This is a genomic window from Geminocystis sp. NIES-3708 (assembly GCF_001548095.1).
Classification (GTDB): Bacteria; Cyanobacteriota; Cyanobacteriia; order Cyanobacteriales; family Cyanobacteriaceae; genus Geminocystis.
The window spans coordinates 57,672-115,342 of record NZ_AP014815.1 but is presented as its reverse complement, the minus strand read 5'-3'; the positions used below and the strand labels follow the sequence as shown (position 1 = coordinate 115,342).

Genomic DNA, 57,671 nt, shown 5'->3' with positions numbered 1-57,671 from the left:
AGGAGGTGCAGTTACATTAACATCTCAACAGGGTGTCATCTCAACAGGTAATATTGAATCCTATTCTAATGTTGGCACGGCAGGATCAATTAATCTTGAGTCAAAAGGAAATATAGTTACGGGAAATCTTGCCTCAGAGGGCAATAGTAGTTTAGGAAGTGGAAATATTATAGTTAGTAGCACTGATGGTTCTATTACCACAGAAACCATTGATCCAAGTAGTGGTAAAAGTGACGCTGGAGATGTTGAAGTTAATGCTCTAAATGATATTACCATCAACGGGATCGATACTTCTTCCTATGCACCTGAAAATGGAATCGTGGGGGATGCTGGAAATATTACGATTAAGAGTCAACAAGGTTCTATTTCCATTCTTGATACTATCTTCGCTGAGTCTATTAACTTACAAGTGGAAGATCCAACCAAAGGTAAAGGTGGTAATGTCTTTATTTCAACTGGGGCAGGAGATATAACAGTTACAAAAATTGATGCAGGTTCAATTACTAATTTAGCAGGAACAATTAATCTTAGTACCAATAATGGGTCTATTACTATCGGTGATTTTTTAAGTTCTTTAGGAGAAATAGATAACAACATCAATATTACCGCCACTGACAGTATTGTTTTTGACGAAAATGGCTTTTATGGTGGTAAAGTACTTTCTCTTAAAAATGCCAATAGTAACGATGAAATAACTATCGGTAATGGAAATAATTTAACTATCCTCAATTTAAGCTCGATGGATGAATTTAGCTCGATGATTGTGGGAGAAAGTTTTCAAGTTGGTAAAATTACTGTTAGTGAACCACTTTCGATCAAAAATCCTTTAACCCTTCAAGCTAGTAGTCTTCTTATCGATAAAAATATTCTATCTACAGGTAATGCCCCTGTAACTATAATCGGTTCAGGTGCAACCACAACCTTAAACGCAGATATTACCACTCAAAATAGCCCAATTATCATCAGAGATAGTGTAATCTTAGGAAATAATGCCCGTCTTGCCACTAATGATTTAGGAAGTTCAGGAGCAAATATAGAGATTACAGGTACAGTTAATGGTACATATAATTTCAGCCTCGATAGTGGCATTGGCGATATTATCTTTGGTGATGCTATTGGCAATAGTCAACCCTTAGGAGATATTACCGCTAATAGTCAAGGTGTAACAACACTTAAAACGGTTAACGCTAATAGTCTAATAATGAACAGTTTAGGTAGTACCATCTTAAATGGTAACGTTACTACCACAAAAGATCAAACTTATAATAATTTAGAAATTTTCAAAAATACAAATTTAACGAGTAATCAAGGAAGTATAATATTTCAAGGTAATCTCAATACAGGATTTAATGATTTAACGCTCCTTTACTTAACAAATATTATCTTTTCTCCCAATAGCTTAGTTACTTCTAGCGGTGGTAATTTATTTTTGCAAAAACCTAGTAACAATTTTGGAATTAATAATGCTTTCAGTATTTTTACTGGCTTTAAAAGCATTACTGTGGGACAAAATTCTACATCGGGAGTAATTTCAATTAATCAACCCACAACAATTAATGATCCTTTAATTCTTCAGGCTAAAAATATTATTGTTAATCATAGCATTAGTGCCAACGATGATGCTTCTCTAACTATCTTTGGTGCTGGGGCAACAACAATCCTTAACGCTGACATTCTTACTCAAGGCAATAAAATAACGATTAATGATGGTGTTTTGTTAGGCAATGACGTTACCCTTTCTACTACAAATTTAAGTAATCAGGGTGCTGATATTACTATTACTGGGACAATCAATGGTAGTAAGAATTTAACTTTAGATGCTGGTAATAGCAATATTTTTCTTAATAATGCTATTGGTTTTATTGAACCACTCAATAATTTATCGATCACCGCCAATCTCACTAATTTTAATGGAGGATTAATTAAGACTATTGGTAGTCAAATTTTTAATACCAATTTAGTACTTCAAAATCCAACTATGTTTGATTCTGATAATTTCTCCAGTCAAAATATTACAAGTAATGGATTTGATATAACGATTAGTGCTATCAATAACATTCAAACAGAAAATATCGTAACTTCTGGTAATCGTGGAGGTAATATTACCCTTACTTCGGAAACAAGTACGATTAAAACGGGAATAATTTCTGGAACAGGAATTGATGGTAATGGTGGTGCAGTATTAGTTAATACTCCTAATGATATTGAAATCACTAGCATTGACACTCGAAGCAGTAACCAAACAGGTGGCAGTGTTAAGATAACAACAGCAGGTACACTAAAAATAACTGATACTATCGAAAATGGTGATTTTAGTATTGATAGTAGCGGTGGTATTAGTGGTGGTTCTATTAACATTAATTTGTTTCCTGAAGGAGTAGACAATACAAACAAACTAGATCCTCGCCTACCTTTTATTGTGGGAGATTCTAGTAACAGTGGAACTGAAGGACTTATTACTAATGGAGAATTCACTATTCAAGTAGGACAATATTTTGACGCATTTCAAGTCGGAAATATTAGTGTTGAATTACTAGAACCACCTGTAGAACCACCGGTAGAGCCACCGGTAGAACCACCGGTAGAGCCTCCGGTAGAACCACCTGTAGAGCCACCGGTAGAACCACCTGTAGAGCCACCGGTAGAACCACCTGTAGAGCCACCGGTAGAACCACCGGTAGAACCACCGGTAGAGCCACCGGTAGAACCACCTGTAGAGCCACCGGTAGAACCACCGGTAGAGCCACCGGTAGAACCACCGGTAGAACCACCGGTAGAACCACCGGTAGAGCCTCCGGTAGAACCACCGGTAGAGCCTCCGGTAGAGCCTCCGGTAGAACCACCGGTAGAGCCTCCGGTAGAGCCTCCGGTAGAACCACCGGTAGAGCCTCCGGTAGAACCACCGGTAGAGCCACCGGTAGAACCACCGGTAGAGCCTCCGGTAGAACCACCGGTAGAGCCTCCGGTAGAACCACCGGTAGAGCCTAATAATCCAGAAGAAACAAATAATCAATCTGATTCAGATTCTCAGAAACGTTTATTAGTAAGTAATCCCGATAATGCAGTGATCCGAGCTGATGATATTTCTTCTTCTCGTATAAATAATTCTAATGAAACAACACCTATTTATCGCATAGATCAGGCACAAGAAATTTTAACTACTATTGAAAAAGAAACAGGGGAAAAACCAGCATTTATTTATGTTAACTTTACTCCTAAAGGGTATCAACCTTCTGATTTAGAAGAAGAATTTGCCCGTCGAGAAATAGGAAATACTCAGGAGTACAGAAAAATTAATATTAATAAACCTAATCTTAAACCTAGTATTGAGCTTAAACCATCTCAAGAAGATCAACTAGATTTGTTGATTGTCACAAAAAAAGGACAGCCTCTCAGAATTGTTGTACCAATTACTCGTCAACAAATAGTTGAGTCTGCTACTAATTTATGGTCAACAGCATCAGATAATTTTGCTTTAAACGGTGATTATAAACCTTATGCTACTGAGTTATATAGTTGGTTAATTGCACCTATTGAAGATAGATTAAAAGAAGAAAAAATCAGTAATTTATTATTTATTTTGCCCTCGGAAATTCGTTTTATTCCCGTTGCCGCCTTATATGATGGTAATAGTCAAGAGTTTTTAGTGGAAAAATATAGTAGTGGTTTAGCACCAAGTTTAAATCTGAATGATAATCGTTATCGTCCAATCAAGGATTTAAGTCTTTTAGCTATGGGAGCATCACAATTTGCTGATAATCAAATTAATCCTTTGCCCGGTGTTAGTGTGGAAGTGCCTACTATTAAAAAAGTTTGGAATGAACAGGCAACGGAAGATTATCAAAGATATTTGAATAATAACTTTACTTTAGAAGAAATTAAACAAAATTTGGCTAGTAAACCTTTTGGGATCGTGCATTTTGGCACTCATGGTGAATTTAATGCCAATGAAACTACTAATAGTTTTATTCAACTATATAATTCTCGTTTACCATTAAATGACATTAATAGTTTAGGTTTAAATAGCCCTTTAGTGGAATTAATGGTTTTAAGTGCCTGTGAAACCGCTTTTGGAAATAATATTGCAGAATTAGGATTTGCTGGTTTAGCAGTGAAAGCAGGAGTAAAAACAGCCATGGGTAGTGTTTGGCAAGTCAGTGATACTGGTACTTTAGCATTAATGACTGATTTTTATGGACAACTAAAAACTCAATCAACTAAAGCAGAATCTTTACGACAAGCACAGTTAAATATGCTTAAAGGTAAAATTTATAAAACTGAAGATGGTAATGAGATTATTACTCCTGAACTAGAAGTATCATTAGATGGGTTGCCCGAAAACTCTCGACAAAAAGAAGATTTTTCTCATCCTTTTTATTGGGCACCATTTACGATGATTGGTAATCCTTGGTAAAATTTGTCTCTATTTTTATTTAGTGAATTTTTATTAATAAATTTATATGGAATCTTACGTTTTTAATTTATGATCAATTGTAGTGCTGATTTTGATGGAGATTATAAACAGCACTTTTCTTTACGATCACAAAAATGTTGAGATGACAGTTTTAAAGGTTTTTGATTTAGATTCACCAACAAATATCATAGAGCAACCATTTAATTCTGAACAATTTTCTGATGCTAATTCTTTATCTTGGGATATTGCAAATATTTCCGATACTGAAGATTTTATTTCAGAATTTGATGCTATGGCTTCAGAATCTTTTACAAATGTTAACGATATTCAGGAAAATCCTTTAGTAATTGTTCAATTAGGAGCGTCATCAGTGAGATTAAATCATGCTTTTTTAGAGGTTTTAGCAAAAGATTACGCTTATAGAAATTGGTCAGACACATCAAAGAATGAATTAGAATTACAAAATTCTGTTTATAATGTCAACAAAATTCCCTATAAAGTTGATAAAATTTGGGATGATAAAAATACTGGATTTTTCGCCGTCGGATTAACTGCACCAAATGAGCCATCTATTTTAGCCATAAAAGGATCAGCAAACTCATTAGATTTCTTAGATGATACTAATCCCAGAGGAGTAGGATTTAACCAATTTAACTCTAATAAAGATTCTGTTGCCGATTGGCTCAACGCTAAAAGTCAAGTTATTACCACTACCCCTTATATTACAGGTCATAGTTTAGGAGGTGCATTATCTCAGTGGATTGCATCTTATTCTACCAGTATTAACAGATTTCCTTTGGCTGAAGTTGTTACTTTTAATGCTCCGGGTATCTCTCCATCTGTTAATATTGATGGAAAAAATTATGGCTCTAATTCCTTTAAACCTGAGAATGTCAAAAATGGTGTTACTCACTACGTCACAGCTACAGATGTTGTCAGTTTAGCGGGATTAAACTATATTAATGGTGATTTTCAACTATTTCAATATACAGTCAGACCGGGTTTTATTATAGGCCCTCATACTAATCCTCTCTTAGCATCATCAATTGGTAGTAAACAAAAACCTTCTGATGGAGTTTTACGGCAACAATCTTTTTCTTCCTTAAATTCTCCGAATTTTAATTATAATTCTAATATAGATCATATCCTCGTGCGCATAGCTATGGCGTATATTCCAGCAGTAGGTCCGACTATTGCTAAGAGTTTGGGTAGTCGTGCTGGTGCGGAATCTCTGCGTACTGGTGCTGGTATAGGAATTAATGCCGTTATCAAGGCACTGTCTTTTATTAATGATAACATTTTCAATGCCCTAATTAATGGTGGTAGTTCTGCTTTTAACGCTATTAGCGATTGGAGTATTGATGGGTGGAAAAGTGTATCTTTATGGACTGGGGACACTTGGAAGAAAGTTAGTAATTGGACAACAGACGCTTGGGATTCCACTAAAAATTTTACGACAGATGCGTGGAATAAGGTAACGGATATAGTGACAGATATTGGCAACACTACTATTAATTCTATTAATTTTATTACCGATCAAACAATAACCATATTTAAGAAAATAATTCCTTTTTTCTCCCTTCAAACTTTTTCTGATGAGCTATTGGGAAATGGAGAAGCAAACACAACTTTTAATGATAATTCCAAGGTAGAAGTTAGTATTCGTATCTCTCAACCTAGTGATCAAGTAATTTCTTTAGAATATAACACCGCAGATAATACGGCGATAGAAGGAAAAGATTATGTTGCTTCTAGTGGAATTCTCACTTTTTTACCCGGTGAAACAGAAAAACAAATTCCCGTGGAATTACTTAATTTTGATACATGGCAAGATGGAAAAACCTTTGATATTCAACTGGGTAATCCAGAAAATATACTTCTACTTTTGGATGATGAAATTACCGTAACTGTTAATCCTAATAATTCACCTTTAGTTTTTAATTCTATTTCGGCTCAAGAAGTAGAGGTTAATGACTTATTTGTTTTAGAAATCCCAGATGGTACATTTATCGATGAAAATATTAGTGAAGGAGATGATTTAACCTATACTACCACTTTACCTGATGGTACAAATCTCCCTTCTTGGTTGGTATTTGATCCTTTCCTTTTACTCTGAGTTTTAGTGGCACTCCTAAAGCGATTAATCTTGATAATATAACGATTAAAGTTACTGCCACCGATGAAGCAGGGGAATCTGCTAGTCTTGAAATTCCTTTAAATGTGGTAATTCCAGAAGAAAATCTGGTGTTACCTGCGGGAGCTGATATTGGCACTTTATTTAAAGATAATGAAGACGATAATACTTTTCAGGGTAGCAGTGTTCCTGATGTATATGAACTAACTTCGGATAGTGCTAATATTATTCAAGGTAATTTAACCCAGTTAAACGGAGATTCTTTAAGTCAGTTTCATTCTGATGATGTTATCTTAGTCAAAAATACCCAGTTTACGTCTCAACAGCTAACCTTCAACGAAAATACTTTACAAATTGATGTCAATAATGACGGCGAAACGGATGCAAATATTATCCTCGAAGGTGATTATAGTAATGGTTCATTGATCGTCAAACAACTGTTAAATGACACTATTATCGCTTTTAACACTTCTCCTACTGCGGTTTTTTTAGCTAATGCAATTACTGAACTTAATAATAATATACTGGTAAGGGATGGCATACAGTTAGCTGAGATTGTTATCGAGGATGATGATTTAGGTGTAAATGAAATATCTTTAACAGGGAAAGATAAAGAGCGTTTTGAAGTTCGGGATAATGCTTTATTCTTGATTGGTGCAAATCCTAACTCTGAAATTCAAGATGAATATGAAGTAACATTAAATGTTTATGATCCTACCATAGATAATCAACCAGATGTTACAACTAATTATACTCTTAAGATTGTCAATGCTTCAGATAATGTTGATGCTTTATTAAATAGTCCTTTCTATCGTTTTCAAAATAGCGATTTTCATGGTATTTATATTTGGGCTGGTGACAAAGAAAGACAAACTATTAACCAAAACTATCCTAATTTTAAAGAAGAAGGAGTTGCTTTTAAAGTAGCAATAGAGCCTAATGATAATTTAATTCAGTTTAATCGTTTTCAAAATGAGTTAGGTGCTTATCTTTATGTCGGAGAAGCAGAAAGTCAAAACATCCGTGAAAATTATCCTAACTTCAAAGAAGAAGGAATTGCTTTTTATGCTTTAGATGGTAATGCTAATCGAGGTATTGATATTTATCGTCTGCAAAATACTCAACAACCGGGAACTTATATATTTGTAGGAGAAGAGGAAAAAAATAATATTCTTGCAAATTCTCCTCAATTCCAATTAGAAGGAGTTGCATTTGAAGCAATAGTTTAATTTTTAAACAGGGGCAATTAACTCATCAGGATCTAAAATGAAAATGGTTTTTTGTTCCTCATTTTCCGTATTTTCTGTCTCAATCACTGTGACATGGGAAGCAATTTTTAAAGTATCAGCACGGCGATAAGAAGGTGGTAAAATGCGGACTGTGTTCAAAGGAATATCATATAATTCTGGCGCATTTTTTATTAAGATTCCGAATGTTTCACCCGCACTGTTTAAAGCCAATAATAAATATTTTTTATCCTCTTCTTGCAAAATTTCAGATTTATTAAATAGTTTTTTATGTAAATCAATAACAATTATTTCTTCGTCTCCTAAATTGACTAAACCAAAATGATTTAAACCACTACTAAAAATAGTCGAGTAATTAACAATTTTTTGGACATTATCAATGTGTAAAGCAACGTTAAGATTAGCAATAGGAAAAACTAATAATTTAATTTTCTGAGTATTTTTTTTTAATTCTTGAGGAGATAAATTAGCAGTATTCATAATAAATAATAAATAATGGACTCGAAATAAAAATTCTATTTTAAGAATTGTGAGGAAAGTGTACTTATTCTTTGCTAATTGTAACAGGATAGAGATAGAAAATTAGATTAATATTTACCTAGGATTGCCAATGTTAGAACATGATGTGATCATCATCGGTGGTGGTTTAGCTGGATGCCGTGCAGCCCTTGAAATAAAAAAACAAAATAGTACTTTAGATGTCGGATTAGTGGCAAAAACTCATCCCATTCGCTCACATTCGGTAGCGGCACAAGGTGGTATTGCGGCTAGTTTACAGAATGTTGATCCTGAAGATGATTGGAAAGCTCACGCCTTTGATACTGTAAAGGGTTCAGACTATTTAGCTGATCAAGATGCGGTAGAATATTTAACCAAAGAAGCTCCCGAAGTTATCATCGAATTAGAGCATTTAGGAGTATTATTTTCTCGTTTGGAAGATGGTAGAATCGCTCAACGGGCATTTGGTGGGCATTCCCATAAACGTACTTGTTATGCGGCAGATAAAACTGGTCATGCTATGCTACATGAGTTATTCAACAATTTACGGCGAAACCGAGTGAAAATTTATGAAGAATGGTACGTTTTGCAGTTAATTCTTGAAGAAAATGATCTCCCTGAATCTCCCTTAAATTTAGGAGAAAATGTGATAAAAGAAGCGAAAGGGGTGGTTATGTTTAATATCAGTGACGGGCGTTTAGAGGTGGTTAAAGCTAAGGCTGTGATGTTTGCTACGGGGGGTTATGGTCGGGTTTTCAATACCACTTCTAACGATTATGCTTCTACTGGTGATGGTTTAGGGATGTGTGCGGCGGCTGGTTTACCCTTAGAAGATATGGAATTTGTACAGTTTCATCCGACAGGCTTATTTCCTGTGGGTGTCTTAATTTCCGAAGCTGTTAGAGGAGAAGGTGCTTATTTACGTAATAGTGATGGTGAGCGTTTTATGCAACGTTACGCCCCGAATCAAATGGAATTAGCACCCCGTGATATTACTTCCCGTGCCATTGTGTTAGAAATTCGAGCTGGAAGAGGCATTCATGCCGATGGTAGTGCTGGTGGTGCGTATGTACATTTAGATTTGACTCACATGGGGAAGGAAAAAATTATGAGTCGTGTGCCTTTTTGTTGGGAAGAAGCCTATCGTTTAGTAGGAGTTGATGCGGTTTATCAACCTATGCCTGTACGCCCTACTGCTCATTATTGTATGGGGGGTATTCCTGTTAATACTGATGGTAGAGTGCGTCAAAATGCCACTCAATTAACGGACGGTTTTTTTGCGGCGGGTGAATGTGCTTGTGTTTCTGTGCATGGGGGAAATCGTCTTGGTAGTAATTCTCTCTTAGAATGCGTGGTTTATGGTAGAAGAGTTGGACGGGCGATCGCCAATTATGTTGTAGATCGTAAAATGCCTAATGTTGATGAACAAAAATACTTACAACAAGCAGAAAAACGGATAAATAATTTAATTTCACAAGAAGGGAATTTGAGAATTAATAGCTTAAGACAAAAATTTCAAGATACTATGACAGAGCATTGTGGAGTATTTCGTACAGAGGAAGTGATGATTGAAGGCATCGCACAAATTCAACAACTAAAGGCTAAGTATAGTCAAATTTTCCTTGATGATAAAGATAAAGATTGGAATACTGAATTAATCGAAGCCTTAGAATTACAGAATATTATGATGGTAGGAGAAATAATTTTAACTTCTGCCTTACAACGTCAAGAAAGTAGAGGTGCTCATTCACGAGAAGATTATCCATCCAGAGATGATCATAACTTTCTACAACATACTCTTGCTTCCTATGGTGCAGATAACATTGAAGTTAATTATATGCCTGTTGTGATCACTATGTTTGAACCAAAAGAGCGAAAATATTAATCATTCTCAGTTAATATGATAAATTTAAAATAGTGTTAATTTGAGGTTTAGTTCGGTAACAGTGTTTGATTCCAGTCTAAAAAGGTTATTCCTAGTGCAGTATGGAAAGATTCATGTCCGTCGTCTCAATTATCTCAGTGTAAATTAAGATTTTGGAGCAAATTTATGTCCATATATGTAGGGAATTTATCTTACGATGTCACAGAAGAAGATTTACAAGCAGTTTTTGCTGATTACGGTCAAGTGAAGCGTGTATATCTACCTGTTGATCGTGAAACAAAAAGAATGCGTGGTTTTGGTTTTGTAGAAATGTCTAATGATAGTGAAGAAGATAAAGCTATTGAAACTTTAGACGGTGCCCAATGGATGGGAAGACAGATGAAAGTCAATAAAGCTAAACCCCGTGAAGAAGGTAATGGCGGAGATAATCCGAGAAGAAATTTTCGTAACTAAATACTTTTAAATGATTTATTTTATAGCTTAAGATAGTTATGTTTTGAGCTGTATAAATAATCATCAACGTTAGTTATTTTACCTTTAAATTTTCTTAAGACAAGATAGAGAAATCTTTTTTCTACTTGTCTTTTTATTTTTCTATCTATAAAAAAGTATTTTTAAATAAACAGTGTAAAGATACTATCTTTTTAAAAAAGTGCTAGATTTTGGCTATTTTTACTTTTATTCAATAACTCCATATTTTTAATTCGATTTTGTAAACAAATTATTTTTGCATTTAATTAAAATACTAAAGATGAAAATCTTTATCTATAATAATTTTCCCTAACTTCTATATTCTGCTCTCACAAAAGCACTTTTTGAGCAATCTTTAGATATTTTATGTATTTTTACTTAAGTAAAATGATTTATAAAATAATTTTTTTCTTGTTATTGTTACTTGATAGTTAAAAATTTATTTATGTATTCTACAACACGTTATTGATTTTAAAATTGAATATTCTGTTATGTTTAAATATGAGGATTATTTATCTTAATTGTGATATTGATTAAGAAAAGGTTAAAAGTTACAATAAAATCATATTAGTGGTAAATTTTTCTCAAGATTAATGTTGTAGTGATATTGATAAATTTTCAAAAAATTAACAAGTAAATTATGACTACTACTATGGTTAAAAATAAGCTAATTAAATCTGATAAAGAAATAGTTGCCATTCCTTATAAGATTTTACAAAATTTATTAGCAAAGAAAATATCGGGAAAATTAATCATTCAAGATTCTAAAGATTCATCAGTAAGTTGGATTATTTATTTAGGAATAGGAAAAATTCATTTTGCCACCAGTATATCGGGAAAAAGAGAAAGATTAATGTATATTTTGTCTCAGTGTTTTTCTCATCATGATTTTTATATTCCTCAAGATTTAGAAGATGATTATCAATTCATTTACAATCAATGGCAAAATAATCGTTTAGATTCTCAAAAAGTTAGAGAAATTCTTTCTTATACTACTCAAGAAGCCATTATTCATTGTTTAACTTTATCTCGTGCCAAAGTCACTTTTGAAAATATAGTTGGTTTAAATCCTTTAATCTTAAATCTTGGTTTAAAATCTTTAGTCAATCCCATTAAAAATAATATTCGTTCTTGGGTACGAATGAGAAGTGAAATAAATTCTCCTTTATCAAGGTTAGAAATTAAAGACTGGGAATCGATTAAGGCTTATTTTTCTGATGATTTAGATAAAGTTGATCAAATTCAATCATTAAAACCTTATCTTGATGATAATTGTAATTTATACGAAATTGGTAGTTATTCTAGTAAATCTATCTTGGAATTAGGACTATTTTTTCAACCTCTAATTAGTTTTAATTTTTTAACTGTTAAACCTTACCAAAAAGAAAATATTGTTGATGTTGATAAACCTATAATCGCTTGTATTGACGATAGCCAAACTATTCAACGTATAGTCAAAATGACTTTACTAACAGGAGGATTTGAAGTCATTAGTATTACCGAACCTGCCAAGGCAATGAGTACATTTGTAAGGCAAAAACCAGACTTAATTTTAATGGATATTAATATGCCAGAAATTGACGGTTATAAACTGGCTTATATGATGCGTCAATCAGTGTTGTTAAAAGATATTCCTATTCTAATGTTAACGGGTAGAGATGGAGTAATGGATCGAGTTAAGGCGAAAATGATTGGTGCAGTGGGTTATATTTGTAAACCTTTTAACCCCCAAGAATTAGTTCAATCTGTTCATAATAACTTACAAAAAAATAATTAAGAGGTAATTTTTACGATGAAAAAAGTATTAGTAGTCGATGATTCTAAATCTCAACAACGTCTTGTTAATGGGTTATTACAAACTATCGGAGTAGAGGTAAATTTGGTTGATAATGGAGAATCGGCATTGGAATGGTTAAATAATCATGAACAACCTGATCTAATTTTAATGGATATTGTCATGCCTGACATGAGTGGTTTAGATGTTTGTCGTTATATTCGCAAGGAAATGAATTATAAAACTGTGCCAATTATTTTTCTAACTACTAAAGATGAAGATTTCGATAAATTTTGGGCATTAAGACAAGGTGGAACTGCTTATATGACAAAACCTTATAGTCCAACAGAGTTAATTGATACCGTGAAAAATTATCTTTAAAGAATAGCGAATAATTTGTAGAAGAAAAGAGTATTTATTTACTTCAGTTTGATGTAAGAATTCTTAATTAATAAGTAATTATAGAAATCAAAGTAAAATAAAGTATTAAGTTTAATAAATATTAAAAAAACTAATTAATATTTTAATCAACTTTTATTACCATCTTCTCTTTTCATTGATAATTTTATATCAAACTCAGATTTATTTAAGTAATGATTAATCAAAAAATAACTATCAATTATTGACATGGATTATTTTATTGTGGAATTAAATAATGATCAAAAAATAGCAATTCCTCTTGATAAAGTTCAAGAGGTAATGAGTATTAGTTACAATGATATTTGTCCAATTCCGGGGGTAAAAGAGTCTTTATTAGGGATTGTCAGTCAAAGAGGTAATTTATTATGGTTATTAGATTTATCACGACTATTATATAATTTTCGTTTGTTAAATAATAGCTATTCTTCTTCAACGATTTTAGTAACTAAATTAGAAGAAAATTATATTGGATTAGTTGTCAAAAAATTAGGAGAAATTAAAGATTTAGTTCTAGATAATTCTTTTGATGTGTCCCAACAAAATGCTATTAATAGTCATAATAATTTTTGTGTAAATACTAAAAATTCTATAGCTATTATTGATTTAATCCAAATTGAAAACTATTTAAAATAAAAATTTATAAATTTATGAAATAATTCAGCATAAATAATTAATAAAAAAATCAAATTTAGCCATAAAAAAGTTTACATATAAAAATTAACCTACTTATTTATATTGAGAAGTAATTTCCATGAATCAATTAGACATAAAAACTAATAATAATGAGTTTTCTGAAACTATCAAAAATTTACAAACTACCTTAGCAGAAAACCCAACAGATTTAATTACAAAATTAAATTTAGCTACTGCTTTACAGCAGGAAAAATATTATCAAGAAGCTGTAAAAATTTATCAAGAGATTATTCAAGAAGATAAGGATGGAGTTTTTGCTGACACTGCGCAAAAAGCGATGGGAGAAATTAAAATTAAAAACTTAGTAAAGGAAGTAGAAAAACAAGATAATGTTAAAGAAGTAAAAACAGATAAAATTAAAAATCAATCTATTGCATTAATACAAAAAATAATTGATTTACCTATTGCTTATAAACAGTTTATTGCTTTATTAATATCAAGTTTAATTTCAATTTTAGGAGTAGTTATAGCAGGAAGAATTATCACTATTATTTTAGGAAGATCTCAATTAGAAAATCAAGCAGTAGCAGAGTTAGCCGTATCAGTAATTAATTATAATTCTCGTATTAATGAAATGGAGTCAGGATTTAGAGGACAAAGTGATAATGTCGCCATCATTGAAGGGGCTAAAAGTTATCAAGATACGGGTAATATTTCTCCTGATTTAAAAAATACTATAAGACGAATTTTACAAAATGAAACTAATGCTAGACAAATTGAATATGCTACTTTAATTGGTTTAGATAGTAAGATAATTGTAAATGCTAATAAAGATAGAGCTGGTCAAAAATTTTTCTTGGATAATTTAGTCACAGAAATAATAAAATTTCCTCGTCGTTTGCAAACTAATGCGATTATTTCTTGGAATGAAATTACGACAGAAAAACCCCCTTTACCCCTTGGAATTGATAATCAAGATGTCTTGATGAATATCAGCTTTACGCCTGTAATTAATCCTGATTCTCAAGAAGTAATCGGAATTTTAATGGCGGGAGAAATTATTAATAATAAAACGTTATTTTTAAGAAAAACTATCGAGGCTGTTGGCGGTGGTTATAGTGCCATTTATATGTTTAATAACGGACAGTTTCAGCCTGTGTCTTCCATCTTACAAGAACCAGGTAGTGAGCAAACAAAAACAAATATTCTTTTACCTGAGTTAGATTTACTTAAACAAGCAGAAGTCGGTATTGGTGGTGATTTGGTTGGTAGAATGCGTTTAGAGAATAAATGGCATACAGTGGCAGTAAAAGCTTTACCTAATTTTAAAGGAGAAGAAATCGCTTTTGTAGTGCGTGGTACTTCTGAAATTGATTTACAACAACTTTTAAATGAAAGTTTAACTTATCAAATTTTAGTAGGTATTCTCACATTAATTATCGCTATTATTTTAGCAATTATATTTGGTAGAGTGCTAACAAAACCAATTCAAAAATTACAACAAACAGCTAAAAAAATTGGTGCAGGAGATAAAAATGTTAGGGCAAAAATTACTTCAAAAGATGAAGTTGGGCAATTAGCATTAACTTTTAATGAAATGGCTGAAAGAATTGAAAGTTATACAGAAGCAATTGAAGATATTGCACAACAAAGGGAAAAAGAAGCACAATTTCAGAAACAACAACGGGAAAATTTGCAGAAAAATGTGATTAATCTTTTATTAGATATTGAAGAAGCTAGTAAGGGTAATTTAAGTGTACAAGCTGAAGTAGTATCAGGTGAAGTTGGTTCGATTGCAGATGCCTTTAACGCTACCATTAGAAGTTTACAAGCATTAGTCAAACAGGTTGTTATTTCAGCGAATCAAGTGAATGAAACAGCGTTGGCAAATGGGCAATCTGTTAATCATCTTGCACAAAATTCTAGCAAACAAGAACAATATATTCAAACGGTAGGAATATCTATTGAAGAAATTACACAATCTATCGAAAAAGTAAGTGAATCTGCCCAAAATGCCGCACAAATTGCTCGAAAATCACGGTTAACTGCTGAAGAAGGGGAGAATGTGATTGATGAAACCGTTAACAGTATTTATCAAATTAGAAATACCGTTGCTGATACTTCAAAAAAAGCAAAGCGATTAGCTGATTCCTCTCAAGAAATTTCCAAAATTGTCAGTATTATTTCCAGTATTTCCGAAAAAACGAATCTTTTAGCTTTTAATGCCTCTATTGAAGCGGCACGTGCAGGAGAAAATGGACAAGGTTTCCGAGTGGTAGCCGATGAAGTGCGACGACTGGCAGAGCAAGTTACGTTTTCTACCCAAGAAATTGAGCAATTAGTTGTTAGTATTCAAGAGGAAACTAGCGAAATGATGAGAATGATGGAGGAAAGTACAACTCAAGTGGTAACAGGAACAAAATTAGTTAAAAATACTAAGGAAACTCTTCAAAAACTAGCTCAAATAAGCAATGAGATTGATTCATTATTAGAGTCTATCTCACAAAGTACAGTTAATCAAAAATTAATTTCTCAAAAAGTCAATGATAAAATGCAGGAAGTTGCAGTGGTAACAAAAGAAACCGCAGAAGAATCTAATTACGTATCTCAGTCATTACAGGAATTAGTGAAAGTAGCTACAGAAATGCAGCAATCTGCTTCTCGTTTTCAAGTCAATTAATCATGAAAAATTTGTAGGGATGAATGAGATTTTTTCCTCTCTTCCATCTCCCTTAATCTTCTTCCTCGTCAGTTGTCAAACTCAGGTGATTTGTAAGGGTGAATGGCATTTACCCAAGTTAATTAGAAATTATCACTTATCAAGTATTAATTATTATGTTAGATTCTATTAGTTTAGCCGCTATTGCCCAAGAAGCACGTAACTGTTTTTTAGAAGAAGATGCCCCAGAATATTTAAATATTTTAAAAGTTGGAATTATTGAGTTAAAAGAATTATTTAATCATCAAAAAAATCCCCAAAAATTAGCTAATCTATATAAAGAATTAGCACGAGCAGCCCATTCAATTAAAGGTGGTGCAGGGATGGCAGAAATGCTTATAGTTAGTCAATTAGCTCATAAAATTGAAGATATTTTTTATGCTTTACAACAAGAAAGAGTTACTGATTTAAAAACAACATTTGAGTTATTAAATTTAGGAATTAATCAATTAGAAGATTTGGTTGATTCAGAAAAAAAAGGAATTATTAATGATACAAATAATATTGAGTTACTTGAAATTTTAAATCAATTTTTGACAACTTTTAATCCTCAAGAAGAATTAATTGATATTGGTTTTGCTGATAATAACTTTATTAAAATAGCTTTGACAGAAGATTTATCTGCCTGTATTGAAAGAGTCACAGAAATTATTAATAATCCGACATTAGCAACGGAAGAAAATATTACCAATAACTTAAATATTTTAATTGAAGAATGTCAATTATTAGGTCAGGCTTTAAATTGTCAATGGCTAGTTAATCTTATTGAAGAAATCAAAAATTTAAAATTAAAAAATCATGATTCTATTAAAAATTTTACCTTATTATCGATCTCGGAAATTGAATATCATCGACAACAATATTTAGAAAAAAATGATGATAAACAGATAAAATTTTCAGATAGATTTAAAAATTTATTACTGATAGAAAAAAAGGAAGAAAAGACTACTTTTGAAGAAAACTTACCGCAAAAAATAACTCATAATAGAAATTTACGAGTGCCGATTCAAAAAATAAATAAAATGGGAGATATTGTCGGACAATTATTAATTTTTTATGAGCGTTTAAGTCTTTATGAAAACCAACTAAAAAGAGGTAGTAATAAATTAAATAAAAAAACTAAATTATTATCACCACTCAAAGAAGAAATAGAATCTATTTATGATCAATTAACTATTGTTGAAAATAATAAATTACCTGTTAAAAATAATGATAGTATAGAAAATTTATCAGATTTTGATACTTTAGAATTTGATGAATATACTCAAGTTCACAGTGCCTTACAAAGTTTAACAGAATTAATTACTCAAGTACAAGAAGTCAGAGAAGATTTTGACTTAATTAATAGAGAATTTCAAGAAACATTAATCGAAATCAGAAAATCTCTTGATATATTAGATCAAGAATTAAGACAAGTGCGTTTAGTACCTTTTATCAATTTAGCAGGTAGTTTCATCAAACCACTAGAAAATCTCAATAATACTTATCAAAAATCAGTTGAATTAGTAATTGAAGGGAAACAAATTTTTATAGATCAAAATATAATAGAAAGTTTAAGAACTCCTTTTAATCATATCATTAGAAATGCTTTTGATCATGGAATCGAAACCCCAGAAATTAGACAAAAATTAGGTAAAATTTTACCTGCAAAAATAACTCTAACAGCAAAAATTCAAGGTAATAATATAATTTTAAAAATTGCTGATGATGGTAGAGGAATTGATATTAAAAAAGTTTATAAAAAAGCAAGAGAATTAAGCTTATTTCCTACCAATAGCAAATTTAATGAATTCACAAATGAACAAATTTTAGGAACTATTTTTTCTCCCGGATTTTCTACAGTTTCTCAAGTGACAAATTTATCTGGAAGAGGTATGGGTATGGATATTGTCAAAGATGAAATTGAAAAATTAAGAGGCACTATCCAAGTTAATACAGAAATAGGAAAAGGTACAGAATTTCAACTTAAAATTCCTATGGCTTTAAATATAATTTCTTTATTATTAGTCAAAATGTCAACACAACTAATAGCCATTCCTTCTGAAAATATTCTCAGAATAATTCGTTTATCAGAATACAAAATTAATCAGAATCAACTAATATGGGAAAACCAAAAAATTTCTATTTATAATTTATATCAAATATTACCTTATAATGAAAGTATTTCTACACAATTTTCTAATGCTAATGTTGGCTTATTATTAAATGTAAATGAAGAAAAAGTTATTATTGCAGTAGATGCAATTATCGATGAAAAACCTCTAGTTACAAAAAGTTTTGATGATACCGTTATTATTCCTCCTTATCTCGGTGGTTGTACAATACTAGGAACAGGTACTATAGTACCAATTTTAGTGCCAGATTATCTCAAACCTTTATTAACAAATCATCAACTTAAAACACAAAAACAAGATAATAATGACAATTTCTTAATAGCTAAAGATAAATTATCGATAATAATTATTGATGACTCTGTTACCGTGAGACGTAGTTTAAATCGAGTCTTAAGTCAAGTTGGCTATAACGTTACTCAGTGTCGAGATGGTAAGGAGGCATGGAATACTTTGCAAAATAATTCTATAGATTTTGACTTGGCTATTTGTGATTTAGAAATGCCCGGTTTTGACGGTTATAAAATGCTTCAATTAATTAGAGTGTCAGAAAAATGGCGAAATCTACCGATTATTATTCTTACTTCTCGTGATAATAATTTACATAGAAAAAAAGCCTTTGATTTAGGTGCAAACGCTTATGTAACCAAGCCTTTTAATCCTATTAGTATTTTAGAGAAAATCAACGAATTATTGACTATTAATTAGGATATGATAAAAAAAATTTTTAGTGAAGATAAGAGAAATAATGAAAATCAAGGGATAAAAAGATACTATACCAACAAAAAAGTCTTCTAGTAAACACTAAAAGACTCTTTTAATTTATACGGAGAGGGAGGGATTCGAACCCTCGTTGAAGTTACCCCCAAACAGCATTTCCAGTGCTGCGCCTTCAACCGCTCGGCCACCTCTCCAAAGATGACACAATTAATGATTATAACGGTTTTTAAAAAATTTGACAAGGATAAATCATTATTAAATGGAAAGCTGTATTTTTGAGCCAGTTTCCGTTTTATATACTTCGATTCTTGTTTGAAATGCTTCTTTGAATTGTGGCATATGAGTAACGGTTAGAATACAAGAAAAGTCTTCAGCAATCGCATTTAAAGCGGCAATTAGGCGATCGCAACCTTCAGAATCTTGAGTTCCGAAACCTTCATCGATGATTAATAATTGTAGCGCTGTTCCTGACCTTTGAGCTAAAATTCGAGATAAAGCTAAACGGATAGAAAAATTAATGCGGAATGCTTCACCACCAGAATAGGTTTCATAAGATCTTGTGCCTTGAGCATCGGAAATGATAATCTCTAAAGTGTCCTTAAACACAGAAGAAGATTTACTGCGACTAGATTTTGGTTTTTGAGTTAAAAATTCAACACTTAATTGACTGTTGGTTAAGCGAGATAAAATATTATTGGCTTCGGTTTGAATTTCTGGTAAAACGTTTTCAATCATTAAAGACTGAATACCATTTTTACCAAAAGCAATAGTTAATTCTTGATAAATACGATAGTTTTTCTGACATTCTTGTAATGTATTTTCTAATTTTATTTTTTCATTTTCTCGATCTTTAAGATGAGCTAAAGATTGTTCTAATCCTCCTTTTTTTCTCAATAAATCATTAATATTTTCACGATATTGAAAACATTGATGGGTTAAATTATTTAATTCCACAGTATAATCTATCAGTTGAGATAATTGATAATTAATAGTATTTAATTCTACTTCAGCTGTGATTTTTTCTTGTTGATAATTATTGATATTATTTATTAATTGAGATAACTTTTCTTGATATTGAGGATACTGTTTTTGTGCTTGTTGTAATTCTACATATTGATTTTGATAACTTTGTAACTGTTGAATATTTTCTCTGACATTATTATGATATTTGTGATCATAATCAATAGTTTTAATCTGATTTTTAATCTCATTTATCTCTAACTGAAGGGAAGAATTTGTACTTAATTTTTGTAAATCTATTTCTAATTGCTGAATTTGAGATTCTAACAGAGGTTTTTTCTTTAATAACTTATTCAATTCTTTTTCTGCATCTTTAATTTTTAACTGATGATATTCAACCTTTCTTAAATTAGCTTCTTCTTGTCTTAATAAAGCATGGGTTTTTTCATTATAATTTAGATTGAGAATTTTTTGTTCGAGATTAGTTAATTCTAATTGCAAAGATTGAGCATAATTTTCATTGTCTAATAAAAATATTAATTCAGCTATTTTTTGTTCAATTTCTACCGATTGATTATAAATATCTTCTGTTAAATCTAATTGATTTTCAAGTTTAGCATAATCTTGTTTTAAGCTATTTTCATGGGCTAATTCATCATTTAATTTTCTATACTCAACCCTTAACTTTTCTAACTCTCTTTCACAATTAACTTTTTCTGTTTCATAATGCCAAGAATCTGATTCTATTTGTTTTTGTTCTTCTTGAGTTTTCGTAATAACATGATGGAGGTGATTTTCATCTAATGTTGATTCACATAATGGACAAATAGCATGATCTTTATTCAACATTTCTAGCTTGTTATTTAACTTAATAATTTCTCTAGCTAAACTTTCTTGTTGTAGAATAGATTGTTGAATTAAACTTTTTTTTTCTTCTGCTTTTTCTTGAATTCTCTTCTGATAATTTTTAGCATCTTCCAATTTTTTTAACTGTTTTTGTAAACTAAAAAATTCCTGTCTTTTAAGAGGTACTTGTGCTAAGGTAACTTGTAAATTTACTTCTTTTTCTTGTAACTGTTCTAATTTAGCTTGTAACCTTGCTTTCTCTTTCTCTAATTCAGTTTTAATAGTTTGTTGTTGTTGTAAATAAGGAGTAATTTTTAATTGAATATTATCTAATTCATTTAATCTTTCACGCAGGGAATTAAGTTTTTCTAAATCAGCAGTTAAATCATCATTTTTACTAATAATTTTTTCTAAATCTTTCTCCTGTTTTAGTAAATTTTCTAAGTTAGTTTTTTCTCTTTGAATACTTAAAATTAAACTATTAGTTTCTTCTCTTAGTTGTTGCTCTAATTTTTGCTTTGTTTCTAATAACTGTTGATACATTGCAAATTTTTGAGTTAATTCTTTATCTTTTTCAATCAACTTATTTAATTCATAATAATTTGATAAAGTTTTTTCTTCTTGTTCTAAAATAGCACTCAAATTATCAATATCTTTTTCTAAAATCGATTTTTCTGTTTCTAATTGCTGTATTTTATCAAAAATTTTATCTAATTGATTTGTTTGCCAATTTAATCTTTCTTCCCATGTTTTTCTTTGATTATGTAAACTTTTAATATCTTCCAATTTTATAATTTTTTGTTGCTCTAAAGATTTACAGTATTCTAAATCTTTATTCGTATTATCTAACTCTAATTTTATCGCTTCTTTTTCTTCCAACTTATTATTAACATCTTCTAATTGTTGGGTTATATCTTCACTACGAATTTTATATTGTTTAGCTAAATCTTTGGATTCTTCTGCTAATTTTTCATATTGATCTAACTTTAATAAATCTGCAAGAATTTTTTTTCTTTCTGCTGGTTTTCTTAACATAAATTCATCAGCTCTACCTTGTCTTAAATAGGCAGAATTAGTAAAAGTATCATAGTCAATTTTTAAACATTTGATAATTTCTTTTTGAGTATCACTAAGATTTTTTCCCGATAAGGATTTATAACCATTACTATTAATAATTTGAAAATCTAAAGTGCCACCACCTTTTTTTTGACGAGTGCGAATAACTCTATAATATTCCTCATCATAAATAAATTCAAAATCTACCCTTGTATTTTTTTCTCCTAAATGAATAATATCATCCTCACTAGCGGTACGAGTTTTGCCCCAAATTGCCCAAGTAATTGCTTCTAAAAGGGATGATTTTCCTGCTCCATTTGCACCACAAATACAAGCTGTATGTAAGCCAGAAAAATCTAATTTTGCCTGACGATAACTCAAAAAATTTTGTAATGTTAATTGACGAGGAATCATAGTAAATAATTGATAATGAATAATTAATGATTGATAATAGTTTTTTTTATTTTTAGTAACTTAAAACAAGCAAGTTAAATAAATTTTAGCTTAATAAATAAAAGTAAGTAGTAATATCGTAACTAAATAGTAATTAAGCTAAATAATGAGACAATGAATATGATCAGATTACGAATGGATAAGCTAAAATTGTGCCATAGAGATTTTTTCTAATAGCTCATTATTTATTGTTAACTACTTGCATTTTAATATATTTCATGAAGTTTCGTGTTCAAATCTTAAAGCAATATCAAATATTAATATCACTATTTACAGGTATAGTGATGACAGTAATAAATATATGGGTTTTCAAATTATTACTTATTAATGAAAATAAACAAATTGAAAATTTAGTACAAGCTCAATTAGTTTCCCTTCGTAATAAAATAGACACAGAATTGGACACTCGTATCTTAGCATTAGAGAGAATGAGTAAACGATGGAGTTTTGAGAATGGTACTCCAGAACTAAAATGGAAATCTGATGCTCAGAAATATGTTGAAGATTATAATGGTTATCAGGCAATAGAGAGGGTTGATAAAGACTATATTGTGCGTTGGATAATGCCAGAAAAAAATAATGAAAAAGCTAAAAATCTTTATTTGGGCTTTGAAGAAAATAGAAAAAAAGCTTTAAAAATTGCAAAGAATCAACAAAAAACTTATTTTAGTAGAACCCTTAATTTAGTTCAAGGAATTAGAGGTTTTATTATCTATACTCCTATTTTTTTAGAAAAAAAAAATAACCAATTTGATGGATTTATTTTAGGAGTTTTTAATCTTCATAGCTTATTATATTCTATATTACGTCACGAGGTTATTGAAGGTTATCAGATATTTATTTATCAAGATTCAGAATTAATTTATAGTACTATTTATTCTGATGCTAAAGATAATCTGGAATGGCAACAATCTATTAATTTAGATTCAAGGGGAATTAATTGGGAAATCAAAATTATTCCTTCCAACTATTTTCTCAAGATTCATCAATCATTTTTACCCCATATTATTCTCGTTATTTCGTTAATATTATCATGGTTATTAGCATGGGTTATTTACTTATTATTTGAATTTCAAAATCGTAATCTATTATTGCTAGAAGCCAAAAAACAAGCAGAATCTGCCAGTATTGCCAAAAGTCAATTTTTAGCAATGATGAGTCATGAAATTCGCACTCCGATGAATGGTATTCTGGGAATGATTAACTTATTAAAAGATACCCCTTTAAATAATCAGCAACAAGATTTTGTTCAAGTTATTTATCATAGCAGTGATAATCTTTTAAATATTCTTAATGATATTCTTGATTTTTCTAAAATAGAATCAGATAATTTAGAACTAAAAAATGAATCTTTTTCCTTAAAAGAATGTATAAAAAATGTTATTGACTTATTTAGTTTTCAGGCTCAAGAAAAAGGCTTAAAATTCACCTACAATATAGATGAAGTAATTCCTCAATTTTTACTAGGAGATAGACTCCGTTTACAACAAATTTTACTAAACTTAATTAGTAATGCTCTTAAATTTACTGATAAAGGAGAAATTATTATTACCGTGACAGGGGAAAAAATTGTAGGGGAAAATTCACCTTCAAAATTTCAAATTCTTTTCACTATTAAAGATACTGGTATTGGTATTTCTCCTCAAAAACAACCTCAATTATTTAAACCTTTTTCTCAATTAGATGCTTCGACTAATCGTAAATATGGTGGTACTGGTTTAGGATTAGTTATTAGCAAAAATTTAATAGAAAAAATGGATGGTAAAATATGGTTAGAAAGTAAAATTAATATTGGTTCTATTTTTTATTTTACAATTATTCTTCCCCTTCCAGAAAATGATTCTCCTCGTGATGTTGAAAACACATCTTTTCCTGTTACTGTGCCATTAATTTCTTCTTTGAAAATTTTACTAGCAGAAGATAATTTGGTTAATCAAAAAGTAGCTTTATTAACTCTCAAAAAATTAGGTTATCAGGCGGATGTTGCCATTAATGGTTTAAAAGTAATTGAAGCATTAAAAACAAAAGATTATGATTTAATTTTAATGGATATACAAATGCCCGAAATGGACGGTTTAGAGACTTCTATTTTGATTCGTAATAATTTCCCTGAAGATAAACAACCTTATATTATTGCTGTTACAGCTAATGCTCTTAAAAATGATCGAGAAATGTGCATAGATGCGGGGATGAATGATTATCTTTGCAAACCTATTTCTTTAGCTTTACTCCAAGAAAAAATTTTAAACATAGAGCAAATTTTACTCGATAATTAGTTGATCATTACCGTATTCAAAGTTTTTTATTTCTATTTTGGAAACTATCAATAGCAGTATGTAAAGTTAAATAAATTCGCTCACTACCAATAGCATCAATTAATCCTGATTTTTGCAATTGGTGATAAAGATCTTGTTTTACCCGTGCTAAACCAAAAGTAATATTTCGAGACGCTAATTCTTGACGTAATTCTTCCAGCATATCGGCAGCTGTAATATCAATTTCTACAATAGCTTCAGTATTTAAGATAAACCATTCTACGGGTTCTATTTCTGCTTTAATTGCCTTTATTGCTCTTTCCTTGAAATTTTCCACATTAGCAAAACAAAGAGGTGCATCATAGCGATAGATAACTAATCCAGAAATAGTAGTTGCTCCCTCCCAGTCATCAATATCATGAAGTCCGGGTAAATTAGGAATTGTTCCTAATACGGCATCATGGGGACGTGCTACTTTCGTGAATAAATCAATTACAGATAATGCCACTGCTATTCCTATGCCCACTAAAATATTTGTAGCTAACACCCCAAAAAAAGTAATTATTGCTAATCGAAATTCACTGAGTTTAAAATTTTGTAACCGAATAAATTCGGGTATATCAATTAAGCGAATTGCCGCATAAATGACAATTGCACCTAAACCCGTTTTCGGAAAAAGCATCAATAAAGGACGAAAAAAAATCAAGACTAAAATTACTACAACTAAGGCAACTATAGAAAATAATTGTGTCTTACTACCTGAAGAATCGCCAATAGCTGTTCTACTACCACTACTGCTGATAGGAAATCCTTGTATTAATCCCGTAACTAAATTAGACATTCCTAAAGCTAGTAATTCTTGATTAGCATTAATTTTATAGCCGTTACGAATAGCAAAAGCCCTTGCCGTTAAAACATTATCAGAGTAACCCACAATAGCAATTCCAATGGCTGCCGTTGTTAAATATGTTAAATGGTTAAAGGAAACATAAGGAAAAGTAAAATTAGGTAACTTGGCAGGAATTTCTCCAATAATAGCAACCCCCTGTTTATCAAGATGGAAAATATTAACTATTACTGTAGTTAATAATATTGCTAGTAGAGAACCAGGTAGTTTTGGGAATCTATTTTGAATAATAATTAAAAATGCTAGGATAAAAATGGCTAAAATGAAGGTGGGAAAGTGAATTTGGTCAATATTCGTTAAGAATTGAATAATTTGCTCAAAAACTTCATCCGAATCAATTTTGATACCACTAATCTTACTCAATTGTCCCACTATCATGATAATGGCGACACCAGCCATATAACCGACTAAAATGGGCTTAGATAGTAATTCAGCTAAAAATCCTAGTTTCGCAAAATAACCCATGATACAAGTAATTCCCACTAAAACCGCTAATAAGCCACTTAAATTTGCATAGTTTATATTTGTATTTGCTTGTGCTAGGATAGGAGATATTGTCACAGCAGTCATTACTGCCGTAGTTGACTCTGGACCGACAGAAAGTTGAGAAGATGATCCAAATATGGTGTAAATAATCATTGGTGGTAAAATCGCCCATAATCCTACCACAGGTTCAGCCCCAGCTAATTCGGCGTATGCCATACATTGAGGAATCAAATAAGCGGCTACGGTTACTCCTGCTAACAAATCACCTCGTAACCAAGAAGACTGATAAGATGATAAATGTTTGAGTCCGATAAAAATTGAGTTTGTCATAAAAAAAATGCTGACACCACAATGAAACAAATAGGTACAAAAAACTTAAATTTGTTTAAATAATTCAAAAAAACTTTAGTTAATTTTGGGTCTTAAACCTTAATTATCATCAATATTATTTAGTTTTTAGTTGAAAAATACTGAGGAAAAAACTAGCAAAAATTACTTGTAAACCTAAGGCGATCGCTGTAACAGAAGGAATAACTAAACGCATAGTTAATATAGGGTTTAAAGAGCCAAAACCTACAGATTCCCACTGAAATAAAGCAAAAATAGAAGTAATCCCACCAAGAATAAACAATATTGTTCCAAAAATTAATCCTTGTTCTAAAGTAAAAAAATCAAGAAATTTTAAGAACTTTTTATCTTGTGGTAATAATCCTTCTTGAATCCCATAAACTTTAGTAAAAATAGCAAAATTAACTAATTGAAATCCAATAATAATTGCCGTAGCGGAATATAATAAACTGTGAACTCTCGGACTAGATAATAAAATTATGGTACTAATCAAACCCATAACCATAAGAAAAAATCCGGGATACAGAAATAACCAACGAGGACTATATAATAATAAAAACCGTAAATGTCGCCAACCATCACGCCATGTGCGTAAATGAGGTTTACGAGAACGCCCATCAGGTGATAAAGTAGTGGGAACTTCCGTTATTTTTAAACCGTTTAATGTTGATTTTACTACCATTTCAGAGGCAAACTCCATACCAGTAGTACGTAAATTTAAACCTAAAATTGCTTGTTTACGAAACCCTCTCAAGCCACAGTGAAAATCATTACACGGACTACGAAAAAATAACTTACCTAACCATGTTAGTACAGGATTACCCAAATATTTGTGAAGAAAAGGCATCGCATCAGGTTTTATTCCACCTTTAAACCGATTTCCCATAACTAAATCATAACCACTACGCAATTTTTCCACAAAAGGATTTAGATTTGTAAAGTCATAACTATCATCAGCATCTGCCATAATTATAAACTCTCCTTTTGCCCCTAAGATTCCCCCCATAATGGCACTACCATAGCCTTTTTCTCTTACGTTAACTAGGGTTGCACCCATTTTCATAGCGATTTCTTGTGAACCATCATCACTACCATTATCTGCAATAAGTACTTCTCCTTTCAGCTGATATTCCTGTAAATACCATTGTGCTTTCTCAATGCAAGTAGCAAGAGTCTCCGCTTCATTAAGACAAGGCATAATAATTGACAATTCGAGAGAATCCATTTAGGTAATGAGTAATTGATAATGAATAATTGATAATGAATAATTAAGAATTGTTCGGCAATGGACACTCTTACAATGGGCAATAGTTATTAAAATTGATAATTTATCACTTTAAATAGATTTTAGTTTTTATTTTGCAAGAAGTTTAATGTTTTCCGATTCTTTTAGTCTTAACACCACTATTTCTTATATATTATAGGTCGATCACCGCATTTTTTTCGTACTTCTTCTTCACCATAACTAAATTCGGCTTTAACTGAATAATTTTTGCCTTCATGAAATTGAGAATTATATAAAAAAGTTAGAGGAGTAAAACCTACTAAACAAGCCTGTTTTTTTTCTTCTAGTATGGCGATAACTTCTGGATTTACACGATTATCATTATTCATAAATTTATCTAAAGACATAGGATTTGGATAAGTGTAATCCCAGCGAGTAGAAATAACAAAAATCATCATAATTATTATGCCAACATAACCGTAGTTTTGAGGTTTTAACCATAAACTTTTAGTTAATTGATAATGTTGCAAAAGCAAATATAAATTAAAAGTTATTAAAATTATTATCCAATACATATAGTATCTTAATTGATAGGAAAAAGGCAGAAAAGGAGTAACTAATGTCATGATAATTACCATTCCTAAAGCGACTCTTGTTTCTGGATTATTTTTTCTACATAAAAAAGCAAATAAGATGATATTAAAAATAACATAAATTGCAAAATATCCTCCCATGCCAAAAGTATCAGCATCTAAAGGCACATAATCCATTGCAATTGTCCATTTCCAAGGTCTTCTTTCGTCAAAAGCACCTATTTCTAATAAAGAAAAAAGCCATCTTTGTATCGGAAACATTGCCTCAATTTTATCTGACATATAATCTTCACTAGGGACAACAGTATGATTGAATTCATAGCCAAAAATAGTTATTTTTAAAGGATAAAAAGGGTTTTGATAAATAACTAAATTTTTAAATGATGTTAGAAAAATTATAATATTTGCTCCAGCCATAGTAAAAATTAAAGTTAAAATATTTTTAATTTTACTAGCAGGATTGAAACGATAAAAAATTAACCACAAAATTCTGATAAAAACAAAAAATATAACTAATACTAAAGGAGGCACTAATAAATATTTACTGTTAGCTGCAATAAAGCCCCCTAAAATAAATATAGAGACGTTTTTATAGTTAATAAAATCTTCTTTTAAATATAATAAATAGGTTATAATTAAAGTGATGGCAAAACCAACATTAGTTAATAAATCGACATAACAACTGGTAGCGGCAATGTGAATTAAAGGAACTGCTAAAATAGCAATAACTGATAAATAATAGGGAATTTTTAGATAATGTTTAATAAAAATAAAATAACCAATTAAACTTAAAAAACTAACTAAATTAGCACCTTGAGGACGTTTTATTCCAAATAAATACCAAAAAAAACCTTGTAGAATGTTAGGTAACATTGTAGAAGTATTAAAAAAAGGTTCTCTTTCTGCTTCAAACATATATTGTTCTGGAGAAACTAAACCCCAAAAACGAGCGGCAAAAGGTAATTGATACATCCAAGTATCACCGTTAATCCAATCTACTGCTACTAAACTTTTTATTAGCAAAAAACTAACAATAATAGTTGCAAATATTTGTAAAACTTGAGTATTATTGATATTAAGAATAGCTTTGAAAAAATCAGGTAATTCAGGTAACTTATCTATTTCTTTAGCTACAGATATTTTTAAACAAAGACAACCAATAACTAAAATAATAACTCTTAAATAACGAAAGTTTCCTCCTAGACTTAAAACATAGCCAACTAATCCTAATAATAGACCAAAAGCGATAAAATTGAGACCTATAACTATTAGCTTATTTTGTTTAAAAATAGTAGATACATTATCAGGAATAAGAATAAATTTGCCTTGATAAATAAAAAAACTAATTGCACTAATAATAATCGCAATAAAAGTACTAATTAAAGGAATAAGCATAATAATTTAATTAATAATTGATGGTTAATTGTAATAGTTAATTGTTTTCATTATTAATAATTTATGCCCCTAAAAAATTAGACATAAAAGTTATACCCATACCAAAAATACCACAGCCTATTAATCTTACAATTAAAGAAGAAGAAGGAGAAGAATTATCGGAAGATTTATTCTGCCATAATTTAGAAAATTTATAATAGCAAAAAATAACAATAACTTGAATTGAGACAAAACCTGTTATATAAGCAAATAAAGGAGTATTTTTTGCCCCGATGATACTTTCTCCATAACTATAGCCATGAAAAATTCCAGCTATTAATGTTAGAGTTATCGCTGTAAAATTTTTAGGTAATTTGCTTTTGGCTAACATTAAACCAATTGTTGAAACCGATAAAGAAATAATCAACTCAGGAACTGGTAAGTTTATACTCATTAAATTAACAAATGTACCTAATATCGAAGTCAAGACAAAAACTACAGCAATAATTATACCCCAAGAGCATAAACTACCTAATAATCCGACACCGATAATAAACGTTAAATGGTTTAAGGCAATGATAGGATGTGCTAAACCTGCCATCAAACCAGTGTAAAAGTTATCGGGAAGAATATTCTCGGTATTATAAGATACCAGTGCGACAGAAATCATTAGATTTATTAAGACAATTGGGAGAAAAAATATTAATTTTAAATTGAGGTTAGTTACATTTTCCATGACATAATCTATGGATATATAGCAATCTTACTATAGAAGTTTTGAAATTTTTAAAGCGATTAGCTATCGCTAATTAGCTTTAGCGAAATGCTAACATTTTGAGTAAAATATAATCACTTCAGGACGAAACAAATTAAATTAAATAACTTTTAATATTATTAATTACCTCTTCAATAGTAAAATCATCAGTAATAATTTCTATGGCATTTTCTGCTTTTCTAAGAGGAGAAATTTCTCTGGTACTATCAAGATAATCTCTTTGTTGAATATCGTTAATTAATCCCTCTAAATTAATATTATTTTCTCCCTGATTTTTTAAATCTATTAATCGTCTTTTTGCCCTTGCTGTTGGCGATGCCGTCAAAAATATTTTTAATTGTGCAGTAGGAAAAACATTTGTACCAATATCTCTTCCTTCAGCGACAATCCCCCCTTGTATGCCATATTCTTGTTGAAGTTTTACTAATTTTTCTCTCACAGATTTTTGTGCAGATACTTTCGATACATTAGCCGTAACTAAAGGAGTGCGAATTACCTGAGTAACGTCTTTTTGATTAACTTTGACAGTGACGGGTATGTTTAAATCTGGGCTTGGGAATAAATCAATTTCTGCTGTATTCACCAATGTTGCGATCGCTTTTTCATCAGTAACATCAATCTTATTTTCCATGACTAACCAAGTAATAGCTCGATACATAGCACCAGTATCAAGATATAAAAAGCCTAATTCATGGGCTAAACGACGGCTAACGGTGGATTTTCCTGCTCCCGCCGGTCCATCTATGGCTATAATGGGTTTTCTCACAGTTAAAATCAGATTATCTATCAAACGAGTATCACCACAATAAGCGGCAATAGCCATCAAAGCAGAATCAGCAATTATTGTTAGCGGTTTTAAAGTTTCGGGGTCAACTATTTCTATGTATTGTAAACTTAAAAAAGGATGATTTTTAAACTCATTTTGAATAATTATGATTAATTTATGAGTATTTTTTTCGCCTTTTAAAAAAGCCTCTTTTGCCAAAGTTAAACTCTTAAATAGCAATGTTGCTTCTTCTTTTTCTTGAGAGCTTAAATATTGATTTCTTGAGCTTAGTGCTAATCCTGAATTTCCCCGAATAATAGTACAAGCTTTGATTTTAACAGGAATATGGAGATCATTGACCATTTTTTTGATAATTGCCACCTGTTGTGCATCTTTTTGCCCAAAATAAGCGATATTTGGTTGAATTAAGTTAAACAATTTTGTCACAATGGTAGCAACTCCTTGAAAATGTCCTTGTCGATATTTTCCACATAAAACTGACATCATTGAGAGAGGAGGTGTCACAAAAGTGATTTCTCCTTTTAAAGTGTTCATTTCTTCTTCTGAAGGGGTAAACAAGAGATTAACTCCTAATTTTTCGCATAATTCGATGTCTTTCTCTAATTGTCTAGGATATTTATCTAAATCTTCATCAATGCTAAATTGTAAAGGATTAACAAATATACTAACTACCACATAATCATTTTCAGTTACTGCTTGTTTTATTAAACTTTCATGCCCTAAATGTAACGCTCCCATAGTGGGAACAAAACCAATTTTCAACTCCGATGAAATTTTTTTTCTTTCAGTCTCTAAATTAGTGATCCTCGCTACAATTAACATTTATATAAAAGACTCTAATTGAATAAATTACTATGGTCAATTCAATATTCTACCCTTTCAGTGTCAATTCTCTTCTTTTGCTTATTAATCCCTTCTGTAAGAAAAAAATTATGATTTCGACTCGATTTTTAACTATTCTATGGCGTGTATTTTGTATATTTTTACTTTTACTTTTAAGTATTGGATTAATTCTGTTAACACCTCAACCAGTTAATGCTGAAATTCTAAATTTCACCTATGCTGAATTAGAAGGACAAGATTTTTCTAATCGAGACTTAACAGGCTCAGTTTTTGCGGCAACTAATCTTAGAAATGCTTCTTTTCAAAATTCTAATCTTACTAATGCCATCATGACAGAAGGAATATTATTAGGTGCAGATTTACGGGGTGTTAACTTTACAGGTGCTTTAATTGATCGTGTCACTTTTGATTTATCTGACTTAAGAAATGCTATTTTTGTAGATGCCATTGCTACTCGTACCCGATTTTACGATACTAACATAGAAGGAGCAGATTTTTCTGGAGCTGTGATTGATCGTTATCAAGTTAGTTTAATGTGTGAAAAAGCCACTGGTATTAATCCTGTTACGGGGATAAAAACTAGAGACAGTTTGGGATGTAAAGAATAATAAAGTTTCTGAAAAAGACTTTTGATACCTCATTTTGACTTAAAATTTTGAACTATGGGGGATTTAAGATTGATGACACATCAAATTTCAGCTACTTAAAAAATTAAATTTGATCAACAATTGTCGAAAATCAATGTTAATAATGTTTAAATCAGTTTTAACCTAGTTCTTTAATTCTCTCGTCTCCAAGTCTTATTTTTTCTAACAAATTTATATCGAATTCAGGTTTTGATGAGGGGTTGAATGTTCTTCAAAAATTGTAAAAAATATGCTAATTTTGTATTTCTACAATTTTTGTAAACGATAATTAATGAGCATCACCCTAGTAAAAGCATTTAACGTAAAGGCCACCATGAAACCTTATCTCTAGTAGCACTATAAACTTCTTTTAATTCTTCTGCATTGAGAATATTAATGACATCCTCAGAAGTATCGTTATCTTTATCTAAGCTAATTAATCCTTGTTTTTGCATACCTTTTAAAACTTGTTCTACCGTGCGCTGATTCAACTGACAAGCTTTAGCTATAACTTCTACCGATAAATCTAGCACATAAACTCCTTTGTTATCAGGTTGACTCTCTAATTCTCTTTCTTGATAAATTAATGCTCTCAATAAAGATGCGACAGCTTGAGGTGGATAGCTACTACAATTGAGTAAATGATAAGTAAATTTTTCTCTTAATTCAAATAGAGTATTATAACGTTCACGCACTAACTCAAAATGATCATAAATTTTCTGTAAGGATACTAAAGGAATTTTAGTAATATAAGTTGTTTTATAAGCCTCCACTAAACTAGGAAAACTTTTTGTAGCAAAACCATGACTAAAGGGTAAACTACGCATACCAAAGCACCCTCGGGCATAGGTAATAGAAATAATTCTATCTAAAGGATTACTACGAACAATAACAGGTCCACCTTCTAAGATTATATATAAACTATCTAAACTTTCATCAGGTAAAAAAGCCGTAAATACAGGACGATTAGAAAAAAGTTTTTCTTTAATGAGACTATCTGTCGGTAAATAAGAACTTAATTCTTCCTGATTTAATCCTTTAAATAAATAGGAATTTTCTGTTAGTAAACTCAGGATATTAGTTTCACTAGGAGTCTTTTTTTTTGCCATGCCATGTAACTTAAATTTATTTCTCAATTATATCATCCCACAGTTAAGGAGAACTTATGATTTTATTATAGTTGTATTAAAAGTATTCTCAGGAAATATATTAAAACAACTTTGAAACAATCAAGATGATTTATTGTTGAGATCTCCTAAACTATTCTAATAATTGATGTGTATTAAGTAGGGCAATATTTACCCTACCCAAATAATTACTGTAATGGCAATAAATAAACCAAAATAAACAAAATAATCCAAATTACATCCACAAAGTGCCAATATAATTCTGATGCTTCTACGCCGAAATGTTTACTGGCTGAATAATGACCTTCTTTTCTTGATCGCCACAATACCGCTAAGATGAATAATAAACCTGCCGTAACGTGTAAACCATGAAAACCAGTTAATACATAAAAACAACTGGTAAAAAGATTATCTGTCAAACCAAAACCTGTATGAGCATATTCATAAAGTTGTCCACCCAAGAAGATAACACCCATAATAGCAGTGATGGTAAACCATAATTGCAAACCCTTTGCATCGTTATTTCTAATACAACTTTGCCCTTTGTGCATGACAAAACTACTAGAAATAAGAATAATGCTGTTTATACCGGGTAAAAGCAATTCTAACTCAATATCACCCATAGGCCATTCTGGCATAGTCGCATAATAGATCATATAAGCACTGAAAAGACCAAAAAAGATCATACTTTCAGCGATAAGAAATAATACTAACCCAAACATTCTATGATCGGGATGTCCATGATGATGAGATTCGGCATCTTTTTCGTAGCCTACTGTAACTTGAGAGTCAATAGTTGAACTTTGCATAATTAATAGTTAATAGGAGTTAATAGGTATCGAGACAAATTGTAGATAGGATATGTAAGGTAAGTCAGGAAATGGGCTTAAGCCCATTATCATACTTTGTTACTATAGATTAGAGAAAAATACAATCTATAATTAATTTAGTTTACTAAACTATAAACTACTTAGCACTGACATCCGCTAACATATCAGAGACACTCTCTTCTTCTTCCTCTTCATCGTCAATACCATAGTCATAAGGACCACTCCATAAAATTGGTTCTTCTTCAAAGTTTTCGATAATAGGTGGTGAAGCAGTTTGCCATTCAATGGTTAACGCTCTCCAAGGATTACGCTCCGCTTGTGTGCCTTTAGCTAAACTCCAAATTACATTGATAATGAAAGGAATAGTTGAAACAGCCATAATGTAAGCTCCCGCAGTACTAAGTAAATTCAATGGTTGAAATTCCACATCATACAAAGCAATACGGCGATTCATGCCCATTAAGCCTAATTGGTGCATAGGCATAAAGGTTATATTTAAACCGATAAAGGTTAAGATAAAATGTAACTGCCCTAAACCTTCGTTATAGTTTTTCCCTGTCATTTTTGGAAACCAGTGATAAAAGCCCGAAAACAGAGCTAGTGCTGATCCCCCAAATAGTACATAGTGAAAATGTCCTACAATAAAATAAGTATCATGAACATGAATATCAAACGGCACAGAAGCCACCATGACTCCTGTTAAGCCACCAATGAGGAAAGATGACACAAAACCCATTGCAAATAACATAGGGCTATTTAGCTCAATTTTGCCACCCCACATTGTCGCACACCAACTAAAAATTTTAATACCTGTTGGTACAGCAATTAACATCGTAGTTGCCATGAAGAACATCCGTAACCATCCGGGAGTACCACTGGTAAACATATGATGTGCCCAGACAATCAATCCTAAAAAGCTAATGGCTAAACTCGAATAAGCGATGGCACGATAACCAAATATAGGCTTACGAGAATGTACAGGAATTACTTCAGAAACTACCCCAAAAAACGGCAGAATCATAATATATACGGCAGGATGGGAATAAAACCAAAATAGATGTTGATAAACGACAGGATCACCACCACCCGTAGGATTAAAGAAACTTGTACCAGCAATTAAGTCGAAGGAAAGCAAAATTAACGCCCCTGCTAAAACAGGAGTTGAAAGGAGAATTAACGCAGAAGTTGCTAACATCGCCCAACAAAATAAAGGCATACTATGCAAATCCATATCTTTAATACGCATTTTAAGGATGGTAGTTGCAAAGTTGATACCTCCTAAAATAGAAGATGTCCCCAATAATAATACGCTAACAATCCAAATTTCTTCACCCCATTTACCACTCATTAAACTCAGAGGAGGGTAAGATGTCCAACCTGATTGAGGAGCTCCCACGAGAAAACTACTTAATAATAGCACTCCTCCAGGAGGTACTAACCAAAAAGCAATCGCATTTAAACGAGGAAAAGCCATATCTTCAGCCCCAATCATTAAAGGTATAAGATAATTAGCAAATGCAGCCCCCGCTGGTACAATCCATAAAAAGATCATGATTGTACCATGAAGGGTAAAAAGTTGATTATACAACTCAGGGGAGACAATATCAGGATCAGGGGTTGCTAATTCTGTGCGAACTATTTCCGCAAATGCACCACCGATAAAATAAAAGAGAAATGATGTGACTAAATACTGAATACCAATCACTTTATGATCTGTGTTAAAGGTAAAGTAATCAATTAGTTTCCTCTCTTTATGTTGAGGTTTTTCCGAAACAGTGGTTGTACTCATAGGTAATTGAAAAGAATATATTGCTGTGAGAAATAATTTTCTAATGTTGATTTTAGGTGTGAAAGTTTGTCTCGCCTAAATGTGGAAAGATCTCAAGAATAATAGATGATTCTCTATCAATTTAACAAAAATCATCTATTTTTCTCTTTATATCTTAATCATGATCATGTAATTGTGCTAAGATTTCAGGATGGACTCCTAAGTGATGGGAGTGCATTTCTAAGCGAGATTCTTGGGTTATGGGTTGAGTCATCAATGCCATCGTATCTGCTTTTTCTTGGGCATTGGCAAAGGTGTTTTCTTGTATCCATTTTTGATAATCTTCTTCACTTTCTACATGAAGAACGGTTTTCATACCACCATGATAAGCTCCACATAGTTCGGCACAGACGATAGGATAATCTCCAATACGATTGGAATTAAAAGCTAAATTAGAATCCCTACCCGGTAATACATCTTGTTTTAACCTAAGCTGAGGTACCCAAAAAGCATGAATGACATCTCCTGCCTTCATGTTGAGCTTTACTTGTTTATTTACAGGTACATGAAGTTCACCAGAGACAACTCCTGAATCAGGATAGGTAAAAATCCATGCGTATTGAATACCATTAACATCAACTTCTAAATCGGCTTTAGCATTACCGATACCCAAAGATAAATGTCCTTGATGAGGATTAAAAGCAACCATTTTTCCTTGATTTTCAGCCATTTGCATTTCCCCTTGAGGAAAATCTCTGGAAGTTTCAGGATCTAAACCGCCCATATTGTTATAAACTTCAAAGCTATAAAGTGCCAAAATAAAAACAATAACTGTGGGAATAGCAGTCCAAACTATCTCTAAAGGTACATTACCTTCGATGCCAGGACCATCTGTTTTATCACCTTTTTTCCGTCTAAATTTAATCAAACAATAGACTAAAACTCCTTCTACAATTAAGAATAATCCAGTGGCGATCGTCATCATCAAGTTAAATAACTCATCGACTTCCGCCGCACCTTGAGAGGCTTCCACTGGCATTAAACCATGATTTTGTCCATACCACAAACTGATCAGGGTTAGTAAAATACCTGCTATCAGTGTGATAATATTACCCGGAATATTCACTGTTACTAATCCTATCGATAGATAATTAAACTTCTCTCTTTTAGGATAAGATATATTTTCCTTGATGTTGCAATCTTTTAAGGAATTGATGATAATTTGATGTCAGGTATTAAAATAAGTAATGATGAATAAGTAAGGATTTTAGACTTCTTCTCAGGAATTAGGAAACTTCTAAAAGAAAATATTTTATTATTACCTATATTCTATTTCTTGTCAGTTATTAGTTCTTTATTTACCGCAATCCAGAAGTTAAACTTAAGTCTGGGCGAAGTTTTTCCGCTTTTCTTAAATAAGAATGATACATTTCTGTTTGCGGTTTATGGCTATTGACGTAAATTAAAACTCGAATACATTTTTCTAAACTGCCTTTTACCTGCATTTGTTGTATGTCTAACAATGGTACACTTGTCCACTGGGGATTTTCTCTGGCGATGGCAGCTGGAAAAACTGCATCTAAATCAGAGGTAACGGTAAAAATGACGCTAACAACTTCTTCATAATCTAATTGGTTACGAGTTTCTATATCAGTCAACAACTCAGTAACCGCATCTCTCATCGCTTCTTTAGTATTCTCTGCGGCGGTAATTGCACCTCGAATTGCCCGTACTTTTGTTGTCAAATTTTTACTCATCTCCCCAGTAAATTGCAAATTTTCCATCATAAATTAAGGACGATATAACCATAAAGGTTGACCACTGGTAGCCAATTCAAATTCTAACCAATTAATGCTAGATCCTAACCCTGATTTTACCTGACTACGGTTATTTAGAAAACGATTTACAAAAGATTTTGGTTGCTCTATAGTTTGACATTCTGTTTTATCAGGATCAAGTTTAACTAATTCACAAGCCCAACGAAACGCATCTTTTTCACTACCTAAACGATCAACTAATCCTAATTTTAAGGCTTGTTGACCACTAAAAATACGTCCATCTGCAAAACTTTTAACCGTTTCAATACTTAGTTTCCTTCCTTCAGCTACAGTTTCCACAAATTGTTGATAAGTACTATCAATCAATTGCTGTAAAATACTTTCTTCTTCATTCGTTAAATCTCGATCAAATGATAAAATATCTTTATAAGGTCCTGATTTAATTACTTTAAAAGAAACTCCCACTTTATCTAACAATTTTTGTAAGTTATTTCCTCTAATAATAACCCCAACGCTACCTGTGATAGTACCGGGATTAGAAACAATATGGTTTGCCCCAACTCCAATATAAACTCCCCCAGAAGCAGATATATTTCCAAAACTAGCCACTATTTTGATTTTTTCTCCTAACTTTCTCAAAGCCGAATAAATTTCTTGGGAATCAGCAACTGTACCTCCGGGAGAGTCAATCCGTAATAATAAAGCAGGGAATTTTTTTTCTTCGACTACTTCTAAAGCCTCTAATACATGTTCACGAGTTTGTGATGCGATCGCACCATTAATTTCAATTCGAGCAATTTGTTTCGTCGTTGAAGGTTTAAAAGGCCAAATCATTAGATATATTTATAGATTAGAATAATGATGCTAATTTTTATATTAAATCAGCATAACATTATAGCATTGAACAATTAGCAACAATGACTAATTATTCCCATTATTAACTATTAACCTATGAATATTACCGAAAAAACTCAATATAAAGATAATTTAATCGATCAAATATTTATTAGTTTATTTTCTCGAAAAATGGCTCAAGCCGTCAAAAAAAGACCCAAATATAAAGGTTATGATGGTTTTGTTGATTTATCTCAACAGATTATGAAAGGGCGCACAGCTCAACAACAACAAGAATTAGTTGAGGTAGTGTTAAAATCTTTAGTGCCTTCTCCTGCTTTATATTTGATTCGCACTTTATTTTCCCCCACAAAATGGATATGTGAATCTAATGCTTGGTTTGCTACAGTTTTATTTGAATGGTTAGTCGGCAAATCAGAAATTCAAGAAGTAGAAATTATAAACATAAATAAGCAAATTATTAGGCAAAAAAGTGGTGTCAAAATCAAAAAATGCCGTTATCTTGAAGAAAGTGGTTGTGTGGGAATGTGTATTAATATGTGTAAAATGCCAACTCAAAAATTTTTTACAGAATCTTTTGGTATTCCCTTAACTATGACACCTAATTTTGAAGATTTAAGTTGTGAGATGGTTTTCGGGCAAAATCCACCCCCTTTAGAAACGGAAGAAGCTAGTAGGCATCCTTGCTTACAAACTTATTGCCCTACTGCGGTTAATTCTCTCCAACCTTGCCCGAAAATTTATGATTAATTTTTAACTATTATTACTTATCACTTATTACTTATCTACAAATCTCGATGAATAAAATCTTTAGGATTCTCCCCTGTATAACTAGCTGCAATTTGTCCATTTCCTATTAATTTATATTTGTAAGTTACAAGTCCTTCTAAACCAACAGGTCCCCTGGGGGGCATTTTTTGAGTACTAATACCTACTTCTGCACCAAAACCATAACGAAAACCATCAGCAAAACGGGTAGAACAATTATGATACACCCCCGCAGAATCTACTTGATTCATAAAAATTTCAGCATTATTTTTATTCTTGGTGACGATGGCATCAGTATGTTTTGAACCATAGCGATTAATATGTGCGATCGCACTAGATAAATCATCCACAATTTTGATTGCTAAAATTAAATCACTATATTCAGTTTGCCAATCTTCTTCCGTGGCATTTTGACAGTTAATGATTTTTTGGCTGTCTTTATCTCCCCTTAATTCAACTCCTTTTTCGATTAAAGCTTCTGCAATAGGAGGCAAAAATTGAGATGCAATTTCACGATGAATTAATAAAGTCTCAATAGCATTACAAGCCGCAGGATAATGGGTTTTTGCATCAACAGTGATATTAATAGCTTGGGATAAATCAGCTTCAGAATCAATAAATAAATGACAAATCCCATCTGCATGCCCTAAAACAGGAATTTTGGTATTTTCTTGAACATAACGAACAAATTCGTTTGAGCCACGGGGTATAATTAAATCCACATACTCATCTAACGCCAATAATTCTTTAATTTCTTCTCTGGTAGTTAACAGTTGAATGGCGTTGGGATTAACTTGAGTTTCCTTGAGGGTTTCTTGAATAATTTTAACTAAAGTTGTACAAGTTTGTAAGGCTTCTTTACCTGCTTTTAAAATAACACCATTACCCGATTTAATCGCTAAACTGGTGATTTGAATTAGAGCATCAGGACGTGCTTCAAAGATTACGCCTAAAACTCCTAAAGGACAACTGATTCGATGTAATATTAATTCCTCATCTAACTCTCTTTTTAAAGATACCATGCCAATGGGATCCGGTAAATTTCCAACATCCTTGACTCCTGCGATCGCATCTTTTAGCTTTGATGCACTTAACTTTAAACGAGCATATAAAGCACTAGAAATTACCCCTTCAGAGGCATTACAATCAGCTTGATTGGCTTCAATAATCTTATTTTGATGTTTTTCAAGGGCAGAAGCGATGGCTGTTAGAGCTTCATTTCGAGATGTCTCTGGCAATATTGCTAACTCACGGGCAGCCACTTGAGTTTGTTTAGCAATGGTTAATAAATCAGACATAGAGTAATCAATAATTAATAATCAATAATCAACAATTATCTCCATAAATCTGTAACTATGGTCAAGATTTATTTAAGTTTGATATATATTAACCATTAGCAAAGTATTGATAAGTCAAATAGTACTCAACTAAAACGCATTTAACTGACATCTTTTAAAATTAGTAAAAAATTTTAATAATTCTTTCCCATTTATTACAAGAATGCCGATTACATACCATCACCTGTAAACTTAGATGCATCTGAGCTTATACGATTGCTTCTTGATAAGGAACAAAAAGTTTTTTGTGAGCACCACAAATAGGACAATGCCAATCCTCAGGTATATCTTCAAAGATAGTACCAGCAACAATTCCAGAATCTGGATCTCCGATTACAGGATCATAAATCATCGAGCATTGACGACAAATCCATTTACGGGTATTTGGATCATCACTAACAGCTTTAGGAGTGCCGTCTTTACCATCTAAAGCCTTCAGAGCTTCATTATATTCATTGGCATGATGATTTTCAATACTGGTAAGAAAGCCAAAGTTTTGAGCCGCCTTACGAAAAATAGCAGCGTGTTGTTTCGATTCTGTTTCTTGTTCTTGAAATTCAGCTTCTGCTTTGTCATCCCTATCTGCTTGGGCTTGAGCAGTAAATTCAGGATACATAGTTGTATATTCATAAGTTTCTCCCTCAATAGCTAATTCTAAACAACGAGAAACAATTTGTTTTTTTTCCTCGTCACTTAATTTACTAGCATCGGTTACTACTAATTCAGGATGAATCAGACGAAAATGAGCAAAAGCGTGTTCTGTTTCTTGATTCGCTGTTTCTTTAAATAATTTAGACAAATCTTTAAATCCAAGTTCTTTCGCTACTTCAGCAAAAAATAAATACTTACGATTTGCCATTGATTCACCACCAAAAGCGGCTTCCAAATTTTTTACAGTGTTTTTATTTGATAAATCCATTTTTGACTCCTTGAAACAAAATATCTGGTTACTCGTGGGATATTAAGAATAATTTTGAATATTCATACCCTATTGATTATCTTAGAACTTAATCAATCAAAGTAATTAATCATGATAATTTTAGATTTATCGATCTATTAATAAGGTGCAGTAGGTACATTTAAGCCACGATCTCGGAGATATTTACCAGTTTCACGGGAAGGAGTATAATTATAACCAAAACCGCTAGAGCCTTCAGAATCATCAATCACTTGCGGTGTAAGCATAACAATTACTTCAGAACGAGCTTTATCTTTAAATGTTGATCTGAATAAACTACCAATAATGGGTAAATCACCTAAAATGGGCACTTTAGAAATTTGTGTTCTTTCACCATCAGAGATAATTCCCGATAAAATCAAAGTTTGTCCATCCCGTAAACGAATTAAGCCAGAAGATACTTTTCTTTCAACTAAAGGGGTAATAACGTTATCAGCACCAACGCCACTACGGAAAATTTGAGGCGTACCAGGTGCACTAATAGCAGGATTTACTTGTAAATTAATAAAACCATTATCATCAATTTTTTGAATAGCTACATTTAGAGTCAATCCAGCAGGTTCAATTACAGGAGTTGTCGTTCTGACACCGCTTAATTGATCGATAGATGTATTAACACTTGTTACAACATTTTCTACTAATTCTACCGTACCAACCTGACCTTCTTGTACTACAAGAGTCGGATCTGTGAGGATTTTTGCATTTCCAGAAGTAACATTAGCTCTGATTTGGGCTAAAAAGGCTTGAGGGACGTTAAAATTACGGCCTGGGCGAATATTAGCAGCAGTTCCGGGATTATTCGGATCTGCGTTTGTACCGAAGGGGCTAATTTGTCCTGAATTGGGAGAAGCTAATGGTAATCCTTGTAATGTTCTTGATACGGTACGAGCAACGCTATCTGTAATATTTCGAGTTAAACCACTGGTTTCTGATTGGTTTAAAGTATTTGCCACAGAATTAGTTAAATTTTCTGTTAAGGCTCTACTTAAAGTTTCCACTTGATTTCTACTAAAATTTGACGTATTGCCAAATTGACTCAAAGTTCGGTTAATAGTATCGGTAAAGTTACGATTCAAATTATCGGTCAAGTTACTATTACTTGATTGATTTAAAGTATTGGCTAAACTATTAGCGAGGTTATTTGCTAAATTATTAGTAAATCCTTCAGTGATAGTTATTTGTTGATTATAAGGATCTACTAATTCATTATCCACATAACCTTCACTTGTTAGTGGACCCTCAATGCCGCTAGTTCGCCATTGTTGAGGATCAACATTTTGATTATTCGTGCCAAAGTTAATAACCCCAACACCACCATCTTGGACGACTCCAGTATTATCAATGCCAAAGGAGAAACTAGAACCAAAACTATCTTGTTGATCTAATGTTACGTCAACAACTTTTACGTTTACAGCTACTTGACGACGACGAACATCTAATTGAGTTAGAAAAGAAGTCGCTGTCTGTACTAAATTCGGTTCACCAACTAAGGTAACAGTATCATTTATCGGATCTGCATGGACTGTTAAACCTTTTAATACTAAATACTCGTTATCTTTTTCTGCACTTTCTAATTTTTTAACTTCAAAAGTTCGGGTAGTTTTATTATCTTTTGTTTCTTCTTTGATTTCAACAATATTCCCTTGAGCACCTTGACTGTTGAGGAAACTAGCAGCACCGATGGCACTATATTGATTTAAACGAATACTGCGAGTAATCGCATTTTTTACCGTTGGCGGTAATTTACTGCCTACAAAAATAGTTTTACCTTGAAGACTAGCCTTTAAACCAGAAATCATCAATACACTATTAAAAACATCTTGTACAGGCTCATTTTCTAAATCTAAGGAGACGGTGTTAGTATTTCCTTCATTACTCTTATCTGTAAAAATAATATTAAATCCAGCCGCACGACTAAGTAATGCTAGTACTTCAGTAGTAGGTGCATCTCTTAAAACTAAACGAGGCACTGTAATATTTGTACCCAAATTAATCGTAGGTGAACTGGTATTCACATTCGACACTGACATATCCCCTACTGGAGGGGCAACTGCTCTTGGTAAGAATGGAGGTGGTGTTGGTTGAGACATATCAACAGGTTTTCCATCAATTTTAATGGAAGGATTCGGTATTAATACATCTTGATTTTGGGGAAAAGATTGGGCGATGGAATTGGGAATATTTTTGATTTTCAGTTTTTTATTTAAACTAGGATTAGCTAAGGCTAAAGACTGCCAACCGAGAAGAATAACGGCAGTACTGCTTAAAAATCTGATTTGATTAACAGAAAACTTGTTCATAAATTTAACTCCTACACACGATTAAATTTTAAAGGATAAAAATAGAATTACGAAATTATTTTAAAGGTAAAAAACTAATTATTAAGAGAGGATCAATCTTAGCTGAATATTATCTTGATTAACGATAAATCAACAAATTTCTCAGTCTTTTGGTTTTCTAGCCTTACTTAGCTGGTGCTTCCCCTTCGGGAGGTTTTTGCCCTTCGGGAGGTTTTTCACCCTCTGGTGCTGGTGCTGGTGGTTGTATTTGAGGAAATACAGCTTGTAAAGTAATAGTTGTTTTTAATTTTGGTTGTTCAATAGTTATTAATTGATTATTTTCTAATAAATATTGCGGTGGGTTAATAGTGGAAGTGTTAAGATTTTTTACGACCAATAGAGGTTGTAATCTTTCCAAATCTTGTAGAAAAAGTTGTAACTGATTAAAACTACCTTCTAAATCAATACTATAGGATTTAACTTGTAAATTATTAGTAGCTAAACTACCAAAAGACTCATCAGCAACGGTTTGTCGCTCAAGAGTAGGCACAAAAGTGTTCATTTTGATATTGCTAAAGTTAGTAAAGCTATTTACATCTAACAATAGAGTATCTAGGGTCTGATCTGTAGCAAAAAGTTTTAATACATCTTCCTTCAGATCTTTTGCTTCTGTTAATTCGTTTTGTTTTTTAGCGATTACTAAATCTAGTTTGCTAGAATTAAGCTGTTCTAACTGAGATTGTTTTTCTTGTTTTTGTTTGTTAAGTTCCGATAATTCATTCCATACTGGGAGAACTTGACTCCAAAATAAATAACCGGCAATTAAAAAACCACCAACACCGATGGCAATGCCTGTTACTTGTGGTGTAAATGTTATGCCAAAGGCAACGGGAAAATCTCCCCCCTCACCAAAGTCTTCATCTTGGGGATCAAATTCATCGGAAGTATTGAAAGATGTTGTCATTGTTTAGCTTCTCCTTCTGCTGGTTTTTCTGGTTGTGCGGTAGCCGCTACTTCTTGTAATTTTAAAGCTCCTTTTCTTTGAAGATTAGTTATTCTTGATACTAAACCAATTGCACCTCTACGGCTTAGTTGATTTAATAACTCTTCGGCAGGTTTATCAGTAATCTCGGTGGTGATTGTATATAAAACTACAGGAGGTAGAGTTATTTCGACTCCATCATTTGTTGCTCCACCAGTAGTTTCCTGCCCTAGTATTTGTGCTCGACTGGTAGCAACACTCCCGGGATTAGGTCCAATACTAGTAGTCGTTAAATTAGTAGCTTCACCATTTAGAAACGCTGAATTCTTGAGAGTTAATAAAAAATCATTAACGTCATCATAGGATTTAGCAAAACCATTAATAGTTAAAGTTTGATTCTCTGCCTGAGTAATTCCTTGTATTTGAACATTTGGTGGAGTAACAGTACCAATTTCTGTTAGCATAGATGACCACGGTTTAATTTGGTTAAACACACTAACAAGAATCCCGATTTCTCGATTAATAGCTTCGATTTCCGTTTCTATTTGCTTTATTTGAGAATTTTGCCCTTGTAAACGCTGAATTTCTTGATCTAGCTGGGCGATCGTACTATTAGTGCTAGTTTTCTGATTATTTAAGAATAATAAAGAGCCTCCTACCGCTGCAATAAAAGCGACAGCAACCCCCGCTCCGATGAGAGTAGGTAGTTTCTCACCCATGGGTTTAGCGGTTTTTTTCTTAAATGTCGTAGTAGCACTAGAGGTATCTAACTTACGATCTTTTAAAAAATTAATATCAATGTTGTACATAGCTAACTCATCCTCATGCCTAAACCAATTACTGTACCTAATCCTGCCCGTTGCATGACGGATAATTCATCTTTTAATGTTAGAGATAAAGCGGCTACAGGATCAACTTGCATGGCTGGAAGACTCAATTTTTTGGTAAAAAATTCATCAATTTGTGTTAAACCTGAACCAGGTCCAGCTAAAAGCAACTGTACTACTTCAACATCACCACTTTGGTTTAAATAGAAATTGATCGATCTGCGTAATTCATCGACTAATTCCCCTAAAACTCTTAAAAGTGAATCCATACCCGGATTAATCCATGTCTGACTACTGGTAGTGTTTGTGGTAGTTTGTTCAGGATTGTTAGGAATAGTAATTTCTTGTAATAATTCCGTATTCTTAGAATTTGGTAAATTCATAGATTGGGCTAAAGCCGTTTGCATCTGATAAGTACCAATGGGAATAGTACGAGAAAATTGAGGGACACCTTCAACGATAATAGCAATTTCCGTAGTATCAAATTCAATATCAACTAATACTACCGCTTCACTGGGAGAAAACTGCTTTAATTGTTCTTTGATTGTTCTCATTAAAGCGAAACTGTTAATTTCCAGTACATTAACTTTTAATCCTGCCTGTTGAAAAGTTTCTAAGTATAAATCAGTTACTTCTCTACGGGTGGCGACTAATAAAACCTGTACTTTTTCAATACCGTCATCATCTACAAAATAACCTAATTTTTGAAAATCGAGATCTACTTCTTCTCTAGGATAGGGAAGATAAAGACTAGCTTCGTGATTTAACACCATATCTCGTAATTCTTGATCATTTAACTCCGCAGGAATAGGAATAATCCGAATAATGGATTCTTTCATTGGCACTGCGGTAGCTACTTGTTTAGGTTTAATTTTTGCTTCTTTTAATAATTGATCAATTAATTCCGCTAATCCGGGAGAATCAACAATTTGTCCTTCCTCGAATATATCTTCAGGAACATCAATAGAATGATATTTTAAAAGTTTATATTGTTGCCCTTTTTTCGTCAATTGAGCTAAAGTAATTTTATCAGGATTTATTTCAATCCCAACGCCACTACTTTTTCCTCCTATCAAATTTTCTAAAAAACTTAGCATTGTTCTTAACTCCTTTTCCGTATATTTACGGATACAAGATAAAGATTTTGTAAACTAATCATATCCTACCCAATTTGACCGATGATGATTTCGGTTTTGAAAGGATAAAAACACTATAATCTAATATCATTTAGTTTAAATCATTGTTAAGAAGTTATGGAAAAATATTTAATACCATTTCGGTAATCATTAAAGGTTTCATGGGATTTCATAACTTTAATAGCAATAAAACTAACTTCTGGTCATAGGATTACTATATAATTAGCGGTGGCATAATCTATAGCATGAGAAAGAGGAAAAATATTGGTGGTAAATACGATTAATCAACAAGAAATAATCCAAGAGATAACATTAAATCAATGGTTGAAGCAGTTAAGCAATCAAATCATTAATGGTTATAAAATCAGTCGAGAAGAAGCTTTAAATTTAACGCAAATAGAAGGGGAAGAAAATATATTGTTATTATGCGAATACGCTGATAGTATTCGTCAGGCTCGTTGTGGAAATATTGTAGATTTATGTAGTATTGTTAACATCAAATCAGGTAATTGTTCAGAAAATTGTAGTTTTTGTTCCCAATCAGTACATCATCAAGGCAAAGACTCCCCTGTTTATGGTTTGAAATCCAGAGAAGAAATTTTAGAATATGCCAAAGCGGCAGATGCGGCTGGGGCAAAAAGATTTTGTTTAGTATCTCAAGGACGAGGGATAAAATATAATAGTCCTAAAAGTAATGAATTTGAAGAAGTTTTAGAGACAGTTAAGCAAATTATCGCCGAAACTAATGTTAAACCTTGTTGTGCTTTAGGTGAAGTTACTCTCGAACAAGCTCAAGCCTTAAAAGAAGCTGGTGTTACCCGTTATAATCATAACTTGGAATCTTCTAGTAATTTTTATGATAAAATCGTGACGACTCATACGTGGAATGATAGAGTAAATACTGTTAAAAACCTAAAAAAAGCTGGTATTCAAGCCTGTACAGGTGGTATCATGGGCATGGGAGAAACATGGGCTGATAGAATCGATTTAGCACTATCTCTAAGAGAATTAGAAGTGGAGTCTGTGCCGATTAATTTACTTAATCCTAGAGAAGGCACTCCTCTGGGTGAAGAAAGAAAATTAACCCCTTTAGAAGCAGTAAAAGTCATCGCTATTTTCCGTTTCGTTTTACCAACACAAATATTACGTTATGCAGGAGGCAGAGAAGCAGTATTAGGAGAGTGGCAACGTCAAGGTTTAAAATCCGGCATAAATGCTATGTTAATTGGGAATTATCTTACTACTTTAGGGCAATCTCCTGAAGATGATCACGCTATGTTAGCTGAATTAGGCTTAGAAGGTGGAGAAACACCTATTAATAATTAATTTTTTCTTAAAACTAATCCAGACTGTGAAAAACAAAAGCTTACTACCACAGAAAATATCACCTATCAATGAATTTTTTTGGGCATTAATTGGCTTAATGCTCACCATTTTTGGCACTTTCGTTGAAGTTTTTATGGTTTTACCAATCACAGCTAATGATTTAGAAAATTTAAAGCCTTCTTCTCTTGGTATCACCTATCAATTAGCTGGGGTATTTTTTACAGGATTAGTAGGGGGAAAAAATGCTGCCGCCTACGCACAAATTGCTTATGTTATTTTAGGTTTATTTAAGTTGCCTATTTTCTATCAAGGAGGTAGTGTTGAGTATTTTCAGTATCCTAGCTTTGGTTATATTTTAGGCTTTATCCCCGGTGCATGGTTATGCGGATTTTTAGTGTTGCCGGGGAAACGGCGCTTAGAATTATTTGCCATGAGTGCTTTTTTAGGTTTATTAGTAATTCATATTTGCGGTATTATTTATCTTCTTCTTTATACTTTTATCACGCCTTTCTTTGGTAATGTTTTAAGTGATACTTATTTATGGGATGCTATTAATTGGTATTCTATTACTCCTTTTCCAGCACAGTTAGCACTAATTTGTGCCGTGTCGGTAGTGGCTTTTATTCTTAGAATTATACTCTTTTATTAACTAATGAAAAATAGCTATCAACCGTTAGTAATTACCTGTCAACAAATCAGTATTCTATCTTAGCTGAAATGCTTAAAAAAACTTAAAAACTTTACATTTATAATCATCTGCTTAACATTTAATTAATAATCTATTTGTTATGAACTGTTATATAAAATTTATTAAATTATAAAATTTATTTTTGACGATATTTTAAAAATGATAAAAACTTATGGGAAAAATTATTACTTTTGGATAGTAGCAATAATTGCTCTAATTTTAGATCAAATTACTAAATATTTAGTCGTTATCAATTTTAAAAATATTGGTGATACTTTTCCTTTATGGCAAGGCATTTTTCACTTAACCTATGTGCAAAATACTGGTGCGGCATTTAGTTTCTTTCAAGGCGGTGCAAGTTGGTTAAGATGGTTATCTTTATTGGTAAGCATTGGATTAATAATTTTTGCGTGGCGAGAAAAGTTATCAAAAGTCGAACAATTAGCCTATGGTTTTATTTTAGCTGGTGCTTTAGGTAATGGAATTGATAGATTTTTGTTCGGTTATGTCGTTGACTTTCTCGACTTTCGTTTAATCAATTTTCCTGTTTTTAATATTGCTGATATGTGTATTAATATAGGAATAATTTTTTTAATTTATGCCACTATAAAAGCAAGTAATTAGTCTTATTATTTTTATTACAATATCAATCATCAATTGTTAATTCTTATTATGGATTTATCTCTCGTTATTCCTATTTATAATGAAGCCGAAAATATACCTCTTTTAATTGATGCTATTACTAATAGTTTAAAAAACACTGAATTAAATTATGAAATTATTTGTGTTGATGATGGCTCTCAAGATAAATCTACTGATGTATTAAAAGAAATTGTACAAAAAAATCTCTATGTTAAAGCAGTAATTTTACGGCGAAATTATGGGCAAACTCCAGCAATGGCAGCGGGTTTTGAAAATGCGATGGGAAAAGTTATTATTACTCTTGACGGAGATTTACAAAATGATCCTGCCGATATACCCTTATTATTGAACAAGTTAGAAGAAGGTTATGATTTAGTTAGTGGTTGGCGAAAAAATCGTCAAGATGATACTTTAACTCGTCTTTTACCATCCAAAATTGCCAATATCATTATCGGTAAAATCACAGGAGTAAAATTAAATGATTATGGATGCTCACTTAAAGCATATCGCTCGGAATTAATTGCGGATCTTAATTTATATGGTGAATTACATCGTTTTTTACCAGCTTTAGCTTATATTGAAGGAGCAAAAATTACGGAGATTCCTGTTAATCATCATCCAAGGCGTTTTGGTAAAAGTAAATACGGTTTAGGACGAACTTTTCGAGTAATAATGGACTTATTAACAGTATTTTTTATGAAAAAGTTTCTGACTCGCCCCATGCACGTTTTTGGCTTTTTTGGCTTAATCTCTCTTATTTTGGGAGTTTTTATCGGAGTTTATCTTACTTTTATAAAACTTGGTTTAAATAGAAGTATCGGTGATCGACCTTTACTGATATTATGTGTTTTATTAATTTTAACAGGAGTGCAATTATTTTCCTTTGGCTTACTAGCGGAATTGTTAATGCGCACTTATCATGAATCTCAAAAACGCCCTATTTATCGAATAAGAGATATTTTTAAATAAAATTACCTCAATAATTCTGTTGAAGAATAAATTTATTGTAACCCATCAAAACAAAAGTACAATCACTTCCATCCTTCAAACAAGATTGTATTTTTCAAAATTAATAAGATTAAACAAATTGTGAGTTGCAGAATAAAAAAACAAAAAGTCAACAAAAAAATATATTTTAAAAAATAGAAAATAGGGAACTATTTCTGATATTTTGTGTTGCGATGAAATTATGTTTACTACAATTTATTTAGGATTCCTATATAGATAGCAAATTATTAACTCTTAATCATTAATTTACCATTATTACCTATAGCAATTATACTGCGATTTCTCTCAAATAAAATAGCACCAATTTTAACGAAATGATCAGAATGTTTTTTAATATATTCTTGAGCATTATTTTCTATTCTATTTACTATAAATTCATAAATTTCATTAGTAAAGTTACTATTATTTTTTTGATCAAAATTCCTTAAAATTTCTAGAGCAGATTCAGTTGTTTCTGCAATAAATATTTCTTTAATAATATTAAAAGGTAAATTTAAATTAGCAGAAATTGCTGTTAAGATTTCTAATCTTGCATCGGCTAAATAATGATGAGTATGAAAAATATTTCCTGCTAATTTAATTAATTTACCATGGTATCCAAGTAATATAATAGAATTTACTTTAGCTAAAGAAGCTGTAACCAACATTGAGCCTAACCAATTAGCAGTTTTAATTAATTGTTGAGAATTAAAACCTAATTTAGTTGCTAAATCCAATCCATTTTCACCAATACAAAATACTAAATCATCAAAAATTTTTGCTTTATTAAATAATTCTTGTTGATATAATTCTAATTGTTCTTTACTGGTTAATGGTTGAGAAATTCCCGTTGTACCTAATAATGATAAACCTTCTATGACCCCAAAAGCAGAGTTAGAAGTTCTTTGAGCAAGTTTTTTCCCTTCAGGTAAAATAATTTTAATTTCAACATTTGCGGTGATTTTTAAATTGTCTAATAAATTTTTTTCTAATAGTTTTTGAGCATAAGAATAAATAGCTGATTTTCCATCTAAATTAACAATTTTTCCGACTCCCTCACCTCCTTCAATAATTAAATTAGTTTTATTATTTGGTGTTAAAGTTACCATCGCCCAAATAGGAGTATCACGGGTTAAATCTAAATTATCACCCGGATCTGACCTAGTTATAGCTAAGGCTTGATTTTCACTTATTTTTGCTACTTGTTCAATCTTAATAGTCGCAATTTCTGCTGGTTTAATCAAGTTAATTTCCACTTGATTATTTTGATAAGTTTTTTGTAAGTATTGTAAAGCAGCGATGGCTGAAGCAGTAGCAAATACCGGTAATGTATAACCTGAATTGAGCATAAATTTACTTAAATAATATTAGAATTTTATATTTTTATGATAAAATTATTAAGACCAAATAACCAAAAAAAATGTTAGCCAAAAGAATTTTACCCTGTTTAGATGTTAATGCAGGAAGAGTCGTGAAAGGGATCAATTTTGTGGATTTAAAAGATGCTGGTGATCCTGTTGAATTGGCAAAAGTTTATAATGATGCAGGTGCTGATGAATTAGTATTTTTAGATATTACTGCTACCCATGAAGCTAGAGACACTATTATTGACGTAGTTTATCGCACAGCTGAACAAGTTTTTATACCCTTAACCGTAGGTGGTGGGATTCAAACCTTAGATCATGTTAAGAATTTGTTAAGAGCAGGAGCTGATAAAATTAGTATTAACTCTACGGCGGTGAAAAATCCTGATTTTATCAATCAATCTAGTGATCGTTTTGGTTCTCAGTGTATAGTAGTAGCTATTGATGCCAGAAGAAGAAATAATCCAAATAATCAAGGTTGGGATGTCTATGTTAGAGGGGGTAGAGAAAATACAGGTTTAGATGCTTTAAAATGGGCGGAGGAAGTTGCCAAAAGAGGTGCAGGAGAATTATTGATCACCAGTATGGATGCCGATGGAACTCAAGCAGGATATGATTTAGAATTAACTCGCACCATCGCTGAAACTGTAGAAATTCCCGTTATTGCTTCTGGCGGTGCAGGAAATACTCATCATATTTATCAGGCGTTAACAGAAGGAAAAGCTCAAGCGGCACTATTAGCCTCATTATTACATTTTGGACAATTAACAGTTGCCCAAATCAAAGATTACCTACATCAACATAAGGTAAACGTGAGACAATAGTTTTACCATCAACACAAATCATTAAGAAAATTTCAAGAAAAATACTTAATCAAAATTAATATTTCTCAAAGATATGTATTAAAATAGATTAAACTTTAAATTGTTAAGAAATGTTAATTCCGATTCTCATATTCGATGTGGCACTTGTAGCTTGGTCATTGCACTTAATGCAACAAGCCTTCGATCATCGTGAATTTTCCTTAATGTTAGCCGGAGGATTAGTCGCCCTGTGTGCCGCAGCGATGATGGTAGTATATTTTCTCGTCAATAATTGTTTATCTTATCTTGCACATAATAATTATGTGTAATCATGTTATTTAGTATTTATGATTAATTTTTTTTATAGGCTTTTGCAGAAGCTCTAATCCAGATAAAGGCAGCTATAGAAAATGGTATCATAGCCGCAAGAATGCCAGTAATAAAAGCATGATTTTGAGCAAAAGGTGAGACGACAAAAATAAAAATAATACCCAGACAATAAAGTAAACCTAAAAATGGTAAACCAATAACTAAAAAAGCGAAACGAGTATCTTTATCCACAAAAATAATTACGAATTAGGAATTAATAAAAAAATTGTTAATTATTAATTGTTATTAATTACCTTAAACCTGAAGGTAAAGATAGTGGAAGATTAGTTTTAAAATTGTTATTAATCTTACCGTTATCTTTATTATTATTAGATTCTAATAAAATATTTCTAATTAGTCTAGCAGTAGCTTTTTGAGCTAATCCCCCAGCTATTTTTTGTCCCAATTTTTGAGTTTCACGATTTTGTAAAATATTGGTAATAATAGGGATTAATTTGAAAGGATCATAACCATCTGTTTGTTGTAAAATTTGAAGAATATTGCTTAAATGTTCCATAGATGCTTGATTAGTTGATACTTTACCATTACTATTATTCACAGAATGTTTTAAGGGTTGTAAACCGATAGTTTCTTTAATGGAAGTAGAAATATTTAACCATGTTTTTTGACCAAAACTATCTAAAGAATTAATGATTTCATCAGCTAATCTATCCCTAATAAAAGTACCTCTTTCAGAAAAAAGAAAATCAACTCCTTGATTCACTACTTTATCAAAATCATAATCAGGAGAGTCTTTCGCATTTTTTAACAAATTTTCGAGACGATTCCAACGAAAACTTCCATCTTTAAATAATAAATCTTTTAAGGAATTTCGCAATTCTTGAGATTGATCTGTTAATAATCTTTTGGCAACATAAGGATAGGCTTTGCTTAACACTTTAAAATTAGGATCAATATTAATAGCAATACCTTCTAGCGTTACCATCGATCGAATAATTAAAGCATAATAAGCTGGTACTCGAAAAGGAAATTCATACATCATCGCTGACATTTCATCGGTTATTTTTTTGAAATTCAATTCAGCTACACTAGCGCCAAGGGCATTATTAAAAACGTTCCCTAATGCGGGTATAATAGGCGTTAAATCTGTTTCAGGAGTTAAAAAGTCTAATTTGACATAATCTTGAGCCAACCCGTCAAAATCACGATTTACTAAATGAACTACTGCTTCAATCAACCCATAGCGTTGATAAGGAAGAATCGTACTCATCATCCCAAAATCAAGATAAGCTAGTCTTCCATCCGCCATAGCTAATAAATTTCCCGGATGAGGATCAGCATGAAAGAAACCGTGTTCTAATAACTGTCTCAAGGAACATTGTACTCCTACTTCTACTAAGTGGGTGGCATCAATACCCTGTGCTTGAATTTCTTGAATATTGGTCAATTTTGTGCCATTAATCCACTCCATGGTTAAAACTCTTCTACCAGTGTATTCCCAATAAATTTTGGGGACATAAATCTCTGGTAAATGTCCATATAATTCGTCAAATTTGGTAGCATTTTTACCTTCTTGAAGATAGTTCATTTCCTCAAAAATACGCTCAGCTAGTTCATCAGTAATGGCAACTAAATCTGAACGCACCCGTTTGACATTTTGTTTTACCCATCCCGCAAGAGTACGCATAATATAAATATCAAGAGTTATACGTCTTACTAAATCTGGACGTTGAACTTTGATAGCTACTTCTTCACCGCTTTTCAATCTACCTCGATAAACCTGCCCTAAAGATGCTGCGGCGATGGGATTAGGAGAAATTTCTGCATAAACTTGATCAGGGGTTGCACCTAATTCTTCTGTGATAAATTGATAAGCAATTTCGTTAGGAAAAGGAGGTAATTGATCTTGTAATGTAGTTAGTTCTTGTAGATAAGCGGGAGATACTAAATCAGGGCGTGTTGATAAAGCCTGACCAATTTTAATATAAGCTGGACCTAATTTTGTGAGAACTTGTTTAAGTTTTACAGCCCTTTTTGACTCATTTTTAGCCGAATTACCCCACAGAGAATCCCACCAATTATCAAATATTAAGCTTATTAACGGAAAAGTAATATTTAACAATCGAGTAAATACTTGAAATGATCGTTTTTTATAATACTCAATGATAATATCAGGGTGATAGCGCCAACTATCAGGAGACATATCGTTAACAGGACCTAAATCTTCTTGATGTTTTCTAGGTATAACGACTGGTTGAGCATGAACATTGATAATATTTTCAGCATTTTCATTAATTTCTATAGGTGTAATGGTTTGAGTCATGAACTTATTTAATATTATCTATGGAAGTTATATAAAAGATAGAAAAATAACTATAGAGGATAATAAAAAATTATTATTTGTCCTCAATCATTGTTTTGTTAATTATTGTAACAATATCTTTAGATTTTTTAATAAAAATCCCTGAAAGTTATGAACTAGATAATATTTTAATTAGTAATTTTGATTGATTATATTTAAGTACTCAGACACAATAGATAGTCTATTTTTAAATTAATCAAAGTTTTTTCAATTTCTTATTGTCTTTCTTAACGGAAACATACAATTAATTTTGTTTACCTTCTTGTTTTTATTTTTAGTCAATGAATATTAACACCGATCACATTTTCCTTCTATAATTACCTCATACTTATCAACTTTTAAACCTGAGCGTAGTTTATCTAAACGAAGATTAGAAAAAGATTCCCAAGCAATATCCTCAATTTGTCCACAGCAGCGACAACGAAAATGATGATGAGGTAAAGTATTGGCATCGTAACGACACACTCCTTCTTGTAACAACACCTCACGAATTAAACCGACATCCCGAAGAGTCTGCAAAGAAAGATAAATAGTCGCTTGAGATAATGTTGGAGCATTTTGATTTAGATCTTTTAGAATTTGTTCCGCAGTGGGATGATCACTCCGATTAAGTAAATTAGAATAGACCGCAAAACGTTGAGGAGTTATTCTTAATCCTTTGGATTTGAGGGTTTGAATGATTTGATCAGCAGATGTTGGCATGGCAAAATTGACGATTATCTCACAGCAGTAGGGTTTGAATGAATCTATATCACCCATAATTATACGTTAACAAAAATGAATGATTATTGTTATTGACAAATTCTTAAATAAGAGTTATTCTGAGATAGAAGTAAGAAACTTCAAAATTTAGTTAAATGTAAAGTTTTATTAATTATTATCTAAGAGGGAAATATGGCTGTTATCGAAAAAGTACCTAGTGTTGTTTTTAAAACTCGTGTTCGTGATGAATCCATTCAACCTAACCCTTATCGTTGGGAAGATAAAACCACCGAAGAAATTTTTGGCGGTAAAAAAGTAGTTGTATTCTCATTACCCGGTGCATTTACCCCTACTTGTTCTTCTAATCATCTCCCTCGTTATGAAGAATTATATGAAGAATTTAAAGCTCTAGGTGTAGATGAAATCATCTGTGTATCTGTAAATGATGCTTTCGTTATGTTCAAATGGGGTAAAGAAATTGGTGCTAAAAACGTCTTTTTATTACCCGATGGCAACGGCGAATTTACTCGTAAAATGGGGATGTTAGTTGATAAAGCAAACTTAGGGTTTGGTCCTCGCTCTTGGCGCTATTCTATGTTAGTAAATGACTTAACTATCGAAAAAATCTTTGTTGAGCCCGGATTCTCTGATAACTGTGCTACTGATCCTTTTGAAGTATCTGATGCCGATACCATGTTAGCTTATTTGAAAGGTGTTGCTCCTGCTGGTGTTTCTGCACCCGTGAAAGAGTTTGTCGGTTAAACATATTAACCATTAAAAAATAAGATTTTTCGGGGTGATTTTATCTTCACCCTTTTTTTCTTAAAATAATAAATATCCTTAGAGAAATAGACTCACCTCTAGGAGGAAAAATCCATGAAATTATTTAGTAAAAATTTTGAAACCCGCCTTGATACCGTTTATGATGCCATTGTTGTTGGCGGTGGTATGGGAGGTTTATCGGCGGCTATTTACCTCGCTCGTTATGGTTTAAAGTGTCTGGTAATCGAAAAAGGAAAAGGTCGATCACTATGGATGCAAGATCTTCGTAATTATTTAGGCATTGATCCTGATGCACCGGGTAGAGACATACTAAATCATGGTACAAAACAAGCCATAGAATGGGGTGCAGATTATTTACGAGGTTATGTGGAAGATGTTACTGATGAGGGTGAGACTTTTGCTGTGAAGGTAAAAATCGGTAAAAAAGATAGCGTTTATCCCGTTTTTCGTGGTAAATATTTAATTGCCGCTTCTGGGGT

Annotated in this window: 44 protein-coding genes and 1 tRNA gene (2 of these 45 cut by a window edge); 21 read left to right on the top strand and 24 right to left on the bottom strand. The window is 31.9% G+C overall.

What is annotated here, in order from left to right:
• From GM3708_RS00485 to GM3708_RS00475, 3 genes are all read left to right on the top strand, one after another.
• A protein-coding gene (locus tag GM3708_RS00485) for a CHAT domain-containing protein (protein WP_066342942.1) crosses the window boundary here: on the top strand, window positions 1-4,414 show its 3' portion. 4,166 nt of this gene lie to the left of the window's left edge; the window shows 4,414 of its 8,580 coding nt (coding positions 4,167-8,580); its start codon lies off the left edge, out of view; it ends in the stop codon at window positions 4,412-4,414.
• 142 nt (window positions 4,415-4,556) lie between these two features.
• Window positions 4,557-6,530, top strand: coding sequence for a Calx-beta domain-containing protein (locus GM3708_RS00480; protein ID WP_158505842.1), 1,974 nt, complete (start codon window positions 4,557-4,559; stop codon window positions 6,528-6,530).
• 104 nt (window positions 6,531-6,634) lie between these two features.
• On the top strand, window positions 6,635-7,777 hold the full coding sequence (locus tag GM3708_RS00475; RefSeq protein WP_066342938.1) for a hypothetical protein: 1,143 nt from the start codon (window positions 6,635-6,637) through the stop codon (window positions 7,775-7,777).
• Window positions 7,778-7,780: 3 nt separating this feature from the next.
• Here the strand turns inward: GM3708_RS00475 and GM3708_RS00470 are convergent, their stop codons facing one another.
• On the bottom strand, window positions 7,781-8,275 hold the full coding sequence (locus GM3708_RS00470; protein ID WP_066342936.1) for a chemotaxis protein CheW: 495 nt from the start codon (window positions 8,273-8,275) through the stop codon (window positions 7,781-7,783).
• A 130-nt stretch (window positions 8,276-8,405) separates the two neighbouring features.
• Here GM3708_RS00470 and GM3708_RS00465 point away from each other — a divergent pair, with 130 nt between their 5' ends.
• From GM3708_RS00465 to GM3708_RS00435, 7 genes are all read left to right on the top strand, one after another.
• Window positions 8,406-10,178 (top strand): succinate dehydrogenase/fumarate reductase flavoprotein subunit, encoded by a 1,773-nt coding sequence (locus GM3708_RS00465; RefSeq protein ID WP_066342935.1) that lies wholly within the window; start codon window positions 8,406-8,408, stop codon window positions 10,176-10,178.
• Between the two features lie 165 nt (window positions 10,179-10,343).
• Window positions 10,344-10,631 (top strand): RNA-binding protein, encoded by a 288-nt coding sequence (locus GM3708_RS00460; RefSeq protein WP_066342933.1) that lies wholly within the window; start codon window positions 10,344-10,346, stop codon window positions 10,629-10,631.
• Between the two features lie 658 nt (window positions 10,632-11,289).
• A complete protein-coding gene (locus GM3708_RS00455) occupies window positions 11,290-12,426 on the top strand; it encodes a response regulator (RefSeq protein WP_066342930.1) in 1,137 nt (378 codons plus the stop codon).
• Between the two features lie 15 nt (window positions 12,427-12,441).
• A complete protein-coding gene (locus GM3708_RS00450; protein ID WP_066342926.1) occupies window positions 12,442-12,804 on the top strand; it encodes a PleD family two-component system response regulator in 363 nt (120 codons plus the stop codon).
• 246 nt (window positions 12,805-13,050) lie between these two features.
• Complete coding sequence (locus tag GM3708_RS00445; protein WP_066342923.1) at window positions 13,051-13,476, top strand: chemotaxis protein CheW; 426 nt, start codon at window positions 13,051-13,053, stop codon at window positions 13,474-13,476.
• 118 nt (window positions 13,477-13,594) lie between these two features.
• Window positions 13,595-16,156 (top strand): HAMP domain-containing methyl-accepting chemotaxis protein, encoded by a 2,562-nt coding sequence (locus GM3708_RS00440; protein WP_066342920.1) that lies wholly within the window; start codon window positions 13,595-13,597, stop codon window positions 16,154-16,156.
• Between the two features lie 155 nt (window positions 16,157-16,311).
• Window positions 16,312-19,014, top strand: a complete 2,703-nt coding sequence (locus GM3708_RS00435) for a response regulator (RefSeq protein WP_066342919.1) — start codon at window positions 16,312-16,314, stop codon at window positions 19,012-19,014.
• Between the two features lie 119 nt (window positions 19,015-19,133).
• On the opposite strand, the gene GM3708_RS00430 is transcribed toward GM3708_RS00435, so the two are convergent.
• Window positions 19,134-19,220: transfer RNA gene (locus GM3708_RS00430), tRNA-Ser, on the bottom strand.
• A 61-nt stretch (window positions 19,221-19,281) separates the two neighbouring features.
• Window positions 19,282-22,302 (bottom strand): exonuclease subunit SbcC, encoded by a 3,021-nt coding sequence (gene sbcC, locus GM3708_RS00425; protein ID WP_066342917.1) that lies wholly within the window; start codon window positions 22,300-22,302, stop codon window positions 19,282-19,284.
• A gap of 323 nt (window positions 22,303-22,625) precedes the next feature.
• On the opposite strand from sbcC, the gene GM3708_RS00420 reads away from it, so the two are divergent.
• Window positions 22,626-24,617 (top strand): ATP-binding protein, encoded by a 1,992-nt coding sequence (locus tag GM3708_RS00420; RefSeq protein WP_071827549.1) that lies wholly within the window; start codon window positions 22,626-22,628, stop codon window positions 24,615-24,617.
• Between the two features lie 16 nt (window positions 24,618-24,633).
• Here the strand turns inward: GM3708_RS00420 and GM3708_RS00415 are convergent, their stop codons facing one another.
• The 5 genes from GM3708_RS00415 to GM3708_RS00395 form a co-directional block, all read right to left on the bottom strand.
• The gene (locus GM3708_RS00415; protein WP_066342915.1) at window positions 24,634-26,319 is read right to left on the bottom strand and encodes a SulP family inorganic anion transporter; all 1,686 of its coding nucleotides are present in this window, start codon (window positions 26,317-26,319) and stop codon (window positions 24,634-24,636) included.
• Between the two features lie 115 nt (window positions 26,320-26,434).
• Window positions 26,435-27,562: a glycosyltransferase family 2 protein gene (locus GM3708_RS00410; RefSeq protein ID WP_066342910.1), complete on the bottom strand. Its 1,128-nt coding sequence runs from the start codon at window positions 27,560-27,562 to the stop codon at window positions 26,435-26,437.
• Between the two features lie 179 nt (window positions 27,563-27,741).
• On the bottom strand, window positions 27,742-29,550 hold the full coding sequence (locus tag GM3708_RS00405) for a hypothetical protein (RefSeq protein ID WP_066342908.1): 1,809 nt from the start codon (window positions 29,548-29,550) through the stop codon (window positions 27,742-27,744).
• A gap of 61 nt (window positions 29,551-29,611) precedes the next feature.
• A complete protein-coding gene (locus GM3708_RS00400; protein WP_066342905.1) occupies window positions 29,612-30,199 on the bottom strand; it encodes a HupE/UreJ family protein in 588 nt (195 codons plus the stop codon).
• A 199-nt stretch (window positions 30,200-30,398) separates the two neighbouring features.
• A complete protein-coding gene (locus GM3708_RS00395; protein ID WP_066342904.1) occupies window positions 30,399-31,913 on the bottom strand; it encodes a bifunctional pantoate--beta-alanine ligase/(d)CMP kinase in 1,515 nt (504 codons plus the stop codon).
• 110 nt (window positions 31,914-32,023) lie between these two features.
• On the opposite strand from GM3708_RS00395, the gene GM3708_RS00390 reads away from it, so the two are divergent.
• Complete coding sequence (locus GM3708_RS00390) at window positions 32,024-32,542, top strand: pentapeptide repeat-containing protein (protein ID WP_231933002.1); 519 nt, start codon at window positions 32,024-32,026, stop codon at window positions 32,540-32,542.
• 335 nt (window positions 32,543-32,877) lie between these two features.
• On the opposite strand, the gene GM3708_RS00385 is transcribed toward GM3708_RS00390, so the two are convergent.
• The 6 genes from GM3708_RS00385 to sppA all read right to left on the bottom strand — a co-directional run bounded on the left by GM3708_RS00385 (window position 32,878) and on the right by sppA (window position 38,897).
• Window positions 32,878-33,669: a helix-turn-helix domain-containing protein gene (locus GM3708_RS00385; protein WP_066342902.1), complete on the bottom strand. Its 792-nt coding sequence runs from the start codon at window positions 33,667-33,669 to the stop codon at window positions 32,878-32,880.
• A gap of 206 nt (window positions 33,670-33,875) precedes the next feature.
• Window positions 33,876-34,496, bottom strand: a complete 621-nt coding sequence (locus GM3708_RS00380) for a heme-copper oxidase subunit III (RefSeq protein ID WP_066342899.1) — start codon at window positions 34,494-34,496, stop codon at window positions 33,876-33,878.
• Window positions 34,497-34,653: 157 nt separating this feature from the next.
• Window positions 34,654-36,306 carry a cytochrome c oxidase subunit I gene (gene ctaD / locus GM3708_RS00375; RefSeq protein ID WP_066342897.1) on the bottom strand — a complete coding sequence of 551 codons (1,653 nt, stop codon included), beginning with the start codon at window positions 36,304-36,306 and terminating at the stop codon, window positions 34,654-34,656.
• 154 nt (window positions 36,307-36,460) lie between these two features.
• On the bottom strand, window positions 36,461-37,411 hold the full coding sequence (locus GM3708_RS00370; RefSeq protein WP_066342895.1) for a cytochrome c oxidase subunit II: 951 nt from the start codon (window positions 37,409-37,411) through the stop codon (window positions 36,461-36,463).
• Between the two features lie 232 nt (window positions 37,412-37,643).
• Window positions 37,644-38,030 carry a chorismate mutase gene (gene aroH, locus GM3708_RS00365; RefSeq protein WP_396229675.1) on the bottom strand — a complete coding sequence of 129 codons (387 nt, stop codon included), beginning with the start codon at window positions 38,028-38,030 and terminating at the stop codon, window positions 37,644-37,646.
• A 45-nt stretch (window positions 38,031-38,075) separates the two neighbouring features.
• Window positions 38,076-38,897 (bottom strand): signal peptide peptidase SppA, encoded by an 822-nt coding sequence (gene sppA, locus GM3708_RS00360; RefSeq protein ID WP_066342894.1) that lies wholly within the window; start codon window positions 38,895-38,897, stop codon window positions 38,076-38,078.
• A gap of 117 nt (window positions 38,898-39,014) precedes the next feature.
• On the opposite strand from sppA, the gene GM3708_RS00355 reads away from it, so the two are divergent.
• Window positions 39,015-39,668, top strand: coding sequence for a beta-carotene isomerase domain-containing protein (locus GM3708_RS00355; protein WP_066342892.1), 654 nt, complete (start codon window positions 39,015-39,017; stop codon window positions 39,666-39,668).
• A gap of 35 nt (window positions 39,669-39,703) precedes the next feature.
• Here GM3708_RS00355 and GM3708_RS00350 read toward each other — a convergent pair whose 3' ends face one another.
• From GM3708_RS00350 to pilM, 6 genes are all read right to left on the bottom strand, one after another.
• Complete coding sequence (locus tag GM3708_RS00350; protein WP_173645028.1) at window positions 39,704-40,999, bottom strand: glutamate-5-semialdehyde dehydrogenase; 1,296 nt, start codon at window positions 40,997-40,999, stop codon at window positions 39,704-39,706.
• Window positions 41,000-41,231: 232 nt separating this feature from the next.
• Window positions 41,232-41,942, bottom strand: coding sequence for a rubrerythrin family protein (locus GM3708_RS19710; RefSeq protein ID WP_066342887.1), 711 nt, complete (start codon window positions 41,940-41,942; stop codon window positions 41,232-41,234).
• A 137-nt stretch (window positions 41,943-42,079) separates the two neighbouring features.
• Window positions 42,080-44,281, bottom strand: coding sequence for a secretin and TonB N-terminal domain-containing protein (locus tag GM3708_RS00340; protein ID WP_066342881.1), 2,202 nt, complete (start codon window positions 44,279-44,281; stop codon window positions 42,080-42,082).
• A 163-nt stretch (window positions 44,282-44,444) separates the two neighbouring features.
• Window positions 44,445-45,224: a type II and III secretion system protein gene (locus tag GM3708_RS00335; protein WP_066342879.1), complete on the bottom strand. Its 780-nt coding sequence runs from the start codon at window positions 45,222-45,224 to the stop codon at window positions 44,445-44,447.
• Window positions 45,221-46,051 (bottom strand): PilN domain-containing protein, encoded by an 831-nt coding sequence (locus tag GM3708_RS00330; protein ID WP_066342877.1) that lies wholly within the window; start codon window positions 46,049-46,051, stop codon window positions 45,221-45,223. The genes GM3708_RS00335 and GM3708_RS00330 overlap by 4 nt, the downstream gene beginning before the upstream one ends.
• 2 nt (window positions 46,052-46,053) lie before the next feature.
• Window positions 46,054-47,166, bottom strand: coding sequence for a type IV pilus assembly protein PilM (pilM, locus tag GM3708_RS00325; protein WP_066342875.1), 1,113 nt, complete (start codon window positions 47,164-47,166; stop codon window positions 46,054-46,056).
• Between the two features lie 318 nt (window positions 47,167-47,484).
• Between pilM and bioB the strand changes: the two genes are divergently transcribed.
• The 4 genes from bioB to GM3708_RS00305 all read left to right on the top strand — a co-directional run bounded on the left by bioB (window position 47,485) and on the right by GM3708_RS00305 (window position 50,830).
• On the top strand, window positions 47,485-48,531 hold the full coding sequence (bioB, locus tag GM3708_RS00320; protein WP_396229674.1) for a biotin synthase BioB: 1,047 nt from the start codon (window positions 47,485-47,487) through the stop codon (window positions 48,529-48,531).
• Between the two features lie 25 nt (window positions 48,532-48,556).
• Window positions 48,557-49,180, top strand: a complete 624-nt coding sequence (locus GM3708_RS00315) for a biotin transporter BioY (RefSeq protein ID WP_071827546.1) — start codon at window positions 48,557-48,559, stop codon at window positions 49,178-49,180.
• Between the two features lie 198 nt (window positions 49,181-49,378).
• Window positions 49,379-49,843 carry a signal peptidase II gene (gene lspA / locus GM3708_RS00310; protein WP_066342867.1) on the top strand — a complete coding sequence of 155 codons (465 nt, stop codon included), beginning with the start codon at window positions 49,379-49,381 and terminating at the stop codon, window positions 49,841-49,843.
• A 48-nt stretch (window positions 49,844-49,891) separates the two neighbouring features.
• Window positions 49,892-50,830 carry a glycosyltransferase family 2 protein gene (locus GM3708_RS00305; protein WP_066342865.1) on the top strand — a complete coding sequence of 313 codons (939 nt, stop codon included), beginning with the start codon at window positions 49,892-49,894 and terminating at the stop codon, window positions 50,828-50,830.
• Window positions 50,831-51,096: 266 nt separating this feature from the next.
• Here GM3708_RS00305 and cbiD read toward each other — a convergent pair whose 3' ends face one another.
• A complete protein-coding gene (gene cbiD, locus GM3708_RS00300; protein ID WP_066342863.1) occupies window positions 51,097-52,197 on the bottom strand; it encodes a cobalt-precorrin-5B (C(1))-methyltransferase CbiD in 1,101 nt (366 codons plus the stop codon).
• A 71-nt stretch (window positions 52,198-52,268) separates the two neighbouring features.
• Between cbiD and hisF the strand changes: the two genes are divergently transcribed.
• Together hisF and GM3708_RS00290 are read left to right on the top strand one after the other, a co-directional pair.
• Window positions 52,269-53,036 (top strand): imidazole glycerol phosphate synthase subunit HisF, encoded by a 768-nt coding sequence (gene hisF / locus GM3708_RS00295; protein WP_066342861.1) that lies wholly within the window; start codon window positions 52,269-52,271, stop codon window positions 53,034-53,036.
• Between the two features lie 110 nt (window positions 53,037-53,146).
• The gene (locus GM3708_RS00290; RefSeq protein ID WP_066342859.1) at window positions 53,147-53,344 is read left to right on the top strand and encodes a hypothetical protein; all 198 of its coding nucleotides are present in this window, start codon (window positions 53,147-53,149) and stop codon (window positions 53,342-53,344) included.
• A gap of 22 nt (window positions 53,345-53,366) precedes the next feature.
• On the opposite strand, the gene GM3708_RS00285 is transcribed toward GM3708_RS00290, so the two are convergent.
• The 3 genes from GM3708_RS00285 to GM3708_RS00275 form a co-directional block, all read right to left on the bottom strand.
• Complete coding sequence (locus GM3708_RS00285; RefSeq protein WP_066342857.1) at window positions 53,367-53,576, bottom strand: hypothetical protein; 210 nt, start codon at window positions 53,574-53,576, stop codon at window positions 53,367-53,369.
• Window positions 53,577-53,634: 58 nt separating this feature from the next.
• On the bottom strand, window positions 53,635-55,668 hold the full coding sequence (locus GM3708_RS00280; RefSeq protein ID WP_066342856.1) for an AarF/ABC1/UbiB kinase family protein: 2,034 nt from the start codon (window positions 55,666-55,668) through the stop codon (window positions 53,635-53,637).
• A 327-nt stretch (window positions 55,669-55,995) separates the two neighbouring features.
• On the bottom strand, window positions 55,996-56,409 hold the full coding sequence (locus GM3708_RS00275) for a Fur family transcriptional regulator (protein WP_066342854.1): 414 nt from the start codon (window positions 56,407-56,409) through the stop codon (window positions 55,996-55,998).
• A 192-nt stretch (window positions 56,410-56,601) separates the two neighbouring features.
• Here GM3708_RS00275 and GM3708_RS00270 point away from each other — a divergent pair, with 192 nt between their 5' ends.
• Window positions 56,602-57,171: a peroxiredoxin gene (locus GM3708_RS00270; RefSeq protein ID WP_066342851.1), complete on the top strand. Its 570-nt coding sequence runs from the start codon at window positions 56,602-56,604 to the stop codon at window positions 57,169-57,171.
• A gap of 114 nt (window positions 57,172-57,285) precedes the next feature.
• Window positions 57,286-57,671: the 5' portion of an NAD(P)/FAD-dependent oxidoreductase gene (locus GM3708_RS00265; protein ID WP_066342850.1), read on the top strand. The gene runs 607 nt beyond the window's last position; 386 of the gene's 993 nt are visible here — the first part of the coding sequence; its start codon is at window positions 57,286-57,288; its stop codon lies beyond the right edge, outside the window.

Coding starts and splice junctions, on each gene's coding strand:
- ctaD (WP_066342897.1), bottom strand. CDS start 36,306: ATGAGTACAACCACTGTTTCGGAAAAACCTCAACATAAAGAGAGGAAA.
- GM3708_RS00450 (WP_066342926.1), top strand. CDS start 12,442: ATGAAAAAAGTATTAGTAGTCGATGATTCTAAATCTCAACAACGTCTT.
- GM3708_RS00275 (WP_066342854.1), bottom strand. CDS start 56,409: ATGCCAACATCTGCTGATCAAATCATTCAAACCCTCAAATCCAAAGGA.
- GM3708_RS00270 (WP_066342851.1), top strand. CDS start 56,602: ATGGCTGTTATCGAAAAAGTACCTAGTGTTGTTTTTAAAACTCGTGTT.
- GM3708_RS00355 (WP_066342892.1), top strand. CDS start 39,015: ATGAATATTACCGAAAAAACTCAATATAAAGATAATTTAATCGATCAA.
- GM3708_RS00405 (WP_066342908.1), bottom strand. CDS start 29,550: ATGCTTATTCCTTTAATTAGTACTTTTATTGCGATTATTATTAGTGCA.
- GM3708_RS00440 (WP_066342920.1), top strand. CDS start 13,595: ATGAATCAATTAGACATAAAAACTAATAATAATGAGTTTTCTGAAACT.
- GM3708_RS00400 (WP_066342905.1), bottom strand. CDS start 30,199: ATGATTTCTGTCGCACTGGTATCTTATAATACCGAGAATATTCTTCCC.
- GM3708_RS00290 (WP_066342859.1), top strand. CDS start 53,147: ATGTTAATTCCGATTCTCATATTCGATGTGGCACTTGTAGCTTGGTCA.
- cbiD (WP_066342863.1), bottom strand. CDS start 52,197: ATGCTCAATTCAGGTTATACATTACCGGTATTTGCTACTGCTTCAGCC.
- GM3708_RS00335 (WP_066342879.1), bottom strand. CDS start 45,224: ATGACAACATCTTTCAATACTTCCGATGAATTTGATCCCCAAGATGAA.
- GM3708_RS00470 (WP_066342936.1), bottom strand. CDS start 8,275: ATGAATACTGCTAATTTATCTCCTCAAGAATTAAAAAAAAATACTCAG.
- GM3708_RS00390 (WP_231933002.1), top strand. CDS start 32,024: ATGATTTCGACTCGATTTTTAACTATTCTATGGCGTGTATTTTGTATA.
- GM3708_RS00465 (WP_066342935.1), top strand. CDS start 8,406: ATGTTAGAACATGATGTGATCATCATCGGTGGTGGTTTAGCTGGATGC.
- GM3708_RS00385 (WP_066342902.1), bottom strand. CDS start 33,669: ATGGCAAAAAAAAAGACTCCTAGTGAAACTAATATCCTGAGTTTACTA.
- GM3708_RS00380 (WP_066342899.1), bottom strand. CDS start 34,496: ATGCAAAGTTCAACTATTGACTCTCAAGTTACAGTAGGCTACGAAAAA.
- GM3708_RS00305 (WP_066342865.1), top strand. CDS start 49,892: ATGGATTTATCTCTCGTTATTCCTATTTATAATGAAGCCGAAAATATA.
- GM3708_RS00410 (WP_066342910.1), bottom strand. CDS start 27,562: ATGGATTCTCTCGAATTGTCAATTATTATGCCTTGTCTTAATGAAGCG.
- lspA (WP_066342867.1), top strand. CDS start 49,379: ATGATAAAAACTTATGGGAAAAATTATTACTTTTGGATAGTAGCAATA.
- GM3708_RS00455 (WP_066342930.1), top strand. CDS start 11,290: ATGACTACTACTATGGTTAAAAATAAGCTAATTAAATCTGATAAAGAA.
- GM3708_RS00480 (WP_158505842.1), top strand. CDS start 4,557: ATGACAGTTTTAAAGGTTTTTGATTTAGATTCACCAACAAATATCATA.
- GM3708_RS00395 (WP_066342904.1), bottom strand. CDS start 31,913: ATGTTAATTGTAGCGAGGATCACTAATTTAGAGACTGAAAGAAAAAAA.
- GM3708_RS19710 (WP_066342887.1), bottom strand. CDS start 41,942: ATGGATTTATCAAATAAAAACACTGTAAAAAATTTGGAAGCCGCTTTT.
- sppA (WP_066342894.1), bottom strand. CDS start 38,897: ATGATTTGGCCTTTTAAACCTTCAACGACGAAACAAATTGCTCGAATT.
- GM3708_RS00420 (WP_071827549.1), top strand. CDS start 22,626: ATGACAGTAATAAATATATGGGTTTTCAAATTATTACTTATTAATGAA.
- pilM (WP_066342875.1), bottom strand. CDS start 47,166: ATGCTAAGTTTTTTAGAAAATTTGATAGGAGGAAAAAGTAGTGGCGTT.
- GM3708_RS00340 (WP_066342881.1), bottom strand. CDS start 44,281: ATGAACAAGTTTTCTGTTAATCAAATCAGATTTTTAAGCAGTACTGCC.
- GM3708_RS00415 (WP_066342915.1), bottom strand. CDS start 26,319: ATGACAAACTCAATTTTTATCGGACTCAAACATTTATCATCTTATCAG.
- GM3708_RS00445 (WP_066342923.1), top strand. CDS start 13,051: ATGGATTATTTTATTGTGGAATTAAATAATGATCAAAAAATAGCAATT.
- GM3708_RS00435 (WP_066342919.1), top strand. CDS start 16,312: ATGTTAGATTCTATTAGTTTAGCCGCTATTGCCCAAGAAGCACGTAAC.
- GM3708_RS00330 (WP_066342877.1), bottom strand. CDS start 46,051: ATGTACAACATTGATATTAATTTTTTAAAAGATCGTAAGTTAGATACC.
- GM3708_RS00460 (WP_066342933.1), top strand. CDS start 10,344: ATGTCCATATATGTAGGGAATTTATCTTACGATGTCACAGAAGAAGAT.
- sbcC (WP_066342917.1), bottom strand. CDS start 22,302: ATGATTCCTCGTCAATTAACATTACAAAATTTTTTGAGTTATCGTCAG.
- hisF (WP_066342861.1), top strand. CDS start 52,269: ATGTTAGCCAAAAGAATTTTACCCTGTTTAGATGTTAATGCAGGAAGA.
- GM3708_RS00280 (WP_066342856.1), bottom strand. CDS start 55,668: ATGACTCAAACCATTACACCTATAGAAATTAATGAAAATGCTGAAAAT.